Source organism: Aeromicrobium sp. REDSEA-S38_B2, assembly GCF_001628525.1.
GTDB lineage: Bacteria > Actinomycetota > Actinomycetes > Propionibacteriales > Nocardioidaceae > Aeromicrobium > Aeromicrobium erythreum.
This window is the reverse complement of the sequence record NZ_LUNH01000040.1, coordinates 1-43812: the sequence shown is the minus strand read 5'-3', so window position 1 is coordinate 43812 and position 43812 is coordinate 1. Positions and strand designations below refer to the sequence as shown.

The 43812-nt window shown below is 71.5% G+C and carries 49 protein-coding genes, 1 tRNA gene and 1 pseudogene; 16 read left to right on the top strand and 35 right to left on the bottom strand.

Going from position 1 to position 43812, the window contains the following annotated elements:
* Both A6Q81_RS09885 and A6Q81_RS09880 read right to left on the bottom strand, forming a co-directional pair.
* On the bottom strand, positions 1-291 hold a 291-nt coding region (locus A6Q81_RS09885; RefSeq protein ID WP_286690336.1), incomplete at its 3' end, for a LysR family transcriptional regulator.
* A 118-nt stretch (positions 292-409) separates the two neighbouring features.
* Positions 410-811, bottom strand: a complete 402-nt coding sequence (locus A6Q81_RS09880) for a LysR family transcriptional regulator (protein WP_286690335.1) — start codon at positions 809-811, stop codon at positions 410-412.
* 91 nt (positions 812-902) lie between these two features.
* Here A6Q81_RS09880 and mce point away from each other — a divergent pair, with 91 nt between their 5' ends.
* The 3 genes from mce (at position 903) to A6Q81_RS09865 (ending at position 4237) form a co-directional block, all read left to right on the top strand.
* Positions 903-1352, top strand: a complete 450-nt coding sequence (mce, locus tag A6Q81_RS09875) for a methylmalonyl-CoA epimerase (protein WP_067856341.1) — start codon at positions 903-905, stop codon at positions 1350-1352.
* A 155-nt stretch (positions 1353-1507) separates the two neighbouring features.
* Positions 1508-2848 (top strand): crotonyl-CoA carboxylase/reductase, encoded by a 1341-nt coding sequence (ccrA, locus tag A6Q81_RS09870; RefSeq protein WP_067856338.1) that lies wholly within the window; start codon positions 1508-1510, stop codon positions 2846-2848.
* Between the two features lie 246 nt (positions 2849-3094).
* Entirely contained in the window at positions 3095-4237 is a 1143-nt protein-coding gene (locus tag A6Q81_RS09865) for a coiled-coil domain-containing protein (RefSeq protein WP_144433705.1), read from the top strand.
* A 48-nt stretch (positions 4238-4285) separates the two neighbouring features.
* Here the strand turns inward: A6Q81_RS09865 and A6Q81_RS17370 are convergent, their stop codons facing one another.
* The 3 genes from A6Q81_RS17370 to A6Q81_RS09855 form a co-directional block, all read right to left on the bottom strand.
* Positions 4286-4495: an Rv1322 family protein gene (locus tag A6Q81_RS17370; protein WP_067856332.1), complete on the bottom strand. Its 210-nt coding sequence runs from the start codon at positions 4493-4495 to the stop codon at positions 4286-4288.
* 73 nt (positions 4496-4568) lie between these two features.
* Complete coding sequence (locus A6Q81_RS09860) at positions 4569-4949, bottom strand: hypothetical protein (protein WP_286690334.1); 381 nt, start codon at positions 4947-4949, stop codon at positions 4569-4571.
* A gap of 159 nt (positions 4950-5108) precedes the next feature.
* On the bottom strand, positions 5109-6305 hold the full coding sequence (locus tag A6Q81_RS09855) for a 3-hydroxyacyl-CoA dehydrogenase NAD-binding domain-containing protein (RefSeq protein WP_067856326.1): 1197 nt from the start codon (positions 6303-6305) through the stop codon (positions 5109-5111).
* Positions 6306-6387: 82 nt separating this feature from the next.
* Here A6Q81_RS09855 and A6Q81_RS09850 point away from each other — a divergent pair, with 82 nt between their 5' ends.
* Genes A6Q81_RS09850 through A6Q81_RS09840 form a run of 3 tightly spaced genes read left to right on the top strand, consistent with a single transcriptional unit; the run spans position 6388 to position 7902 of the window.
* Positions 6388-6789, top strand: a complete 402-nt coding sequence (locus A6Q81_RS09850) for a lipocalin-like domain-containing protein (protein ID WP_067856323.1) — start codon at positions 6388-6390, stop codon at positions 6787-6789.
* The gene (nucS, locus tag A6Q81_RS09845) at positions 6789-7466 is read left to right on the top strand and encodes an endonuclease NucS (protein WP_067856320.1); all 678 of its coding nucleotides are present in this window, start codon (positions 6789-6791) and stop codon (positions 7464-7466) included. The genes A6Q81_RS09850 and nucS overlap by 1 nt, the downstream gene beginning before the upstream one ends.
* A gap of 10 nt (positions 7467-7476) precedes the next feature.
* Positions 7477-7902 carry a hypothetical protein gene (locus A6Q81_RS09840; protein ID WP_286690333.1) on the top strand — a complete coding sequence of 142 codons (426 nt, stop codon included), beginning with the start codon at positions 7477-7479 and terminating at the stop codon, positions 7900-7902.
* Between the two features lie 203 nt (positions 7903-8105).
* Here the strand turns inward: A6Q81_RS09840 and A6Q81_RS09835 are convergent, their stop codons facing one another.
* Positions 8106-8528 carry a hypothetical protein gene (locus A6Q81_RS09835; protein ID WP_144433703.1) on the bottom strand — a complete coding sequence of 141 codons (423 nt, stop codon included), beginning with the start codon at positions 8526-8528 and terminating at the stop codon, positions 8106-8108.
* 298 nt (positions 8529-8826) lie between these two features.
* Between A6Q81_RS09835 and A6Q81_RS09830 the strand changes: the two genes are divergently transcribed.
* From A6Q81_RS09830 to A6Q81_RS09820, 3 genes are all read left to right on the top strand, one after another.
* The gene (locus A6Q81_RS09830) at positions 8827-10263 is read left to right on the top strand and encodes a M15 family metallopeptidase (protein ID WP_067856312.1); all 1437 of its coding nucleotides are present in this window, start codon (positions 8827-8829) and stop codon (positions 10261-10263) included.
* A gap of 66 nt (positions 10264-10329) precedes the next feature.
* On the top strand, positions 10330-10629 hold the full coding sequence (locus A6Q81_RS09825) for a hypothetical protein (protein WP_067856309.1): 300 nt from the start codon (positions 10330-10332) through the stop codon (positions 10627-10629).
* Between the two features lie 58 nt (positions 10630-10687).
* Complete coding sequence (locus tag A6Q81_RS09820) at positions 10688-11461, top strand: isocitrate lyase/PEP mutase family protein (RefSeq protein ID WP_067856307.1); 774 nt, start codon at positions 10688-10690, stop codon at positions 11459-11461.
* A gap of 55 nt (positions 11462-11516) precedes the next feature.
* Here A6Q81_RS09820 and A6Q81_RS09815 read toward each other — a convergent pair whose 3' ends face one another.
* Positions 11517-13508: an ethylmalonyl-CoA mutase gene (locus tag A6Q81_RS09815; protein ID WP_067856304.1), complete on the bottom strand. Its 1992-nt coding sequence runs from the start codon at positions 13506-13508 to the stop codon at positions 11517-11519.
* A gap of 125 nt (positions 13509-13633) precedes the next feature.
* Between A6Q81_RS09815 and A6Q81_RS09810 the strand changes: the two genes are divergently transcribed.
* Positions 13634-14206 carry a cob(I)yrinic acid a,c-diamide adenosyltransferase gene (locus A6Q81_RS09810; RefSeq protein ID WP_067856301.1) on the top strand — a complete coding sequence of 191 codons (573 nt, stop codon included), beginning with the start codon at positions 13634-13636 and terminating at the stop codon, positions 14204-14206.
* A gap of 92 nt (positions 14207-14298) precedes the next feature.
* On the opposite strand, the gene A6Q81_RS09805 is transcribed toward A6Q81_RS09810, so the two are convergent.
* From A6Q81_RS09805 to A6Q81_RS09695, 23 genes and pseudogenes are all read right to left on the bottom strand, one after another.
* Positions 14299-14472: a hypothetical protein gene (locus A6Q81_RS09805; RefSeq protein ID WP_158509190.1), complete on the bottom strand. Its 174-nt coding sequence runs from the start codon at positions 14470-14472 to the stop codon at positions 14299-14301.
* Positions 14473-14612: 140 nt separating this feature from the next.
* The gene (locus tag A6Q81_RS09800; RefSeq protein ID WP_067856298.1) at positions 14613-15038 is read right to left on the bottom strand and encodes a DUF2550 domain-containing protein; all 426 of its coding nucleotides are present in this window, start codon (positions 15036-15038) and stop codon (positions 14613-14615) included.
* A gap of 54 nt (positions 15039-15092) precedes the next feature.
* Positions 15093-15467 (bottom strand): F0F1 ATP synthase subunit epsilon, encoded by a 375-nt coding sequence (locus A6Q81_RS09795; RefSeq protein ID WP_067856295.1) that lies wholly within the window; start codon positions 15465-15467, stop codon positions 15093-15095.
* Positions 15467-16909 (bottom strand): F0F1 ATP synthase subunit beta, encoded by a 1443-nt coding sequence (atpD, locus tag A6Q81_RS09790; RefSeq protein ID WP_067856292.1) that lies wholly within the window; start codon positions 16907-16909, stop codon positions 15467-15469. Before atpD ends, A6Q81_RS09795 begins: the two co-directional genes overlap by 1 nt.
* A gap of 7 nt (positions 16910-16916) precedes the next feature.
* The gene (locus tag A6Q81_RS09785; protein WP_067856289.1) at positions 16917-17849 is read right to left on the bottom strand and encodes a F0F1 ATP synthase subunit gamma; all 933 of its coding nucleotides are present in this window, start codon (positions 17847-17849) and stop codon (positions 16917-16919) included.
* Positions 17850-17855: 6 nt separating this feature from the next.
* On the bottom strand, positions 17856-19496 hold the full coding sequence (gene atpA / locus A6Q81_RS09780) for a F0F1 ATP synthase subunit alpha (protein WP_067856287.1): 1641 nt from the start codon (positions 19494-19496) through the stop codon (positions 17856-17858).
* A gap of 59 nt (positions 19497-19555) precedes the next feature.
* Positions 19556-20353, bottom strand: a complete 798-nt coding sequence (locus A6Q81_RS09775; protein ID WP_286690332.1) for a F0F1 ATP synthase subunit delta — start codon at positions 20351-20353, stop codon at positions 19556-19558.
* Entirely contained in the window at positions 20353-20892 is a 540-nt protein-coding gene (locus A6Q81_RS09770; protein ID WP_286690331.1) for a F0F1 ATP synthase subunit B, read from the bottom strand. Before A6Q81_RS09770 ends, A6Q81_RS09775 begins: the two co-directional genes overlap by 1 nt.
* Before the next feature lie 23 nt (positions 20893-20915).
* Positions 20916-21128, bottom strand: a complete 213-nt coding sequence (locus A6Q81_RS09765; protein ID WP_067856280.1) for an ATP synthase F0 subunit C — start codon at positions 21126-21128, stop codon at positions 20916-20918.
* 76 nt (positions 21129-21204) lie between these two features.
* A complete protein-coding gene (atpB, locus tag A6Q81_RS09760; RefSeq protein WP_083516314.1) occupies positions 21205-22011 on the bottom strand; it encodes a F0F1 ATP synthase subunit A in 807 nt (268 codons plus the stop codon).
* A gap of 136 nt (positions 22012-22147) precedes the next feature.
* The gene (locus A6Q81_RS09755; RefSeq protein WP_286690330.1) at positions 22148-22567 is read right to left on the bottom strand and encodes a Cg1360 family ATP-synthase-associated protein; all 420 of its coding nucleotides are present in this window, start codon (positions 22565-22567) and stop codon (positions 22148-22150) included.
* Positions 22564-23691, bottom strand: a complete 1128-nt coding sequence (locus A6Q81_RS09750) for a glycosyltransferase family 4 protein (RefSeq protein ID WP_067856274.1) — start codon at positions 23689-23691, stop codon at positions 22564-22566. Before A6Q81_RS09750 ends, A6Q81_RS09755 begins: the two co-directional genes overlap by 4 nt.
* Complete coding sequence (locus tag A6Q81_RS09745) at positions 23684-24328, bottom strand: L-threonylcarbamoyladenylate synthase (RefSeq protein ID WP_236749839.1); 645 nt, start codon at positions 24326-24328, stop codon at positions 23684-23686. Before A6Q81_RS09745 ends, A6Q81_RS09750 begins: the two co-directional genes overlap by 8 nt.
* Before the next feature lie 35 nt (positions 24329-24363).
* Positions 24364-24876, bottom strand: coding sequence for a VTT domain-containing protein (locus A6Q81_RS09740; protein ID WP_067856268.1), 513 nt, complete (start codon positions 24874-24876; stop codon positions 24364-24366).
* Positions 24877-24941: 65 nt separating this feature from the next.
* Positions 24942-25802, bottom strand: coding sequence for a peptide chain release factor N(5)-glutamine methyltransferase (gene prmC / locus A6Q81_RS09735; RefSeq protein WP_286690329.1), 861 nt, complete (start codon positions 25800-25802; stop codon positions 24942-24944).
* Positions 25799-26866 carry a peptide chain release factor 1 gene (prfA, locus tag A6Q81_RS09730; protein ID WP_286690328.1) on the bottom strand — a complete coding sequence of 356 codons (1068 nt, stop codon included), beginning with the start codon at positions 26864-26866 and terminating at the stop codon, positions 25799-25801. Before prfA ends, prmC begins: the two co-directional genes overlap by 4 nt.
* Positions 26867-26974: 108 nt before the next feature.
* Positions 26975-27181, bottom strand: coding sequence for a 50S ribosomal protein L31 (gene rpmE / locus A6Q81_RS09725; RefSeq protein WP_067856259.1), 207 nt, complete (start codon positions 27179-27181; stop codon positions 26975-26977).
* Between the two features lie 136 nt (positions 27182-27317).
* On the bottom strand, positions 27318-27800 hold the full coding sequence (locus A6Q81_RS09720) for a glutathione peroxidase (RefSeq protein ID WP_067856256.1): 483 nt from the start codon (positions 27798-27800) through the stop codon (positions 27318-27320).
* A 117-nt stretch (positions 27801-27917) separates the two neighbouring features.
* Positions 27918-29831 (bottom strand): transcription termination factor Rho, encoded by a 1914-nt coding sequence (gene rho, locus A6Q81_RS09715; protein ID WP_286690327.1) that lies wholly within the window; start codon positions 29829-29831, stop codon positions 27918-27920.
* Positions 29832-30018: 187 nt separating this feature from the next.
* Positions 30019-30912, bottom strand: coding sequence for a homoserine kinase (thrB, locus tag A6Q81_RS09710; protein WP_067856250.1), 894 nt, complete (start codon positions 30910-30912; stop codon positions 30019-30021).
* Positions 30913-30923: 11 nt separating this feature from the next.
* Positions 30924-31988: a threonine synthase gene (thrC, locus tag A6Q81_RS09705; RefSeq protein WP_067856247.1), complete on the bottom strand. Its 1065-nt coding sequence runs from the start codon at positions 31986-31988 to the stop codon at positions 30924-30926.
* Positions 31989-32004: 16 nt separating this feature from the next.
* Positions 32005-33179: pseudogene (locus tag A6Q81_RS09700) on the bottom strand (homoserine dehydrogenase).
* Positions 33180-33246: 67 nt separating this feature from the next.
* A complete protein-coding gene (locus A6Q81_RS09695) occupies positions 33247-34659 on the bottom strand; it encodes an MFS transporter (protein ID WP_286690326.1) in 1413 nt (470 codons plus the stop codon).
* Between the two features lie 60 nt (positions 34660-34719).
* Here A6Q81_RS09695 and soxR point away from each other — a divergent pair, with 60 nt between their 5' ends.
* Genes soxR through A6Q81_RS09675 form a run of 4 tightly spaced genes read left to right on the top strand, consistent with a single transcriptional unit; the run spans position 34720 to position 36664 of the window.
* Complete coding sequence (soxR, locus tag A6Q81_RS09690) at positions 34720-35160, top strand: redox-sensitive transcriptional activator SoxR (RefSeq protein ID WP_286690325.1); 441 nt, start codon at positions 34720-34722, stop codon at positions 35158-35160.
* Positions 35161-35206: 46 nt separating this feature from the next.
* The gene (locus tag A6Q81_RS09685) at positions 35207-35677 is read left to right on the top strand and encodes a hypothetical protein (RefSeq protein WP_067856237.1); all 471 of its coding nucleotides are present in this window, start codon (positions 35207-35209) and stop codon (positions 35675-35677) included.
* A 1-nt stretch (position 35678) separates the two neighbouring features.
* Entirely contained in the window at positions 35679-36353 is a 675-nt protein-coding gene (locus A6Q81_RS09680) for an AzlC family ABC transporter permease (RefSeq protein WP_286690324.1), read from the top strand.
* On the top strand, positions 36350-36664 hold the full coding sequence (locus A6Q81_RS09675; RefSeq protein ID WP_286690323.1) for an AzlD domain-containing protein: 315 nt from the start codon (positions 36350-36352) through the stop codon (positions 36662-36664). Before A6Q81_RS09680 ends, A6Q81_RS09675 begins: the two co-directional genes overlap by 4 nt.
* A gap of 15 nt (positions 36665-36679) precedes the next feature.
* Here the strand turns inward: A6Q81_RS09675 and lysA are convergent, their stop codons facing one another.
* From lysA to A6Q81_RS09660, 3 genes are all read right to left on the bottom strand, one after another.
* Entirely contained in the window at positions 36680-38092 is a 1413-nt protein-coding gene (lysA, locus tag A6Q81_RS09670; RefSeq protein ID WP_502692812.1) for a diaminopimelate decarboxylase, read from the bottom strand.
* A complete protein-coding gene (gene argS / locus A6Q81_RS09665; protein ID WP_286690321.1) occupies positions 38089-39753 on the bottom strand; it encodes an arginine--tRNA ligase in 1665 nt (554 codons plus the stop codon). The genes lysA and argS overlap by 4 nt, the downstream gene beginning before the upstream one ends.
* 64 nt (positions 39754-39817) lie before the next feature.
* Entirely contained in the window at positions 39818-40210 is a 393-nt protein-coding gene (locus tag A6Q81_RS09660) for a response regulator (RefSeq protein WP_286690320.1), read from the bottom strand.
* Positions 40211-40291: 81 nt separating this feature from the next.
* Between A6Q81_RS09660 and A6Q81_RS09655 the strand changes: the two genes are divergently transcribed.
* A tRNA-Arg gene (locus A6Q81_RS09655) sits at positions 40292-40363 on the top strand.
* Positions 40364-40685: 322 nt separating this feature from the next.
* Here A6Q81_RS09655 and A6Q81_RS09650 read toward each other — a convergent pair.
* Both A6Q81_RS09650 and A6Q81_RS09645 read right to left on the bottom strand, forming a co-directional pair.
* On the bottom strand, positions 40686-41822 hold the full coding sequence (locus A6Q81_RS09650; protein WP_144433702.1) for an EAL domain-containing protein: 1137 nt from the start codon (positions 41820-41822) through the stop codon (positions 40686-40688).
* Positions 41819-42271: a DUF952 domain-containing protein gene (locus A6Q81_RS09645; RefSeq protein ID WP_286690319.1), complete on the bottom strand. Its 453-nt coding sequence runs from the start codon at positions 42269-42271 to the stop codon at positions 41819-41821. Before A6Q81_RS09645 ends, A6Q81_RS09650 begins: the two co-directional genes overlap by 4 nt.
* 67 nt (positions 42272-42338) lie before the next feature.
* Between A6Q81_RS09645 and A6Q81_RS09640 the strand changes: the two genes are divergently transcribed.
* Positions 42339-43355 (top strand): LLM class flavin-dependent oxidoreductase, encoded by a 1017-nt coding sequence (locus A6Q81_RS09640; RefSeq protein WP_067856219.1) that lies wholly within the window; start codon positions 42339-42341, stop codon positions 43353-43355.
* Positions 43356-43812: the final 457 nt, after the last annotated feature.

Genomic DNA, 43812 nt, shown 5'->3' with positions numbered 1-43812 from the left:
GAACGTCCTCGTGCCGAGCCCACGGTCGGAGGACGCGTCGCCGATGTGCTCGAGCTCGCGCGCCGCGGCCAGCATGAGGCGGGCGAGAGGCACGGCCCGTCGCCCGGCCTCGGTGAGCACGACCCGCGATCCCCGGCGGTGGACCAGGCGCGTGCCGCAGCCCTTCTCGAGCGCCTGCACCTGCGCGCTCACGGCCGGTGTGGAGAACCTCAGGACCCGGGCGGCGTCGGTGAAGGAGCCGATCTGGTCGACCGCCACGAGGGCGCGCAGCATCCGCAGGTCGAGATGCACGGCGACTCCCCCTCCCCTGGCTCCGCGGCGGCCGTCCCGGCCTCGTCCGTGCGCGCCGGTACGGAGCACATCGAGCCAAGAGCAGCGGACCCTCGCAGGACAACGAGATTCACGATCTCTAGGACTCCTCTTGAGAAGTCCCTCGCTTCCTGGTAATGGCCGCCGAGCGACCGCTGCCCGCGGCGTCGTGACGTGACCTCCTGCGGCCGTCGCCGGCCGGACGTCGGCCCTGCGACCCCGGCACGGCCGGCCCGGACCGCGCCGACGCCTCCAGCCGCTGGAGCTCCTGCGCGGCGACCAGGATGAGCCGAGCAATCGGCACGGCTCGCCGTCCCGCGGACGTGAGCCGCGTCCCCGAGCCCGTGCGCTCGACCAGACGCGTCCCGCACACCTTCTCCAGGGCGTGCAGATGGGCACTGACGGCAGCCGGTGAGAACGCCAGCGCCTGCGCCGCACCCCCGATGGAACCCTGCGCCTCGACCATCACCAGCGCCCGCAGCATGCGCATCTCGACGTGCATCCGACCTCCGCCCTCCGTGGACTATCGACACTACGTTCGATCTCGGACGACCGGCCCGCGCCCGGCTGCACGCTCCTCTACGCTGCCTCCCATGACCTCCTCCTCCGTCGTCCCCGACCACCTGCTCGTCGCGATCGACCACGTCGGCATCGCCGTCCCCGACCTCGACGAGGCGCTCGCCTTCTACTCCTCGGTCTTCGGCCTGAAGTCGATCCACGAGGAGGTGAACGAGGAGCAGGGCGTGCGCGAGGCGATGCTGGCGGTCGGCGACTCGGGCTCGTGCATCCAGCTGCTCGCGCCATTGGACGACAGCTCGACCATCGCGAAGTTCCTCGAGCGCAACGGCCAGGGCGTCCAGCAGCTCGCCTACCGGGTGACCGACATCGACGCGGTGTCGGCGATCCTGCGCGACCGGGGCGTCCGCCTCCTGTACGACCAGCCCAAGCGCGGCACCTCCGACAGCCGGGTCAACTTCGTGCACCCGAAGGACGCCGGCGGCGTGCTCGTCGAGCTGGTCCAGCCCGCGGCCACCGGCCACTGACGTCGTCGCGGCGCTCCGTGCCGCCCTCGCGCCGGGCCCCCGCCCGGCGTGACCTGATCCACATGCGCGAGACGGGACGCAGAAGGCTACGTCTCGGTAACATCGCCGAAACCCGTGCCGGACCGAGCGCCGGAACACCCACCACTGGAGGCCCCGTGCAGCACATCCTCGATGCGATCCTCGCCGGAGACACGGCGGGCGAGGACTTCGCCAACCTGGAGATCCCCGACCACTACACCGCCGCCACCGTCCACAAGGACGAGGTGGACATGTTCGAGGGCGTCGCCAGCCGCGACAAGGACCCGCGCAAGTCGATCCACGTCGAGGACGTGGCCCTGCCCGAGCTGGGCCCGGGCGAGGCGCTCGTCGCCGTCATGGCCAGCGCCATCAACTACAACACCGTCTGGACGTCGATCTTCGAGCCCGTCTCGACCTTCGGCTTCCTCGAGCGCTACGGCAAGCTGTCGCCGCTCACCAAGCGCCACGACCTGCCCTACCACGTGGTCGGCTCCGACCTCGCCGGCGTCGTGCTGCGCACGGGTCCCGGCGTCACGCAGTGGAAGCCGGGCGCCGAGGTCGTGGCGCACTGTCTGTCGGTCGAGCTCGAGGACCCGGCGGGCCACGACGACACGATGATGGACCCGCAGCAGCGCATCTGGGGCTTCGAGACGAACTTCGGCGGCCTCGCCCACATCGCGCTCGTGAAGTCCAACCAGCTCCTGCCGAAGCCGGACCACCTCACGTGGGAGGAGGCCGCGTCCCCCGGCCTCGTCAACGCGACGGCCTACCGCCAGCTCGTGTCCAAGAACGGCGGCAACATGAAGCAGGGCGACAACGTCCTGATCTGGGGCGCGTCCGGAGGGCTCGGCGGCTTCGCCACGCAGTACGCGCTCAACGGTGGCGCCAACCCGATCTGCGTCGTCTCCAACGAGGAGAAGGCCAAGATCGTGCGCAGCATGGGCGCCGAGCACGTCATCAACCGTTCCGAGGAGAACTGGAAGTTCTGGAACGAGGACGGCACCCGGCAGAACCCCAAGGAGTGGCAGCGCCTGGGCAAGAAGATCCGTGAGCTGACCGGCGGCGAGGACATCGACATCGTCTTCGAGCACCCCGGTCGCGAGACCTTCGGCGCGTCGGTCTACGTCACCCGCAAGGGCGGCACGATCACGACCTGCGCGTCGACCACGGGCTTCATGCACGAGTACGACAACCGCTACCTCTGGATGAACCTCAAGCGGATCGTCTCCAGCCACTTCGCGAACTACCGCGAGGCCTTCGAGGCCAACCGACTCATCGCGCAGGGCAAGATCCACCCGACCGTGTCGAAGACGTACAAGCTCGAGGACGTGGGCCAGGCGTCCCTCGACGTGCACCACAACCTCCACCAGGGCAAGGTCGGCGTGCTCGCGCTGGCACCCGAGGAGGGCCTGGGCGTGCGCAACGAGGAGTTCCGCGCGCGGCACCTCGACGCGATCAACCGCTTCCGCGGTATCTGACCCGCGCACGCACGTACCCCGTCGAGGGCCCGGACGCACCGCGTCCGGGCCCTCGTCGCGTGGGGCGTCGACGTCACAGCACGGACGTCCGGCACGCGCCCGCGTCGTCACTGCGTCGTCGCCCCGCCTGGGTATGGTGGACGACGTCGCACACCGCGGCCGGCGCAGCAGCGCACGCCGCGCCCACCGGCGTCCCAGCACGACCTCCAGCACACCCCCCCCCGAACCGACAGGGAGCACAGCGGCATGGCCGAAGAGCAGTCCGGTTTGTCCATCTTCGACGCGGCGCGCAAGTCCGCCGAGGCTGCGTTCCCCCTCGCCCGTCGCGGCGGCTACGACAGCGACGCGGTCGACGCCTGGGTCCGCACCCAGACCGCCGAGCTGCAGAAGGCCGCAGCCGCGGTCCAGGCGCTGCAGGAGGAGAACGACGAGCTGCACGACATCGTCGAGCAGCTGCGCGAGCGGGTCGAGTCGATCGAGCGGCCCTCCTACGCAGGCCTGGGCGGTCACGCCGCCCAGCTGCTGCAGCTCGCCGAGCAGGAGGCCGAGGAGATCCGCAGCCGCGCCCGCCGCGAGGCCGAGGAGACGCTGAAGATCGCCGAGGAGGAGGCCACCCTCGTCCGGACGGTCGCCGCGAAGGAGGCCGAGGAGACCCGCGGCCGGGCCGTCGTGGAGATCGAGGAGAAGCGTCGCGAGGTCCTCACCGAGGCCGAGGCCGGACGCGCCGAGGCTGCGGCGCACGCCGACGACGTGCGCGCCCAGGCCGACCGTGAGGCCGCACAGATCCGTCTCGCCGCCGAGCAGGACGCCCAGAACATGCGTCTCGGCGCGACGCGCGAGGTCGAGCAGGCCCGCGCCGCAGCCGACCGCGAGGTCACCGAGGCTCGCCGCGTCCTGGCCGTGGAGAAGGAGCGGCTCGCGCGCGAGGCCTCCGAGAACCACGCCGCCGCCACCGAGCAGACCGCGAAGCTCGTCACCGACGCCGAGACCCGTGCCGCTGCGGCCGACGAGCGGGCACGCGGGCTCATGGCCAAGGCGAACGCGGCGAAGGAGTCGGCTGCTGCCGAGGCGGCCGGCATCATCGAGAACGCCCGCAAGGAGGCCGCGTCGCTGGTCGCCAACGCGCGCGCGGACGCCGAGCACCAGCGAGCGGCCGCCACGACCGACGTCGAGCGCGAGACGCGCGCCCTGCGCGCCGAGGTGGACGAGCTGCAGCGTCGCCGCGAGGGCATCCTCGCCCAGATGGGTCAGCTGCGCGACATCGTCGCCTCGTTCGCCGGCGACGCCGTCGCCGCCGCGCCGGCACCTGCTGCGGCGTCGGACGCCGCTGCGGACGACGCGACGGCGGACGAGACCGGCGAGGAGCCCCGCACCCCGGCAGCCGGCTGAGCTGCCGGCGAGCCCCGCCGCATCGTCCTCCCCTGGGACCCTGAGGCCCTAGGGCTGGCGCGTCCAGCACGCGGTGTGCCAGTGCCGACGCTCGTCGACGGCGTCCGCGCTGAGCAGCGCCTTCTGCACGGGCCACACCACCACGTGGGGCGTCGCGGGCGGGATAGGTCGGTGGCAGGCGGGACACGTGTAGGTGCTGCGCGCGCTCGAACCAGTCACACGACGGACGTGCCAGTCACCGTCGCGCTTGCTCTCCACCGGCGGTGGCGCCGAGGCTGACGCAGGCCCGCGGGGACGGCGGGGCGGACGTCGACGGGACACCCGCGCGAGACTACCGGGCGGCGTCGGGCACGCAGTACGAGCGCAACCAGCCCCGCCGGTGCGCTGCGACGTCGAGCGCGTCGTCGAACGGCAGCACGGCCGCCTCTCCGCTCAACCACTCCACGACCACGGTGTCCGTGAGTCGGGGTCGCACGGTGCACCGCAGGCCCTGCCCCACGAGCTGGTCGACCATGGCCGCAGCCGCCGACGACGGTCGGTCGGCGTCGCAGGGACCGTGGTCGCAGAGCACGACCTGCTGGTGGTCGGGCTCCGAGGGCGGGCCCACCACCTCCTCCGCGACGACCACGGCGGGCACGAAGGAGACGACGAACGACAGCACCGAGCTGCGCACGAGGTGGCTGCCGCGCCTCGCCAGGTCGATCGTCGTCACGGGTGCTCCCGTCGTTCGTCCGCGTCGATCCGATGACCGTCGCGAGAGCATCAACGACTGGTGTCGAGCGGAGTTACCCGACGGTCCGTTCAGTGGACCTGCCCGAACGCGGTCAGGGGCGCCCGGGAGACCCGGACGCCCCTGCTCACGCGATGGTGCTCAGTAGGTGTGGAAGCCCTCGCCGGTCTTGCGACCGAGCTTGCCCTCGGCGACGAGACGCTCGAGGGTGGGCGCGGGCGTCCACCCGTCGTGGCCGAAGGTGCTCACCAGCGTCTGCTCGATGGCCAGCGAGACGTCGTTGCCGACGACGTCGAGGAGCTCGAACGGACCCATCGGCAGCTTGGTCTCCTTGAGCGCCGTGTCGATCTCCTCGAGGCTGCCGCCGCCGGCCTCGTGCAGCTTCACGGCGTCGTTCAGGTACGGGAACAGCAGGGCGTTGACGATGAAGCCCGCGCGGTCGCCGCAGGACACCGGGTGCTTGGCGACGTCGAGGCACAGGGCCTTCACCGTCTCGGCGACCTCGGGCGACGTGCTGTCGGCCGAGACGACCTCGACCAGCTTCATGACGGGCGCCGGGTTGAAGAAGTGCATGCCGACGACGTCCTGCGGGCGCGACGTGGCCTCGGCGCACGTCCCGATCGACAGCGACGACGTCGTCGTGGCGAGGATGGCACCTGGCTTCGTGATCCGGTCGAGGTCGCGGAAGAGCTCGAGCTTGACGTCGATGTCCTCGGCGATCGCCTCGACGACGATGTCGACGTCGTCGAGCGCGTGGCGGTCGGTCGCGGCGGTGAGGCGACCGATCACGTCGGACTTCTCGTCCTCGGTGAGACGACCCTTGGCGATGGCGCGGTCGAGGTTCTTCTCGATGCGGGCCTGGACCGCCGCGACCTTGTCGTCGGTGCGGCCGACGAAGACGACCTCGTGACCGGCCTTGGCGAAGACCTCGACGATGCCGGAGGCCATGGTGCCGGTGCCGACGACGCCGACCTTGCCGACGGGGTGGTGCTTCTGCGGGGCCGGGGTGGCTCCGCCGTCCGCGGCGGCGGACTCGAAGGTCGAACCGGCCTCGGCGAGCTTGACGAGGACCGGCGCGGGATCGTGCAGCGGGTCGCCGGTGGAGGCATGCTGCTCGCGCAGACCCTCCACGACGGTCGCGGCACCGAGCGCGTCGACGAGCGCCAGGGGTCCGACCGGGTAGCCGCACCCGAACCGCATCGAGGCGTCGATGTCGTCCTTCGTCGCGTAGCCGCTCTCGTACATCGAGGCGGCGTGGTTGAGGTACGGGTACACCAGTGTCCGGGCGATCTGCGCGCCACGGTCGTCGGCCGTCAGACGGTCCACGATCTCCTGCATGCCTACTCCTAGGTAACTACGGGGTCGTGACACACTAGCGTCCGATCAGGATCTACGGGAGGACTGTCCTATGAATCGACGTATGAGCCGCGCCACGGGGGTCGCCGCCCTCGTCCTCGTGACCGTCGCGGCCTGCGGGACGGACGACGGCCCGGGCACGCCGGAGGGCTCCTCGCCCTCCCCCAGCGCATCCTCATCCGCACCCTCGGCGTCGCCTTCGTCGGCCGCGCCGACCGAGAACCCGGCCACCGCGGCCGACCTGGCGGGCACCTGGCGCGACGACGCGAAGGACTGGACCGTCACCTTCTCCGCGGACGGCACGTTCACCGAGGACTTCCAGGGCGTGCCGAAGTTCCGCACGGGCGACTACGAGGTCTCCGACGGCGTCGTGCAGCTGATGGGCGCCGACGGCAACACCGATCGCGGCACCGTGAAGGACGGGACTCTCGTGTTCCGTCTCGGCACGCTGGTCCGGCAGCAGTAGTGCGTCTCCTCGTCGCGCGCTGCCAGGTCGACTACGCCGGGCGGCTCACGGCCCACCTGCCCATGGCCACCCGGGTGATCATGGTGAAGGCGGACGGCTCGGTGCTCGTGCACTCCGACGGCGGGTCGTACAAGCCGCTGAACTGGATGAGCCCGCCGTGCACCCTCAAGGAGGGCACGGCCGAGGACGGCCGGGTCGAGTGGACCGTGCAGGCAGGCAAGACCGACGACACGCTGCGCATCCTCGTCGATGAGGTGCTGCACGACTCCCAGCACGACCTCGGCGTGGATCCGGGGCTGCGCAAGGACGGTGTCGAGAAGCACCTGCAGGAGCTGCTCGCCGAGCACACCACCACGCTCGGCGTCGGCATGACGCTCGTGCGCCGTGAGTACATGACGGCGATCGGTCCGGTCGACCTGCTGTGCCGCGACGACGCGGGCGCCTCGGTCGCCGTGGAGATCAAGCGGCGCGGCGAGATCGACGGCGTCGAGCAGCTGACGCGCTACCTGGAGCTCATGAACCGCGACCCGCAGCTGCGGCCCGTCCGGGGCATCTTCGCCGCGCAGGAGATCAAGCCGCAGGCCCGCACCCTCGCCGAGGACCGCGGCATCCAGTGCGTCGTCGTCGACTACGACGCACTGCGCGGCATCGACGATCCCTCGCTGCGCCTCTTCTAGGCTCCATGCCATGCAACCCCTTGCCACGGTCGACGTCACTCGCCCATGGCACTGGGGCATCGCGATCGTGTCCGACCCCGACCTCGGAGGAGATATACCGGACGTCGATCCCAGCGGTGGGGTGTCGGCGAACGAGAAGGGGATCATCGTGCCCGTTCGCCACGCGCAGGACATCGAGTCGTTCGAAGGGGACTTCGAGTGGGCCGAAGCGACCGTCACCGTTCGGCTGTGGTCCGACCCGCCTGACGTCGACGACGGATGCACGATCGTCTTCGAGGGCTGGCTCGCCACCCCGACGGGGCGACTGTGGATCGGGGATGCGGACGAGAACACGGTCGCGGAGGGGTTCCCCACGTCGACCGGCATCCGAGTCGCGCTGAAGTCCGACGACCTCGACTCACCCGAGCAGGTGTGGGTCGACGCATGGAAGGCATGATGCTCGACGCGACGGTCGACGACTGCATCTGAGGCGTCGAGAAGCTGACGCTACCCGGACCACGCGGACCGCGACCCAGAGCGGCTCTGTGCACGACGTCTTCGCCGCCCAGGAGGTCAACCGGCAGTCCCGCCCGGCTCGCAGAGACAGCGGTATCCAGTGCGTCGTGGTCGACTACGACGCACCGCGTGGCATGACGAACCCTAGGTGCGCCTCTTCTCGGACGAGACGCCAAGCACGCGGCCCGCGAGAAGGTCGAGCGCCCTCGCCGCCGGGTAGTCAGCGAACGTCGCGTAGGCGTACGTGTGGTACTTCCACCAGTAGCTTCGAGCGCGGTCACGCGTGCGCGCCACGAACGGAGCGTTCTCCTCCATGAACGCCACCAGCCTCTCGATCGTCGACGCTGCAGTACTTCCCGACCTGAGCGTCGACTCGATCTCGGTGACGATCTCGACGACGTACTCGCCGAGGAGCTGGACGATGAAGGGCGAGGCGCACGGCTCGTCGAAGGTGAGCAGCGACGGGAGCCACGCCTGACGCTCGCGGCCGTCGTGGTGGCGTGAGTGTATGCATGCTGCGACACCGAGCTGCGTGGACGTGAGCCGGGCGCGGTCTGGAGCGTCCATGCCCCCGTGATACTGCCGAGCAGGGATCTCCACGACCTCTCCGTCCACCACGATCCCACGAGGACGCCGTGGCGAATCGATCGTGTGAGCCGAGGTTCCGTGCGAGGCGGCCGAGAGCGCAGCGACGACGACCGCGACATCGTCGGCCAGACGGGCAGGGAAGGCGCGCGCCCAGACAGCACTCTCGTCTCCTGTTGGCACGACCATCCCTGGAGGGTATTGCCTCAGTGGACGAGGCGACCGACGGCCGCCCCGCTCCTCGACGCGCGTTCTGGCGGGAGCGGTCCTACGGTGAGGCATGCGCCGGTTCCTGGTGATCCTCCTCACGACCGTCCTCGTCACGCCCACCGCGGCGGCGCGGGCCAGCACGGCGGCCGAGCCGTCCCCCGACCCGACAGTCACGACGACCAGCGAGCCGTCCCCCGACCCGACACCGGAGCCGACCACCGAGCCCGACCCCGTCGAGCCGGAGCCGACCGATCCACCACCCACGACGCCGAGCCCCACCGTCACGCTCGACGTGACCACGGTGCGGGTCTGGGCCCGCACCACCGCGGCGCTGGCCGGTCGGGTCGACGGTGCGAGCCCGACCAGCGCCCTCCGCGTCGCTCGACGCTCGGGCGACCGGTGGACCGCACTCGCAGGGACCAGCGTGGTCACCGGGAGCGACGGCAGGTTCACCGCGAGGGTGCCTGCTGCGGCGGGACGCACCACGGTGCGCGTGGAGCTCGTCGACGCCGGTGCGGTCGTGGCTGCGTCCGCGCCGGCCGACGTCGTCGGAGCCGCGGCACCCAGCACCGCGCGGATCGCGATGCCGAAGGCGGTCACCGACTACAGGAAGGCGAAGGTGGCCGCCTCGTGGCGCACCGTCGACGGGCGTGCCGTGAGCGCTCGCCTGGCCGTGGAGTTCCGCCGCTCCGGCACCCGCACGTGGGTCCGGTCCGGCACCGTGACCCTGCGCAACGGCAAAGGATCGACCTTCGTCAAGCCCCGCTACGACGGTCGCTGGCGGGTGCGCTCCTTCGGCACCAGCACCGTGCTGCCCACCCGCTCCAGCTCGGTCTACGTCGACAACCGGCCTCCCGGATCCGTCATCCGGCTGCCGAAGGGCACGCCCGGACCTCGCATCCGCCTGGCCGCCCAGCCGCGTGCACCACGCGTGAGTGCTGACGCCACGGTCTCGCGCATCCCGACGGCGATGTGGCGCTCGATGCGGGGGCGCAGCTGGCACGCGGGCTGCCCCGTGGGCCGCGACCAGCTGCGCGTCGTCCGCGTCAGCTACTGGGCCTTCGACGGCTACGTCCGCCGCGGCGAGATCGTCGTCCACGCCCAGCACGCCCGTGCCACCGCTGCCGTGTTCACCGATCTGTTCCGCATGCGGGCACCCATCCGGTCGATGTACCGCGTCGACCGGTTCGGGTGGAGCAGTGCCCTGCGCGGCGCCGACGACTACGCCTCCATGCGCGCCGACAACACCTCCGGCTTCAACTGCCGGCAGGTGGTCGGTCGACCCGGCACCCGCAGCCCCCACGCGTACGGGAACTCGATCGACATCAACCCGTGGGAGAACCCGTTCGCGTCGGGCTACGGGTGGACGCCCAACAGCACGTGGCAGCGGCGCACCACGCCCGCCGCCATCACCTACCGCGGCGCGAACGACCCGGTCGTCGCCGTGCTGCGCCGCCACGGCTTCCGCTGGCTCGGGTTCGCCGACCTGCACCACTTCCAGCGCTGATCCAGGCGCCGGGGTCCTCACGTGAGGAACCCGGCGCCGTGGGGGCCGCGGTGCTAGGTTTCGCTCGTGTCGAAGCTCCCGAAGAAGAAGTGCTGCGTCAGCAAGACGCGGTGCAAGCGCTGCCCCCTGCGCATGCTGAAGGAAGGCACCCTCCCCGACGGGTACGGCGTCAAGCGTCGCCGCCTCGTGCGCATCGACGACGACGGAACCGTCCTGCCGCTGGAGAAGAAGGACAAGAAGTCCTCCAAGAAGGCAGCGAAGAAGAAGGCCAAGAAGAAGGCGAAGAAGAAAGCCCTGAAGAAGGCCGAGAAGAAGGCCCAGAAGAAGGGCAAGAAGTCGTCCGGCTCCAGCCTGCGCGCCGCCTGACGTCCAGCTCCCGGGACTCGGCTGGTGGGGCCCGCTCCCCTGTCCTAGCGTCAGGGCCATGGACCTCTCGACCCGTGCCCAGACCCTGCTCGACCTGCACACCGCTCCGGAGCTGCTCACCGTCGTCAACGTGTGGGACGCCATCACCGCCCGCGTCGTGACCGAGGTCGAGGGCACCCGTGCCCTCGCCACCGCGAGCCACTCCATCGCGGCCTCCCACGGCTACGAGGACGGGGAGAACATCCCCGTCGACGAGATGATCGCCGCGATCGGGCTGATCGTCGCGAACACCCACCTCCCCGTCAGCGCCGACCTCGAGGCGGGCTACGGCGACCCTGGCGAGACCGCTCGGAAGGCGATCGGCGTCGGGGCGGTCGGCGCCAACCTCGAGGACCAGCAGAAGCCGCTCGCCGAGGCCGTCGCCGCGGTCGAGGCCGTCGTGCGGGCCGGCGAGGCCGAGGGCGTCCCGTTCGTGCTCAATGCCCGCACCGACGTCGTCGCGCAGGCCGGCGACCGTCCGCACGACGAGGTCATCGCCGACGCCGTCCAGCGCGGGAAGGCCTTCATCGAGGCGGGCGCCCCCGTCGTCTTCGTGCCTGGTCCGCTCTCCGAGGACGACATCAGCACCCTGGTCGACGCGTGGGGACCGCAGCGCCTCACCACCATCGGCTACCCGGGCTCGGTGCCGCTCGCCCGGCAGCAGGAGCTCGGCGTGGCCCGGGTCTCCTACGGACCGTTCACCCAGTCGGTCGCCCTCATGGCCCTGCAGGACCTCGCCCGCGACGTCGAGGCCGGCGGCAGGCTGCCCGAGGACTTCCGCGTCCTCAACTGACGACGGCACGAGGCCCCGCACCGCGCACGGTGCGGGGCCTCGTCACGTCCCGGTCTCAGACCTCGAGCCCGTGGGCCTTGCGGACCTCGTCGACGATGCGGCTCATGATGTCGGTCATGCCGAAGTCCTTCGGCGTGAAGACCGCGGCGATGCCGTCGGCCTCCAGACGGCGGCCGTCGGAGTCCGGGATGATCCCGCCCACGATGAGGGGCACGTCGTCCATGCCGGCGTCGAGGAGACGACGCTGGACGTCGGGCACGAGCTCCATGTGCGAGCCCGACAGGATCGACAGGCCGACCACGTGCACGTCCTCAGCGACTGCGGCCGACACGATCTGCTCGGGCGTGAGCCGGATGCCCTGGTAGACGACCTCGAAGCCGACGTCGCGGGCACGGACGGCGATCTGCTCCGCGCCGTTGGAGTGACCGTCGAGTCCCGGCTTGCCGACGAGGAAGCGCAGGCGGGTGCCCAGCTCCTCCCCCGTCCGCGCCACGCGCTCGCGCACGGCCGTGAGCTCGGCGCCGGCCTCGGCCACGCCGACCGCACCGGACACGCCCGTGGGCGCCCGGTACTCGCCGAAGACCTCGCGCAGCGCACCCGCCCACTCACCCACGGTCGCGCCGGCGCGTACGGCCGCCAGCGTGGCCTCCATGAGGTTGGTGTCGGTCTTGGCCTCGGACTGCAGCCGCTCGAGGGCCTGGTCGACCTCGGCCTGGTCGCGCTGGTCGCGCCACGCCTGGACGTCGGCGATCGCGTTCGCCTCGGCCTGCGGGTCGGCGACCATGATGGCCGCGTCGAGGTCGGACGTCAGCGGCGACGGCTCGGTCTCGGTGTAGCTGTTGACGCCGACGACCTTGAGCTCGCCGGCCTCGATCTGGGCCCTCCGGGCAGCGTGGGAGGCGACGAGCTCGGACTTCATGTAGCCCGACTCGACCGCCGCGACCGCACCGCCCATGGCCTGCACGCGGTCGATCTCGGCCTTCGCGCCCTCGATGATCTCCGCGACCTTGGCCTCGATCACGTGCGAGCCCTCGAAGATGTCGTCGTACTCCAGCAGGTCGGACTCGTAGGCGAGCACCTGCTGCAGTCGCAGCGACCACTGCTGGTCCCACGGACGCGGGAGTCCGAGCGCCTCGTTCCAGGCGGGCAGCTGCACCGCACGCGCGCGGGCGTTCTTGCTGAGCGTGACGCCGAGCATCTCCAGCACGATGCGCTGGACGTTGTTCTCGGGCTGCGCCTCGGTCAGGCCGAGGGAGTTGACCTGCACGCCGTAGCGGAAGCGCCGCATCTTCGGGTCGGTGACGCCGTAGCGGTCCCGGGTGATCTCGTCCCACAGCTGGCCGAAGGCCCGCATCTTGCAGGTCTCCTCGATGAAGCGCACCCCGGCGTTGACGAAGAAGGAGATCCGCCCGACCGTCTTCTCAAAGTCGGCGTCGTCGACCTGCCCGGAGTCCTTCACGGCGTCGAGGACGGCGATGGCCGTGCTGAGCGCGTAGGCGATCTCCTGCGTCGGCGTGGCGCCCGCCTCCTGCAGGTGGTAGCTGCAGATGTTGAGCGGGTTCCACTTGGGGATCGTGTTGACCGTGTAGGCGATCATGTCGGTCGTCAGCCGCAGCGAGGGCGCCGGGCCGAAGACGTACGTGCCGCGCGACAGGTACTCCTTGATGATGTCGTTCTGCGTGGTGCCCGCGAGCTGCGCGGGCTCGACGCCCTGCTCCTCGGCGGCCACCTGGTACATCGCCAGCAGCCACATGGCCGTGGCGTTGATCGTCATCGACGTGTTCATCTCGCCGAGCGGGATGTCCTGGAACAGCCGGCGCATGGTCCCGAGGTGCGGGATCGGCACGCCCACCTTGCCGACCTCGCCGCGCGAGAGCACGTGGTCGGGGTCGTACCCGGTCTGGGTCGGCAGGTCGAACGCGACGGAGAGCCCGGTCTGGCCCTTCGCGAGGTTCTTGCGGTACAGAGCGTTGGACTCCGCCGCGGAGCTGTGACCGGCGTACGTGCGCATCACCCAGGGGCGGTCGGGCGCAGACTTGTCAGGCATGACCGTCAGGTTACCGCGCCGTAACGTGACGTGGCAGACTCTGTGAGCCACGCGACCCACCTCACACGCCTCTGACGTCGCTCTCGCGTCCAGCCGGGCCCGGCGCCACGGCCTAGGGTGAGGCCATGGTCAACCTGACGCGCATCTACACCCGCACCGGAGACGACGGCACGACGAACCTCGTCGACTTCAGCCGTACGTCGAAGAACGACCTGCGACTGGTCGCCTACGCCGACGTCGACGAGGCCAACAGCCAGCTGGGCCTCGCGCTGTCGTTCGACGAGCTCGAGGACGACGTCGTGCGGATCGTGCGTCACGTCCAGAACGACCTGTTCGACGTCGGCGCCGACCTCGGCGCCCCGGTCGTGGAGAACCCGGAGCACCCGCCGCTGCGTGTCGAGCCGGACTACGTCGACCGGCTGGAGCACTGGTGCGACGACTACAACGAGCGCCTCGAGAAGCTGCGCTCCTTCATCCTCCCAGGCGGCACCCGCTCGGCGTCGGCGCTGCACGTGGCGCGCACCGTGACCCGACGGGCCGAACGGTCCGCGTGGGCCGCCATCGAGGTGCACGGTCCGACGATGAACCCGCTCACCGCGCGCTACCTCAACCGGCTGAGCGACCTGCTGTTCATCCTCGGCCGCTACGCCAACCGCGAGGTCGGCGACGTGTTGTGGGTGCCCGGCGGAGAGCGCTGAGCCGAACTGCCGCTGCACCCGCCCGGACGCACCGTCGCCCACGTCCCTGGGGAAGGGACGTGGGCGACGGTCAGGTCAGCGTGGTGCTGGGCTCACTCCCAGTCGATCGCGCGCTGGGTGGTCGCGCCGCCGGTGCTGTCGCCCTTGACGACCTTGGTGGCGGCCGGCTTGGTACCGGTGTCGGCCTGCGCGGGCATCGAGAGCGGGAGGACGGCGACCGCCGAGGCGAAGGTCGCGACGACGAGGCGCTTGAGGGTGCGGTTCATGGTGGCTACCTGTTCCATCGGGGGAACCCGGGACGTCCGGGCATGGCTCGTGTGAGTCATCGTCGCCTAGTCCTGGGGCGACGTCAACCTCCTGGGCGACGCGGCGGGCCGATCGTCCAGGCCTGTCCAGTCCCGCGCCGTCAGACGACCGTGCTGACGCTGCGACCGGGGGGCGACGCCTCGAGCCACGCGAGCAGACCGGTCAGCGCCGCAGGCGTCAGCGCCAGCTGACGCACGGCGGTCCCGTTGTCGGTCGCGACGACCACGTGGCCGTCGTGGATCGCGTGCACCTCTCCCCCGACCGGCTCGCGCCGGCCGTCGACCAGCATCGCGTCGCGCGTGAAGCGGTAGGCGGGGCGCATCCGCAGCGAGAACGTGCGGTACCACTCCAGCGTGCTGCCCCGGTACACGGCGAGGCCCAGGGTCCAGCCCTGGGCCGACGCCGCGTCGCGCTTGTTGATGCTCAGGTCGAACGCACCGAGCCGGCGCGCCAGGTACCGGCGCCGCAGCACCAGCACCGCCAGCAGGAGCACGCTGAGGGCGATCGCGGCCAGGACGAGGTCCACGGCCCACAACCACAGGGGCACCCGGCCCCTCCCTCCTCCGGCAGTCGTCCGGTGCTAGGCGAGCTCGATGCCCCGCAGCTTGGCCTCGGCGCGCAGCACCGCGTCCGTGTCGTCCGCCGAGCGCGCCTGCTCGAGCTCGGCCTGCACCTGCTCGCGGTCGAGCTCGGAGACCAGCGACGTGTCCTCGCTGAGGATGGAGACGCGGTCGTCGGCGACGGACAGGAAGCCGTCCTCGACGACAGCGACCACGGTCTCCGTGCCCGCCTTGATCTTCACCACGCCGGGCACGAGGACCGACAGCAGCGGGGCGTGCCCGACGAGGACGCCGAGGTCACCCTCGACGGTGCGCGCGACGACCTCGTCGGCCTGGCCCGACCACACGACGCGGTCGGCTGCGACCAGCTCGACCTGGAGCGACGTGTCGGCCATCAGGAGTTCTTCTGGATCTCGGCCCACTTCGCGTCGACGTCGTCCAGACCGCCGCACATGAAGAAGGCCTGCTCGGCCACGTGGTCGTACTCGCCGTCGCAGATCTTCGTGAAGGCGTCGATGGTCTCGTCGAGCGGGACCGTCGAGCCCTCGATGCCGGTGAACTGCTTGGCCACGTACGTGTTCTGGCTGAGGAAGCGCTGGATGCGACGAGCGCGCGAGACGATCGTCTTGTCCTCCTCGCTGAGCTCGTCGACACCGAGGATCGCGATGATGTCCTGGAGCTCCTTGTTGCGCTGCAGGATGCCCTTGACGCGGTTCGCCGTCTGGTAGTGGTCGTCGGCGATGTAGCGCGGGTCGAGGATGCGCGACGTCGACGTCAGCGGGTCCACGGCCGGGTAGATGCCGAGCGACGCGATCTCGCGGGAGAGCTCGGTCGTGGCGTCCAGGTGCGCGAACGTGGTGGCCGGCGCCGGGTCGGTGTAGTCGTCGGCGGGCACGTAGATCGCCTGCAGCGAGGTGATCGAGTGGCCACGCGTCGAGGTGATCCGCTCCTGGAGCACGCCCATCTCGTCGGCGAGGGTCGGCTGGTAGCCCACCGCGGACGGCATGCGGCCGAGCAGCGTCGAGACCTCCGAGCCGGCCTGCGTGAACCGGAAGATGTTGTCGATGAAGAGCAGCACGTCCTGCTTCTGCACGTCGCGGAAGTACTCCGCCATCGTCAGCGCGGACAACGCCACGCGCAGACGCGCTCCCGGCGGCTCGTCCATCTGGCCGAAGACCAGCGCCACCTTGTCGAGGACGCCCGCCTCCTCCATCTCGGCGATGAGGTCGTTGCCCTCACGGGTGCGCTCGCCGACACCGGCGAACACCGACACACCGTCGTGGTCCTTGGCGACACGGGCGATCATCTCCTGGATGAGCACCGTCTTGCCGACGCCGGCACCGCCGAACAGGCCGATCTTGCCGCCGAGCACGTAGGGCGTCAGCAGGTCGATGACCTTGATGCCGGTCTGGAACATCTGCGTCTTGGACTCGAGCTGGTCGAACGCGGGCGCCTTGCGGTGGATGCCCCAGCGCTCGTTGACGTCGAAGGTCTGACCCTCCTCGAGGTTCATGACCTGTCCGGTGGTGTTGAACACCTTGCCCAGCGTCTGGTCGCCGACGGGCACCGAGATCGGCGCACCGGTGTCGGTGACGACGCTGCCGCGGACGATGCCGTCGGTCGGACGCAGCGAGATGGCGCGGACGAGGCCGTCACCGATGTGCTGCGCGACCTCGAGGGTCAGCGTCTCCTCGCGACCCTCGATCTGGGTGTCGACCGTGAGCGCGTTGTAGATCTCCGGCATCGCGTCCGAGGGGAACTCGATGTCGAGCACCGGTCCGATGACCCGCGCGACGCGACCGGTGGTGGTGGTCTTCTCTTCGGCAGTGGCAGTCATAGCTCTCTCACTCCTGACCAGCCGTGGCGTCGGCGAGCGCGTTCGCGCCGCCCACGATCTCGCTGATCTCCTGGGTAATGCCGGCCTGGCGGGCCTGGTTGGCGATGCGGGTGTACTTCTCGATGAGGTCCTGCGCGTTGTCGGTCGCGGACTTCATGGCCTTCTGGCGGGCAGCGAGCTCAGAGGCCGCTGCCTGCAGCTGGCAGTAGTAGATGCGGCTGTTCACGTACTTCGGCAGCAGCGCGTCGAGCACCTCGTGCGCCGACGGCTCGAACTCGTACAGCGGGAGCAGCTCGGACTCGTCCGGCGTCTCCGTGCCCTCGACGACCTCGAGCGGGAGCAGGCGGATGACGTCCGGCTCCTGCGTGAGCATCGACTTGAAGCGCGTGAACACGATGTGCAGCTCGTCCACGGCGCGCGCGGGGTCGATCGCCTCCTCGGAGGTCTCGTCCTCGGCGAACAGCGAGGTCAGCGCGTCGCCGATCTCGCGGGCGTTGGCGAACTCGGGCTTGTCGGAGTAGCCCGTCCAGGACTGGACGAACTCGCGCTGACGGAACGTGAAGTACGTGACCGCCTTGCGTCCGGAGAGGTAGAAGTCGACCTCCTTGCCCTCGGAGCGCAGCTTCTCGGTGAGTCGCTCCGCCTCCTTGAGGACGCTGGAGGAGTACGACCCCGCGAGCCCGCGGTCGCTCGTGATCACGAGCACCGCGGCGCGCGTCGGGTTCTCCTTCTCGGTGGTGAGCGGGTGGTCGACGTTGGAGAACGTGGCCACCGCGGACACCGCCCGGGTCAGCTCACGCGCGTACGGGGCTGCCGCCGCCGCGTGCTGCTGCGCCTTGATGATGCGCGAGGCGGCGATGAGCTCCATGGCGCGCGTGATCTTCTTGGTCGCCTGGGTCGACCTGATCTTCGCGCGTAGCTCTCGTACCGACGCTGCCATAGTGGGTCAGCTCCGCTTCTGCTTGACGATCTGCTCCTGCTCGACGTCCTCGTCGTCAAGAGCCTCGAACTCCTCGCGACCGACCGAGATGCGCTCGCCCTCGCTGGTCTCGAACTGCTCGACGAACGCCTCGTAGGCCGACTCGAGCGACGACGCGGTGTCGTCGTCGAACTTCCCGGTCTCGCGGATCGCCGAGAAGATGCCCTCGTGGGAGCGCTTGACGTAGTCGAGGAACTCCTCCTCGAAGCGGCTGATGTCCTCCACGGGCACCGGGTCGAGCTTGCCCTGGGTACCGGCCCACAGCGAGACGACCTGCTGCTCCATCGGGAACGGCGCGTACTGGCCCTGCTTGAACAGCTCCATCAGGCGCTGACCACGGGCGAGCTGCGCCTTCGACGCGGCGTCGAGGTCGGAGGCGAACATGGCGAAGGCCTCCATGGCGCGGAACTGCGCGAGGTCGACCTTGAGCGAGCCGGTGACCGCCTTCATGGCCTTCGTCATCGCCGCACCACCGACGCGCGACACCGAGATGCCGACGTCGACCGCGGGACGCTGGTTGGCGTTGAAGAGGTCGGACTGCAGGAAGATCTGGCCGTCGGTGATCGAGATGACGTTCGTCGGGATGTAGGCCGACACGTCGTTGGCCTTCGTCTCGATGACGGGCAGACCCGTCATCGAGCCCGCGCCGAGCTCGTCGTTGAGCTTGGCGCAACGCTCGAGCAGCCGGCTGTGGAGGTAGAAGACGTCGCCGGGGTAGGCCTCGCGGCCCGGCGGACGACGCAGCAGCAGCGAGACGGCGCGGTAGGCCTCGGCCTGCTTCGACAGGTCGTCGAAGATGATCAGGACGTGCTTGCCCTGGTACATCCAGTGCTGGCCGATGGCCGAGCCGGTGTACGGGGCGAGGTACTTGAAGCCTGCGGAGTCGGAGGCCGGAGCGGCCACGATGGTCGTGTACTCCAGCGCGCCGGCGTCCTCGAGGGCGCCACGCACGCTGGCGATCGTCGAGCCCTTCTGGCCGATGCCGACGTAGATGCAGCGGACCTGCTTGGTCGGGTCGCCGCTCTCCCAGAACTCCTTCTGGTTGATGATCGTGTCGATCGCGATGGCGGTCTTGCCGGTCTGGCGGTCGCCGATGATCAGCTGGCGCTGGCCACGGCCGATCGGCGTCAGCGAGTCGATCGCCTTGATGCCGGTCATGAGCGGCTCGTGCACCGACTTGCGCTGCACGACGGTGGGCGCCTGGAGCTCCAGGGCGCGACGACCGTCGGTGGCGATCTCGCCGAGACCGTCGATGGGCTCGCCCAGCGGGTCCACGACGCGGCCGAGGTAGCCGTCGCCCACGGGCACGGACAGCACCTCGCCGGTGCGCTTGACCTTCTGGCCCTCCTCGATGCCGGCGAAGTCACCCAGGATGACGACACCGATCTCGCGGACGTCGAGGTTCAGCGCGAGGCCGAGCGTGCCGTCCTCGAACTCGAGCAGCTCGTTGGCCATGGCCGAGGGCAGACCCTCGACGCGCGCGATGCCGTCCGCCGCCTCGGCGACGATGCCGACCTCTTCGGTCTTGCTGGCGCTCGGGGAGTACTCGGAGACGAACTGCTGCAGCGCGTCGCGGATCTCCTCGGGACGGATGGAGAGTTCCGTCATGTTTCTGCCTGCCTTCTGTGGGTCTGGTGGCTGGGTGGAGCCGGAAGAAATGGGGTGGGTCAGCCCGCGAGCCGCCGACGGGCGGCCTCGAGCCGGCTGGACATGGTGCCGTCGACGACCTCGCCGCCGAGGGAGACGGCGATGCCTCCGACGACGCTCGGGTCGACGACGACGTTGAGGTGCACGTCGCGGCCGTACTTGGCGGCCAGGGCCGAGGCGAGCCGGGTGCGCTCGTCGTCGGAGAGGTCGTAGGCGACCCGCACGACGGCGACGGCGCGGTCACGACGCTGCGCGGCCACGTCGCCGAAGGCGGTGAGCACCTTCTCGAACGAGCCGGTGCGTGCCACGACGGCCTGCTGCGCCAGCTCGAGGGCCTCGGTGGAGACCTTGGAGCCGAACAGCGTCGCGAGCAGCGTCGCCTTCGCCTGGGCCGGGTAGGACCGGTCGGCCACGACACCACGGAGCTCGACGTCGGCCGCGACGGCGCGTCCGATCTCGAACAGCTCGGTCTCGAGCTGCTCCAGCGACCCGGCGGCGTCGGCCCGCGCGACCACGGCGCTGGCGCCGGCGGTCTCGAGGGCGTCGGCGAGGTCACGACCGGCGTTCCACCGCGCGGCGGCGGCGGCGCGGACGACGTCGACCGTGCCCGGACCGACCTGCGAGCCGAGCACACGGGACGCGAGACCCGCCTTGGCGTCGGACTCGGTCGACGGGTCGGTGAGCACCCGGCGCAGCGCCGGGTTGGCGTCCAGCAGGGACACGACGCCGAACAGCTGCGTGCCGAGGTCCGCCGAGTCCTGGGCCGACTCGACGGCGGACAGGACCCCCTCGAGGGACCGCGCGGAGATGCCTCGCATCAGTTGGCCGACCCCTCCAGCTCCGTGATGAAGCGCTCGACGGTGCGACGCTGACGCGACTCGTCCTCGAGCGACTCACCGACGATGCGCCCGGCGAGGTCCGTGGCGAGCGAGCCCACCTCGGACTTGAGCTGGGCGAGGGCCTGCGAGCGCTCCGCCTCGACCTGCGCGTGCGCGGTCGCGGTGATGCGGGCAGCCTCCTCCTGGGCCTGGGCCCGGAGCTCGGCAATGATCTGCGCGCCCTGCTCCTTGGCCTCCTCGCGGATGCGAGCGGCCTCGTGACGGGCGTCGGCGAGCTGCGCCGTGTACTGCTCGAGCGCGGCCTGGGCCTCCTGCTGCGCCGACTTGGCCTCCTCGATCCCGCCCTCGATCGCGGCCGTGCGCTCGGCGAAGGCCTTCTCGAAGTTGGGCACGACGAACTTGCGGATCAGGAGGAAGAGGATCCCCAGGACCACCAGGCCCAGGACGATCTCCGGCAGCTCCGGGATCAGGGGGTTGTGCTCCTCCCCCTCAGCTGCTGCGACCAGGATCGCGCTCATGGTGAATCTCCCTTAGCAGAGGATCAGTTGTAGCCGAAGACGAAGGCGAGGGCCAGCGCGATGATGAAGAACTGCTCCGCGAGGACGAAGCCGAAGATCGCGATGCCCTGGAGACGGCCCTGCGCCTCGGGCTGACGGGCGACGCCCGTGACGTAGGCGGCGAAGATCAGACCGACGGCGATGGCCGGGCCGATGGCAGCGAGGCCGAGGCCGACGGTGGCGATGGAACCATTCATGACGGTTCTTTCCTTTCGTGACGACGCGGACGCGTCTGGTGCGGGTCGAGAAGTGGTCGGATGGAGCCGGCCGAGCTCAGTGCTCGTCGGCGATCGCGCTGCCGATGTACATCGCGGTCAGCAGCGTGAAGACGTAGGCCTGCAGGAACATGATCAGCATGTCGAGGAAGCTGACCCCGATGCCGAGCACGAAGGAGAGCACGCCGGCCGGGATGCCGATGGCGGCGTTGGCGTAGCCCGTGACCAGGTACGCGGCGCCCAGGGAGAACAGCAGGATCAGCAGGTGACCGGCGAACATGGTCGCGAAGAGACGCAGCGCCAGCGTGAAGGGGCGCACGATGATGTTGGAGAGGAACTCCAGCGGCACCAGGGCGATCAGGATCGGGCCCTTGGCGCCGGCCGGGACCGTCTGGTGCTTGAGGTAGCCGAAGAAGCCGTGGCGACCGATGCCGGCGACGTTGTAGATCAGCCACGTGACCAGGGCCAGCGCGACGGGGAAGCCGAACTTCGACATCGACGGGAACTGGATCACCGGGATGACGCCGTAGAAGTTGTTGACCAGCACGAAGAGGAAGACCGTGAAGAGGTACGGCACGTACTTCATGTAGTCGGCGCTGCCGATGTTGTCGCGCGCGATGGAGTTGCGGATGAACCCGTACACGAGCTCTCCGGCGAACTGCAGGCGCCCGGGCACGACCTGGGCCTTGCGGCTCGTGGCGTAGGCGAAGGCGAAGACGATCACCAGCGACAGCACGAGGAACAGCTCGGGCTTGTTGACCTCCCACCCGCCGATCGTGAACGTCGGCGGGAGCAGGAAGCTCCCGGGGCCGGGCTGCGGCGGGCCGTCAGCGGCAGCCACCAGGGCGGTCGAGGCGAGGGTCACTCGGTCACCTTTGTCTCATGGCGCGGTCGATTCCGACGAAGGTCGGCGATCCGGCAGTACGGCCAGCGTCATCGTTCACGTCGGGCCCGGTCGCTGGGCGGATCCGGTCCGGCGCATGAGTGAGGCTACCAGGGGGTCACGACGGGGTGTCGCCCAGGTCATAGGTGAGGACCCGGCGGCGCCGGAACGACCACAGCGCCAAGGCGGTCCAGACCAGGCTGCACACCACTGCGGCGAGCCCGAAGGTGCGCCGGTCGACGTGCTCGGCCACTCCCCCGACGTCGAAGAGCAGGAACAGCACGGCCATGGCGGCGAACGCCTTGACGAGGAAGAAGAGCACGGCCGCAGGGAGCGAGAGCACCGGGCTCGAGCGCGCCACCGGGTTCAGGACGACGGGCGTCGAGCCGAGGAACACCGCGACGACGACACCCGCGAGCAGGGCGCCCAGCAGCCCGGCGGTCCCCCGCACGGCGAGACCCGCGACGGCGGCAAGAGCCACGACGGTCCCGTACGCCAGGGCCTGCGAGCCGAGGGCCGACCGGTCTGCGGACCTCACGAGCCGTCCCAGACGCGCTGCTCGAGCCGTGGGAGCACGAAGACGGCCGCGGCCGTGAGCACGCTCAGCACGCCGAACCCGACGATCGACTGCCAGCCGCTGAACAGGCTCACCACGACGCTGCCGAAGGCCACCAGGCCGGCGGCGGCGTACATGAGCAGCACGGCACGACGGTGCGAGTGCCCGATCTCGAGCAGCCGGTGGTGGATGTGCATCTTGTCGGGGCTGAACGGCGACCGTCCCGCCCGGGTGCGGCGCACGACCGCGAGACCCAGGTCGACGAACGGCACGATGAGGATCGCGAACGGCAGGAAGAGCGGCAGCAGGGCGGGCAGGAAGCTCGCCGCCCCGCCACCGACGCCCTCGGACAGGCTGGTGGCCGGGAACTGTCCCGTGAGGCTGATCGAGGAGCACGCGAGCACGAAGCCGATCAGCATCGACCCGGAGTCGCCGATGAACATGCGGGCCGGGAAGAAGTTGTGCGGCAGGATGCCGAGGCAGGCGCCCGCCAGGGCGGCCGTGAGCAGCGCGGCGCCGATGGCGCGTGCCTCGCCGTTCACGACCGCGAGGGAGAAGGCGTAGGAGAAGAAGGCCACCGCGCCGATCGCGACCATGCCGGCGGCCAGCCCGTCGAGGCCGTCGACGAAGTTGACGGCGTTCGCGGTGGTGACGATCAGCAGCACCGTGAAGATGATCGACTGCGCGTTGTCGAGTCCGAGGTAGTTGTTGTACAGCGGCAGGTAGAGGAACTGCAGGCCCATCGCGACGACGACGACGCCGGCCATGACCTGGCCGGCGAACTTGCTGAGCGCGTCGAGCTCGAAGAGGTCGTCGATCACGCCGACGAGGCAGATGACGGCACCGCCCACGATGACGGCGCGGGCGTCGCCGAAGACGGCGTCCTCGTTGCGGGACAGGAACGGCAGGTGGGTCGCCACCAGGTAGGCCGAGACGAGCCCGCCGAGCATGGCGGGGCCCCCGAAGTACGGGGTGGGGATCGCGTGCACGTCGCGGTCACGCACCTTGGCGACGGCTCCGAAGCGCATCGCGAGCGTCCTGGCGATCGAGGCGAGGAGGTAGGTCACCCCCAGGGCGACGCCGAAGACGACGAGGTACTCACGCACCGAGCGGCTCCACCGTGTTGTTGAACCGGTGGAGCACGTCGAGCCCGATCGGACCCTCGCGCAGGATGCGGGGCGTCGCGCCCGTGACGTCGAGGATGGTGGACGCGGTGCCCCCGGGGCTCTGACCGGCGTCGAGGTAGACGCTGACGGACGTGCCCAGCATCCGCTCGGCGTCCTCGATCGTGGTGGCGGCCGGCTCACCGGTCAGGTTCGCGCTGCTCACGGCGAGCGGCCCGGTCTGCTTGAGCAGACCGAGCGCGACGGGGTGGTCGGGCATGCGCACCGCGACGGTGTGGTGGGTCTCCCCCAGGTCCCACGTGAGCGACGGCTGCTGCCGGCACACCACCGTGAGGGGTCCGGGCCACAGCTCGGTGGTCATCGAGCGCAGCCATCCCGGCACCTCGGTGACCAGGGCCTCGAGCGTCGTCGGCGCCCCGACCAGGACCGGTGGCGGCTTCTGGCGCGTGCGCCCCTTGGCGTCCAGCAGGCGCTGGACGGCCTCGGGCGAGAACGCGTCGGCGGCCAGGCCGTAGACGGTGTCGGTGGGCAGCACGGCGAGCTCGCCGGCCTCCAGTGCCGCCTGGGCGGCGTCGACGCCGGTGCGGCGCATCTCCTCGTCGGCGCAGTCGTACCTCACCGGGCCACCCTAGCGGGCGCGGGTGGGCCCAGCGGTCACCACAGGTCGTGCACGGCGTCCAGCAGGTCGAGCCCGTGCACGAGGAACGCGAGCGCCAGGAACTGCGCCGTCCGACCGAGGAAGACCATCGTGAGGAACACCCAGAGACGCTGCCGCGACAGCGGCGCCAGGATCGTCACCACCGCGAGCGGTGGCACCGCCAGGAGGGACGAGAGGAGCACGGTGGCCGCGCCGAGCACCGGGCGGTCGAGCCAGGTCAGGAGCAGGTCGCCGACCCGCCGCAGCCAGGCCGTGAACCGGTAGCGGGGCTCGGAGCGGCGCGCCTCGCGACGGAAGCGCTGCGACCCGCCGCGGATCAGCACGAACACGAGCGCCTTGCCCGCGACCGTGCCGACGCTCAGCGCCATGACGCCCCAGAACAGCATCCAGTCCTGCATCGTCGCGCCCATGGCGACGACGTAGACCTCGGCGTTGAGGAACACCGGGAGGATCGCCGATCCCACCCCGAAGGCGAAGGCGGCCCCGTGGATCAGGAGCTCGGCGACCATGTCGCGACCCTATCGATCCCGCTCCGCGCCGCGCCGGAGGTCCCGACTCGTGCGCGGCGAGCCGCTCACGGACGGCGCGCGGTGACGTACCGCGGCCGGTCCGCGAGGTCCGCGTGGTCGCGCACGTCGGCCCACCGGCCGGCGAACACGGCGGGGGCCGACTCCCCCTGCGCATCGGCGTGCTCGGCCCCGACGACACCGCCCGGTCGCAGCAGGCGCCACGCCGTGCGCTCCAGGCGGCGCATGGCGTCGAGCCCGTCGTCGCCCGACCAGAGCGCCAGGGACGGGTCGTGGTCGCGGGCCTCGGGCGCCACGCTCTCCCACGCGTCGAGCGGGATGTACGGCGGGTTGCACACCACGACGTCGACGGTGCCGTCGAGGTCGGCGAAGGCCTCGAACGCGTCGCCGAGCCGCAGGTCGGCGCCCGTGTCGCCGAGGTTGCGCTCCGCCCACGCGAACGCCTGCTCGTCGAGCTCGACGGCGTGCACCTGGGCCCGCGGCACCTCGTGCACGACGGACAGCGCTATTGCGCCGGACCCGGTGCAGAGGTCGACGACCACGGGCGGTGCCGAGCGACTCGAGGACAGCACGGCCGACGCCTGCTCGACCGCCCAGCCCGCCAGCAGCTCGGTCTCCGGACGCGGGACGAACACGCCGGGACCGACCTCGAGGTCGACGTAGCGGAAGCCGGCAGAGCCGGTGAGGTGCTGCAGCGGAACGCGCCGGGCGCGCGCCGCGACCATGTCGCGGTAGACCTGCAGCTGCGGACCCTGGAGGCGTGCGCCGAGCAGCATGCCGCGCGGGGTCCCGGTGACGTGGGCGAGGAGCAGCTCCGCGTCGACCCGCGGCGAGGCGACGCCGGCCTCCGTCAGCGTGGTCGTGGCCTCCTCGAGCAGACGCTCGGCCTGGCTGCGGACGCGGCTCATGCGCGGGACCCGTCGGCGGTCTCGAGCCGCTCGGCGAGGTCGGCGTCGACGAGCGAGCCGATGACGTCGTCGAGCGCGCCGTCCATGACGGCGTCGAGGTTGTAGGCCTTGAACCCGGTGCGGTGGTCGGAGACGCGGTTCTCGGGGAAGTTGTAGGTGCGCACCCGCTCGGAGCGGTCGACCGTGCGGATCTGCGAGCGTCGCGCGTCGGACGCCTCGGCGTCGGCCGCGGCCTGTGCCGCCTCGAGCAGGCGCGAGCGCAGGATGCGCAGCGCCTGCTCCTTGTTCTGGAGCTGGCTCTTCTCGTTCTGGCAGCTCACCACGAGACCGGTCGGGAGATGGGTGATGCGCACGGCCGAGTCGGTGGTGTTGACGCTCTGGCCTCCGGGCCCGGACGAGCGGAACACGTCGATGCGCAGGTCGGCGTCGTTGACCTGGACGTCGACGTCCTCGGCCTCGGGCAGCACGAGGACCCCGGCGGCCGACGTGTGGATGCGGCCCTGGGACTCGGTGACGGGGACACGCTGCACGCGGTGGACGCCGCCCTCGAACTTCAGCAGCGCGTAGGGCGCCTGCCCGGGCTCGGGGGTGCCCTTCGCCGCCACCGAGGCCGTGACCGACTTGAAGCCCCCGAGCGCCGACTCGGTGGCGTCGATGATCTCGACCCGCCAGCCCTTCGTCTCGGCGAAGCGCGTGTACATGCGCAGCAGGTCGCCGGCGAACAGCGCCGACTCCTCGCCGCCCTCGCCGCCCTTCACCTCGAGGATGACGTCCTTGTCGTCGGCGGGGTCGCGCGGCACGAGCAGCCGCTGCAGCCGCTCCTCCAGCTCCGCGCGCTGGGCGGCCAGCTCGGCCGCGTCCTCGACCAGCTCGAGCTCACGGGCGGCCTCGAGGTCGTCACCGGACTGCTGCCAGGCGCGGTAGGTACGCACGACCGCACCGAGCTCGGCGTAGCGGCGCCCGACCTTCTTGGCCCGCGCCGGGTCGGCGTGCGTCGCAGGGTCCGACATCTGTCGCTCGAGCTCGGCGTGCTCGGACAGCAGCGCCTCGACGGCCTCGAACATGCTGGTCCTCTCTGCTACCTCGCGCCCACGGTCTCGCCGGCGCACCGCGCCCGGACGTACGACGACGCCGACCCGTCCGCGAGGGATCGGGTCGGCGTCGGAGAGGAGCTACTTCTTGCCGTAGCGCTTCTCGAACCGGGCCACGCGGCCGCCGGTGTCGAGGATCTTCTGCTTGCCCGTGTAGAACGGGTGGCAGGCCGAGCACACGTCGGCGCGGAGGGTGCCCTCCGTGGCGGTGCTGCGGGTGGTGAACGAGTTGCCACAGGTGCAGGTGACCTGGGTCTCGACGTACTCGGGGTGGATGTCGCGCTTCATGGTGTCCTCTCGTGGTGCTGGGTCGGGCCGCGGGTGCGGACCGTGAACCAGGACCGGGGATCGATTGTGCCAGGGGCACCTCGTACAACCGCCACCGCCCCTCGGTTGTTCCCCAGGCAGCAGCCGCGCTACGAGGTCAGGCCGGCAGCAGCGCCTCGACGTCGTCGGCGATCTTCTCGGGCTTCGTCGTCGAGCCGTAGCGCTTCACGACGTTGCCCTCGGAGTCGACCAGGAACTTGGTGAAGTTCCACTTGATCTTGCTGCCGAGCACCCCGCCCTTCTCCGAGCGGAGCCAACGGTACAGCGGGTGCGCGTCGTCGCCGTTGACGTCGACCTGGGAGAACATCGGGAAGCTCACGCCGTAGTTCTTCTGGCAGAAGGCGGCCGTGTCCTCGTCGGAGTCGGGGTTCTGGTGGCCGAACTGGTCGCACGGGAAGCCGAGGACCACGAGGCCGCGGTCGGCGTACCGGCTGTACAGCTCCTCCAGGCCCGTCAGCTGCGGGGTGAAGCCGCACTGCGTGGCGGTGTTCACGACGAGCAGGACCTTCCCCCGGTAGTCGGAGAGGTCCCGCGGAGCGCCGTCGATGGTCGTGGCGGTGAAGTCGTAGGCAGTGGTCACGTCGCCATCCTAGGGACGCGGTCCACCCGTCGCAGACCAGCGCGCGGGCCGCGCCGGCCGTCCGTGGCACGCACGACGGGCCCGCCGACCGTGGTCGGCGGGCCCGTCGGGGCGTGCTCAGGCCAGGGGGCTGCGCTGGAGCGCGAGGAGCAGCTCGGCGTTGCTGCCGGTCTTCTCCAACCGCCCGACGACCGTGTCGAGGACCTGCTGCGGGCTGCGCCCGACCAGGGCCCGGCGCGTGGCGACGAGGATGTCGAGCTCCTGCTCGTCGAGCAGCAGCTCCTCGTGGTTGGTGCGCGAGCCGGCGATGTCGACGGCCGGGAAGACCTGCTGGTTCTCGTCGACCTGCAGGCGCAGCACGCTGTTGGCGGCGCCGTCGATCTCCTCCAGCACGGCCTCGTCGACCACGGACGACGTGCCCGCCAGCGCCGTCGCGAGGATCGTCAGCGAGCCGCCGTCCTCGGCGTTGCGCGCCGCGCCGAAGAACGTCTTGACCGGGTGCAGGGCGGCCGCGTCGACCGCGCCGGCCATCCGGCTCGAGGCCGTGGACGCCTGGTGGTAGGCCCGGCCGAGCCGCGTGAGGGAGTCGAGCAGGACGACGACGTCGTGACCCAGCTCGACCAGACGCTTCGCACGCTCGATGGCGAGCTCGGCCACCGTCGTGTGGTCGGCGGCCGGACGGTCGAAGGTCGAGGCGATGACCTCGCCCTTGACCGAGCGCTGCAGCTCCGTGACCTCCTCGGGGCGCTCGTCGATCAGGACGACCATGAGGTGGCACTCGGGGTTGTTGGCCGTCAGCGCGTCGGCGACGGTGCGCACGAGGGCCGAGCGTCCACCACGCTGCTCCGAGACGACCAGCTGACGCTGTCCCTTGCCCACGGGCGCGAACAGGTCGATGAGGCGGGTGGTCACGACCGTCGGGTCGGTCTCGAGGACCAGACGCTCCTCGGGGTGCACGGGCGTCATGGAGGAGAACTCGATGCGGCCGCGCGCCTCCTCCAGCGGCGTCCCGTTGACGGTGTCGACCCGCACCATCGGGTTGAACTTCTCCTTGCGCTCGCCTTCGCGCGGCTGGCGCACCTGGCCGGTGACCGCGTCGCCCTTGCGCAGACCCCACTTGCGGACCATGGACAGCGAGACGTACACGTCGTTCTCGCTCGGCAGGTAGCCGGTGGTGCGCACGAAGGCGTAGTTGTCGAGGATGTCGAGGATGCCCGCCGCGGGGACCAGCACGTCGTCCTCGGTGTAGGTGGGCTCGCCGTCGGCACCGCGGCCGCCGCGGTTGCGACCACGACGGTTGCGACGACGTCCGCCGGCCTCGTCGTCGTCGGCCGCCTGCGGGTCGACGCCGCGCTGGCCGTTCTTCTGCGGGGCGTCCTGGCCGCCCTGCTGGTCGCCCTTGCGCTGCTGGTCGCCGCGGCGCTGGTCGTCGTTCTTCTGACCGTCGCCGTTCTTCTGGTTCTCGGTGTTCTTCTGCTGCTCAGCGTTCTTCTGGCCGTCGCGCTGCCCGTCGTTCTTGGTGCGCTGGTTGCCGTTCTTCGGGCCCTGGCCCTTGCCCTGGCCGCGGTTCTGCTCGTCCTTGCCCTGGGCGTCCTTGCCCTGGGCGTCCTGGGGCTGGCCGTCCTGCGACGGGGCGCCCTGGGCGCGACGTCCGCGGCCGCGCGGGGTCTCGCGCGCCTGCTCCTCGGCAGCAGGTGCGCCCTGGGGCTTCTCGTCCTTCTCGACCTGGGGCTTCGCGCCCGGGGCCTTCTCCGGCGCGGTCGGCTCGACCTGCTGGGGTGCCTGCTCGGCGGGGGCGGCCTGGACGGCGCTCGGGGCGCTCTCGCCACGGGCGGCCTTGATGGCGTCGATCAGCTCGCCCTTGCGCAGCTTGCCGGCGTCGCTGATGCCGAGGCCGGACGCGATCTCGCGCAGCTCGGCGAGGACCTTGCCCCCGAGCGCGCCGCCCGAGCGACGGGCGGGCTTGGCGGGGGCGGCGGAGGCCGGCTCCGCCGACGGGGACGCAGACTGGTCAGTGGGGGTGTCGGTCACGAGGATGCTTCCTGGGTGGGAGGGGGCGCCACAGGCCCTCCGGCGAAGACCGGGGCACCGTGGCCACCCGCCGACGGCGGGCGGACGTACACGTGTCGGGGAACGGGATCCACACCGACGTCCGTCACTCTAGCAGTGCGCTCGAGCGCTCGATCCGCCCCCGACGAGCGCGGTCAGGGGCCGTCGTTCAGGACGTCGGGACGACGTGGGCACCGCGGTCGGCGACGTCGACCTCGAGCACCCTCCAGCCGTCGGGGACGGCGTCCGTGACACCCCGGGCGAAGGCGAGCACCGTGGGCCCGGCACCGGAGATGACCGCCGGCACGCCGTCGACGCGCAGGCTGCGGACCAGGCGGTAGGAGTCCGGCATCGCGCCGGCGCGGTACTGCTGGTGCAGGAGGTCCTCCGTGGCCGACGCGAGCCGCTCGGGCGCCTGCGTCAGCGCCGCCACGAGCAGCGCGGCACGGCCGGCGTTCGTCGCGGCGTCGGCGTGGCTGACCACGTCGGGGAGCAGGCCGCGCGCGGCCTCGGTCGAGACCGGCTCCGGCGGCACGAAGAGGGTCAGCGGGACGGTGACGTCGAGGCGGACCGCCTCGGCGGCGAAGCCGTCGATCCACGCGATCGTCAGGCCGCCGAGGAGGGCTGCGGCGACGTTGTCGGGGTGACCCTCGATGTCCTGGGCGAGCTGCAGCGTCGCCCGGTCGTCGAGCGGCTCCACACCGTCGACGAGTGCCTTCGCGAGCACGATGCCGCCGACGATCGCGGCCGACGACGAGCCCATCCCCCGCCCGTGCGGCACCACGTTGCGGCACGTGAGCCGCAACCCCGGACGTCGCACGCCCATGAGGTCGAGGGCGGCGTCGAGCGAACGGACCACGAGGTGGCGCTCGTCGCGCGGCACCTCGTCGGCGGCCTCGCCCTCCACGACGACCTCGAGACCGTCGCCGGGGACGACCTCGGCGGTCAGCTCGTCGTGCACGTCGAGCGCGAGCCCGAGGGCGTCGAACCCCGGACCGAGGTTGGCGCTGCTGGCGGGCGTGCGGACCGTCACGGGCCCGCGGCGGAACGGCTGGTCGACCACGACGGCGCCGCTCAGGCCAGGCCGGCGGCGGCCGCGGCGTCGTGCACGTCGGCGTCGATGACGGAGTCGACCACGGACTCCACGCCCGACAGCGCCGTCTCGACGTCCTTCAGGCCGTGGCCCGTCACGGTCACGGCGATGCGCAGACCCGGGTCGACCTCGCCCGCCTCGGCGGCGGCCAGGAGACCCGCGACACCCGCCGCGGACCCGGGCTCGACGAACACGCCGTCGTGGGCACCCAGGCGACGCTGCGCGTCGAGGATCTGCTCGTCGGTGACGGCGTCGATGCGGCCGCCGGACGTGTCGCGCGCCTCGATGGCCAGCTGCCACGACGCCGGGTTGCCGATCCGGATCGCCGTGGCGACCGTCTCGGGACGGGCCACGGCCTCGCCACGGACGAGCGGCGCGGCGCCGGCGGCCTGGAAGCCCCACATCCGCGGACGGTGCGTGGCGAGACCGGCGTCGGCGTACTCGCGGTAGCCCATCCAGTAGGCGGAGATGTTGCCGGCGTTGCCGACCGGGAGCACGTGCACGTCGGGGGCGTCGCCGAGGACGTCAACGATCTCGAACGCCGCGGTCTTCTGGCCCTGGAGCCGCACCGGGTTGACCGAGTTCACGAGCGCGACCGGGTACTCGTCGGCCAGGGCCCGCGACAGCTGGAGGCACTCGTCGAAGCCGCCCCGCACCTGGATGACCTCCGCGCCGTGCATGACGGCCTGGGCCATCTTGCCGGTCGCGATCTTGCCGTGCGGGACGAGCACGATCGGGGTGAGCCCGGCACGAGCGGCGTAGGCGGTCATCGACGCCGACGTGTTGCCTGTCGACGCGCACACCACGGCCTTCGCGCCTTCGCCGACGGCCACGGAGATGGCCGCCGTCATGCCGCGGTCCTTGAAGGAGCCCGTCGGGTTGTCACCCTCGACCTTGAGCCAGACGTCGCCCTGGACGACCGAGGACAGCCAGGCCGAGTGGACGAGCGGCGTGCCGCCCTCGCCCAGCGAGATCACCGGGGTGTCCTCGTCGACCGGGAGCCACTCGCGGTACTCCTCGAGCACACCACGCCACGGCTGCGCCATCAGCGGAACTCCTTCATCAGTTGAGGCCTTCGACCCGCATGACCGACGACACGTCGCGCACCATGTCGAGCGCGCGCACCACCTCGACGGTCGCGGCGAGCGCGGCGTCGTCGGCCTCGTGCGTCACGATGACGAGCTGGGCGTCGGAGCCGTGGCCCTCCTGGCGGACCGTCTTGATCGACACGTCGTACTGCGCGAAGGCGTCGGCGACCGATGCGAGCACGCCGGCGCGGTCGTCGACGTCGATCGACACGTGGTAGCGGGTACGGGCGCGGCCGACGTCGAGCACGTCGAGGTCCGCGTGCGCGGTGTCACCGGGTCCGTGCACGTCCTGGCGGCGGTTACGGGCGACCGAGACGAGGTCGCCGAGCACGGCGCTCGCCGTGGGCGCGCCCCCGGCGCCCGGACCGTAGAACATGAGCTGACCGGCCGACTCGCTCTCGACGAACACGGCGTTGAACGCGCCGCGGACGCTGGCGAGCGGGTGGCTCTTCGCGATCATGGCGGGGTGGACGCGAGCCGACACGGCATCGCCGTCGGGCGTGCTGATCTTCTCGCAGATCGCGAGCAGCTTGACGACGCAGCCCATCTCGTCGGCCGAGCGGACGTCGGCGGCGGTGACGTCGGTGATGCCCTCGCGGTGCACGTCGCCGATGGTCACGCGGGTGTGGAACGCGAGCGACGCGATGATCGCGGCCTTGGCGGCGGCGTCGAAGCCCTCGACGTCGGCCGTGGGGTCGGCCTCCGCGTACCCGAGGCGCTGGGCCTCGTCGAGCGCGTCGGAGAAGCCGGCGCCCGTCGTGGTCATGGCGTCGAGGATGAAGTTGGTGGTCCCGTTGACGATGCCGAGCACCCGCTGCACGGCGTCACCCGCCAGCGACTCCTGGAGCGGGCGGATGATCGGGATGGCGCCGGCCACCGCCGCCTCGAACGCGATGTCGCGCTCGGCCTTCTCGGCGGCCTCGAACAGGCGGGCGCCGTCCTCGGCGAGGAGCGCCTTGTTGGCCGTGACGACGGAGGCACCGTGCTCCAGGGCGGCGAGGATCAGCTCGCGGGGGCGCCGATCCGACGCGCCAGCTCGTCGCCGTCGCGGGTCAGCAGGCGGGCCACCTCCGACCCCACGACGCCGCAGCCCAGCAGGGCGACCTTAAGGGGTCGGGCGGTCGAGGGAGCGGTGTTCACGCGCGACAGCCTATCGGCGTCCCTCCTCGGTCCGGCCCCCAGTCCTCGCGGCGAGACCGAGACCGCCGCGTGGGGCTCACCGCTCGTAACCGCGCCCGAGCACGAGCAGCCCGGCGACCACGCACGCGGCGGGCACCGCGGACGCCGCGAGCACGCCGACGTCCAGGCCGTGCACGACCGCGGCGGCGAACACGGTGCCGCCCAGGGCGAGCGCGACGGACTCCGCGACCGAGTCGCTGGTCTGCAGGGCCGCGCTGTGACCCGCCTCCTCCCCCGGACCGGACCGGCGCAGCACCTCCGTCACCGAGGTCGACGAGAGCACGCCCATGCCGAAGCCGCCCACGACCCAGACCGTCGCGACGGCGACCACCGGCACCTCGGCGACCAGCGAGAGCGGCACGGCGAGGAGGCCCACGAGGATCGCGCCGGCGCCCAGCAGCGCCCGAGGTCGGGGCGTGCCGACCGGCGCCGGCAGCCGTTCCGGCCGCGACACGAGGGTTGCGCCGGCGAACCAGGTGAACGCCGTGCCCGAGATCGCCGCGCCCGCCAGGCCGACCGAGAGTCCGCGCTGGTCGACCAGCACCAGCGGCACGTACACCTCCGCCGCGAAGAAGGACGCCATGAGGAGGGCCCGTGATCCGATCAGCGACGGGAGGCCCCGTCCGCCGCTCCAGGTGCGCGGAGGCACCAGCCGACGGACGGAGAGCGCGAGCCCCACCAAACCCAGGACGAGCCAGGCCGGCCACGCCGGCAGCGTCCGCTGGCCGGCGACGGACACCAGGAGCACCGCCACCGCCGCGAGGGCGGCGGCAGCCAGACCACCCAGGGTCTGACCACCCGAGGGTCCTGCCGCGGCCGACGGGGAGCCGGTGAGGGACCGGATCGCCGGCCACGCGACCGTGAGGCTCGCCGCCGCCAGCGCGGGCCCCAGCAGGAACACGGCACGCCAGCCGAAGGCGTGCGTGAGGCCGCCGGCCACGACCGGGCCGACGATCGCCGGCACCGTCCAGGCACTCGTCATGACGGCGAGCGCGCGAGGTCGCAGCCGGTCGGGGTAGGCCTGCGCGACCACGACCCACAGGGCGACCCCGATCGGACCCGCGCCAAGACCCTGCACCGCACGCCCGAGGAGGAAGCCGGGCATCGACGTGGCGGTGCCGCACACCACCAGCCCGGCGGCGAAGACGGCCACTCCGCAGCCCAGCGCGGGTGCGGGACCCGCCCGCTCGATCCAGGAGGCGCTGGCGGTGCGCGAGAAGATGCTGACCGCCACCGGAGCGGCGAACGCGACGGCGTAGAGCGCGAGCCCGTCGAGCGCTCGCGCCACCTCCGGCATGACGCTCACCACCGCGAGCGACTCGAACGCGACGAGGAAGGCCAGCGAGAACAGACCGAGCGACGTGCGCCCCAGCCGACCGCGCCAGATCGAGTGGGCGTCGCCGTCCCCGGGGCTGGCCGTCTGGGCGTCGAGGGCGTCCGGCGTCGTCATGGGATGATCAGACAACCTCGACCAAGGTTGAGGTCAACGGCGTGACAGGAGGCGTGCACGATGGACACGACGGACCGACTCACCCCGCAGCAGGTCGCCGAGCGCTCGGGCGTCGCGGTCTCCGCCCTGCACTTCTACGAGTCGCGTGGCCTCATCACCGCCACACGGACGGCGGGCAACCAGCGTCGATACCGACGCGACGTGCTGCGACGCCTCGCCTTCATCCAGTTCTCGCAGCGCCTCGGCATCCCGCTGGCCGAGATCGGCGAGGCGCTCGCGTCGCTCCCCGACGACCGCGTGCCGACCAAGCGGGACTGGTCACGGCTCACCTCCCGCTGGCGCGCCGACCTCGACGCCCGCATCGCCCGCCTGCAGGCGCTGCGCGACGACCTCGACGGCTGCATCGGCTGCGGCTGCCTGTCGCTGCGCAGCTGCTCGGTCTACAACCACGACGACGAGCTGGGCCGCCGCGGTCCCGGGCCGCACCGAGGCCTGACGTGAGGCGGATCGGTCACGGGGCCGGTTCCGCGTCGCCTACCCTGGTCCGGTGAGCACGCGCCCGAGCAGCCTGTCGTCGAGCCTGCGGCAGCTGGGGCCCGTCAAGGTGGTCGGACTGGTCACCATCGTCGTGGTCACGGTCGTGCTCGTGTGGGCCGTCCTCGACGTGCGCTCCCTCCTCGCGCAGGCACCGGCCGCGCAGGTCGCAGCCGGACCGGACGCGTCGGCCGGGGCCCGTGGCAGCACGACCGAGCGACAGGTCGCGGTCACCGTCACGTTCTCCGGCACCGGCCCGTTCAACGCCACCGTCGTCGACGCCTCCAAGCGCGAGCGCACGTTCCGCTCGGGCGGCGAGGACGTGAAGGTGACACGCGTCTACGAGGGTGCCGGGCCGTACGTGCTGGCGAGCGTCCAGACCACCGGCAACGCCACGGTCCGCTGCCGCGTCGCCGTCGACGGGAGGCAGACGTCGTCGACCGAGCAGTCGGGCCTCTACGCCCAGACCGTCTGCGCCGGCTGAGGTGGGCGCCGACGACCGCGCCTCCTTCCGGGAGGGGCTGAGGCTCGGGCTGCCGTTCGCGGTGGCCTCCTTCCTGCTGTCGATGTCGTTCGGCGTCGTCGCCCGCGAGACGGGCTTCAGCGTGCTCGCCGCCGTCGCGATGTCGGTGCTCGTGTTCGCCGGGTCGGCGCAGTTCGCGGCCGTGGCGGTCCTCGCCGCCGGTGGAGGCGCGGGCGCGGCCGTCGCCGCCGGGACGCTGATGAACTCGCGCTTCCTCCCGATGGGCATCGCGCTCGCGTCGTCGCTGCCGGGGCGCGCCTGGTGGCGAGGGATGCAGGGGCTCGCCGTCGTCGACTCCTCCTGGGCGCTCGCGGCGCGTGGCGACGGCACGTTCGACCGCTGGCGCCTCTTCGGCACCACCGCACCCCAGCTCGTCGCCTGGTACCTCGGCACCGTCGTCGGCGCGTTCGGCGGTGAGCTGATCGGTGACCTCGACCGCTTCGGCCTCGACGCCGTCTACCCGGCGTTCTTCCTCGCGGTCCTGCTGCCCGAGCTGCGCGACCGCGACCGGCGGGGCGTGGCCGTCGTCGGCGGGCTGCTGGCGCTCGCACTCGTGCCCGTCGCTCCCCCGGGCGTGCCCGTGCTGGCGGCGGGGCTCGCCGCCCTGTGGGGACTGCGTTGGCGGGAGGCCTCGTGAGCACCATCTGGGTCACCATCCTCGGCCTCACCGTCGCGACGGCCGCTGTGAAGGCCCTCGGACCGGTGCTGCTCGGTGGTCGCGACCTGCCGGAACGGTTCACCGGCGTGATCGCCCTCATGGCCCCGGCGCTGCTGACCGCGCTCGTGGTGACCAGCGTGCTCGCGGTCGGTGACCGGTGGCACGCCGGTGCCGACACGGTCGGCGTCGCCGCAGCCGGCGTGGTCGCCTGGCGCGGCGCCTCCGTGGTGACGACGTTGGCCGTCGCGGTGGTCGTGACGGCCCTGCTGCGCCTCGCGGGCCTGCCGTAGCGGCAGGCCGCGTCGTCAGCCGACGTCGAGCGCGAAGAGGTCGTCCTCCGTCTCGCGGCGCAGGATCAGCCGTGCCTCGCCGTCGCGCACCGCGACCACCGCCGCACGCGGCACGTGGTTGTAGGTGCTCGCGAGCGAGCGGCAGTACGCGCCGGTGCCGGGGACGGCCAGCAGGTCGCCCGCGGCGACGTCACCCGGGAGGTACTCGTCCTTCACGACGATGTCGCCGCTCTCGCAGTGCTTGCCGACCACCCGGCTCAGCACCGCCGGCGCCTCGGAGCGGCGCGAGGCGAGGGTGCAGGAGTAGTCGGCGCTGTAGAGCGCGGGCCGCACGTTGTCGCTCATGCCGCCGTCGACCGCGACGTAGCGACGCGACGCTCCCCCGTCGAGACCGACGGACTTGACCGTGCCGACTTCGTAGAGCGTGAAGGTCGTCGGGCCGACGATCGCGCGCCCGGGCTCGATCGACAGGTGCGGCACGGCGACGTCGAGCGCCCGGCACTCCGCGTGCACGATGCCGAGCAGGCTGTCGGCCAGCTCGGCCGGCGAGCGGGGGTCGTCCTGCGTCGTGTACGCGATGCCGAAGCCGCCGCCGAGGTCCATCTCGGGCGGGACGACGCCGAGCTCCTCGATGATCCGCGCGTGCAGGCGCAGCACGCGTCGCGCGGCCACCTCGAAGCCGTCGGCCACGAAGATCTGCGAGCCGATGTGCGAGTGCAGGCCGAGGAACCGCAGGCCGCCTTCGCCGGGCCGCTGGGCGGCGACGATGCGGCTCACGGCCTCGAACGCGGCACCGTCGGCGATCGAGAAGCCGAACTTCTGGTCCTCGTGCGACGTGGAGATGTACTCGTGGGTGTGCGCCTCGACGCCGGCCGTCACGCGGACCATGACGGCCGCCTCACGACCGGTCTCGGCCGTGAGGGCGACGAGCCGGTCGATCTCCTCGAGCGAGTCGACGATGATGCGTCCGACACCCGCCTCGAGCGCGCGACGCAGCTCGGCCACCGACTTGTTGTTGCCGTGCAGCGCGAGCCGCTCGGGCGGGAACCCGGCGCGCAGCGCGACGGCGAGCTCGCCGCCCGTGCACACGTCGAGGCTGAGCCCCTCCTCCTCGACCCAGCGGGCCGTGGCGACGCAGAGGAAGGACTTGCCGGCGTAGTACACCTCGCACCCCTCGAAGGCGTCGCGGAAGGCCCGCGCGCGGGTGCGGAAGTCGTCCTCGTCGAGGACGTACAACGGCGTGCCGAACTCCTCGGCCAGGTCGGTGACCGACTCACCGGCGACGGTCACGACGCCGTCGACCTTGGAGACGTTGCGGGCCCACAGCTGCGGCACGAGCGCGTCGACGTCGTCGGGGCGCCGCAGCCACGCGGGTCCGCGGTCGCCCGCCTGCCCGTGCAGCGCGCCCGCCTCGTGGGCCCTCATCACATGCGCTCCGGGGCCGAGACGCCGAGCAGGCCGAGACCGTTGGCGACGACCTGACGGGTCGCGTCGACCAGCACCAGACGCGCGCGGTGGACGTCGGTGGCCTCCTCGTCGCCCTGCGGGAGCACCCGGCAGACGGCGTAGAAGGCGTGGAAGGCGGCGGCGGTGCGCTCGAGGTAGCGGGCCACCCGGTGCGGCTCGCGCAGCTCCGCCGCGCGTGACGCCACCTCGGGGAAGCTCGCGAGGGCGCGCAGCAGCTCACCCTCCTTCTCGTGCTCGAGCAGGCCCGGGTCGAAGCGGTCGAGGCCGTGGTCGACGCCGAGGTCGGCCGCGTTCCGCAGGATGCTCGACAGCCGCGCGTGCGCGTACTGGACGTAGTAGACGGGGTTGTCGTTCGTCGTGCTCGCCCAGAGGTCGAGGTCGAGGTCGATCGGCGAGTCCGTCGAGTAGCGCGCCAGGGCGTACCGGGCCGCGTCGACGCCGATGGCACCCACGAGGTCCTCGAGGGAGATGACGGTGCCGTTGCGCTTGCTCATCCGCAGCGGCTGGCCGTCGCGCAGGAGGTTGACCAGCTGCCCGATCAGCAGCTCGAGGTTGACGCCCGGCTCGTCGCCGAACGCGGCGCACATCGCCATCATCCGCGAGACGTACCCGTGGTGGTCTGCGCCGAGCATGATGAGGCAGCGGTCGAAGCCTCGCTCGCGCTTGTCGAGGTAGTAGGCGAGGTCGCCGGAGATGTACGCGGGCTGGCCGTCGGACTTCACGACGACCCGGTCCTTGTCGTCGCCGTAGTCGGAGGTGCGCAGCCACCGGGCACCGTCCTTCTCGTACATCTTGCCGAGCTCGTCGAGCCGCGCGATCGCCCGGTCGACGGCACCGGACGCGTGCAGGTCGTTCTCGTGGAAGTACACGTCGAAGTCGACGCCGAAGTCGTGCAGCGACGCCTTGATCTCCGCGAACATCAGCTCCACGCCCTCGGCGCGCAGCAGCTCGGTCGCCTCGGCGTCGGGCAGCGACGCGACGTCGGGGTGCTTCGCCACCACGTCGGCGGCGATCTCGTGGATGTACTGGCCGCCGTACCCGTCCTCGGGCGCGTCCTCGCCGCGCGCGGACGCGAGCAGCGACCGGGCGAAGCGGTCGATCTGGGCGCCGTGGTCGTTGAAGTAGTACTCGCGGGTGACGTCGGCGCCGGCGAACGTCAGGAGCCGGCCGAGCGAGTCGCCGACGGCGGCCCAGCGCACGCCGCCGATGTGGATCGGACCCGTCGGGTTCGCGCTGACGAACTCGAGGTTGACCTTCTGACCCGCGTAGAGCCCGCTGCGGCCGTAGTCGGCTCCGGCCTCGAGCACGTGCGCGGCCACCTGGCCCTGCGCGTCGGCGGCCACCCGCAGGTTGAGGAAGCCCGGGCCGGCGACCTCGGCCGCGCTCACGCCGTCGTGGTCGGCAAGCACCGCCGCGAGGTCGGTGGCGAGGTCGCGCGGGTTCAGGCCCGCCTTCTTGGCCAGCTGCAGCGCGATGTTCGTGGCGTAGTCGCCGTGCTCCTTGACCTTGGGTCGCTCCACGCGCACCTGGGCGGGCACGCCGTCGGGGAGGCTGAGCCGTCCCTCGTCGACGAGCCGCTGGAGGGCGGACACGATCACGTCGCTGAGCTGCTCGGGAGTCACCGCACCAGCCTATCGAGCGGCGCGCCGCTCCCCGCCCGCGGGAAGCCCTGACGCGACCGTCGCCTCAGGCCTGCGAGCGGCGCTGGATGACGTCGTTGACCGTCGACACCAGGTGGTCGGGGTCGAACGGCTTCGTCACGTAGGCGTCGACTCCCGCGTCGAGGCCTCGCTGGATGTCGGCGGGCAGGTTCTGGGTGCTCACCATGACGATGCCGAGGTGCCGCAGTCGCTCGTCGGCCCGGATCGTGTGCACGGTGCTCACGCCGTCCTGCCGCGGCATCATGACGTCGACGGTGACGACGTCGGGCAGGTCGCCCGCGTCGGCCGCGGCCCGCAGCCGCTCCACGCAGTCGAGCCCGTCGACGGCCTCCCGCACGTCGAACCCCGCCAGCTCGAGGTTCGTGCGGATGAGGAACCGGATCGACGCGGTGTCGTCAGCGATCAGGACCGTGGGCACGCGCACCACCGTAGCGGGCGTGAGGTAGGGTCGTACCGCACTCGGCCAGACCGGTCACCGCACCCGCGGAACCGTGCACCGGCCCCCGTAGCTCAGGGGATAGAGCACCGCCCTCCGGAGGCGGGAGCGCAGGTTCGAATCCTGCCGGGGGTACCCATCGCAGCGCATCGGACCCGTCGCCACCTGGCGGCGGGTCACTGGTTGCTCTCCCGGTCGTGTCGCCCGTTCAGCGCACCGGCCTTGGCCGTGTAAACGCCTGTCACATTTCTTCTCGTCCAGGCAGCGCGGAGGTGCCGGACGTCGTAGGCTCAGGCCTGCGCCGGACCGCCCACCCCTGGATGCGGACGGCGCAGCAGCGCCCCTGCTCTCGGACAAGGAGAGCAGGGGCGCCTTGCTCCCGCGTGCGGGAGCACGAGGAACGATACGCTCGTCCGGATCCCGACCCCACGGGCCGAGCGGCGGCTCGGGCGGCTGGTCAGTCGCAGGTGCCGCGCACGACGTGCGTCACGCCGAGCTCGTCCATCCACGGCAGCTCGGCGTCCGAGACGCCCAGGGCGACGCAGTCGGCGTCGATCTGCGCGGCCAGCGTCGCGATCGACTCCACGAGCACCCGCCGTCGGACGTCGTCGGCCAGGCCCTGCACCAGCTCGGGGTCGATGCGCAGCACGTCGGGCGAGAGCAGCAGGATGTGGCGCAGCTCGGCCGCACCGTCGCCCACGCGGTCGACCGCGACGCGCGCGCCCAGCCGCCGCAGCGGCTGCAGCAGCGCCGTGAGCTCCTCGTAGTCCTCGATCGTCTCGTCGACGTCGAAGCGCAGCATCAGGCGCGACGGCGGCATCGAGGCGATCAGCGCCTGGAAGGCAGGGTCGCGCAGCGCCTCCGCCGACAGACTGACGCTCACGACGGGCACCGACGTCTCCTCGACGGCCTTCAGCGTGCGTGACAGCACCGACAGCTCGAGCTCGACACCACGGCCCACCTCACGCGCCTCGCCCAGCCGCCGACGGAACGGGCGGCCGTCCGCGAAGCGGGCCACCGCCTCGTGGCCGACGACCGCACCGGTCCCGACCTCCGAGACGGGCAGGAGCTCGATCGTCGCGTCCTCCAGGGCGCCGTCGATGGTCTCCGCGAGGTCGGCCAGGTCGGTGAGCCGACCATCGACCTGCTCCTCCATCTCGATGAGACGCATGATGAGCACCGCCGTCGCCCGCAGCACCTCCGCCTCGGCCGGCGACAGGTCCGGGTGCGGATCGCGCGAGAAGGCGCACAGCGTGCCGAAGAGCTCTCCGCTGCTGCGCGTCATCGGGACGCCGACGTAGGCACCGATGCCGAGGTAGGACGTGTGGAACGCGTCGACCGTGAGCGGCTCGCTGGCCGTGTCGGGGACGACCTCGCCCAGCTGGCCGCTCGTGATCATCTGGCAGTAGGTGCCCTCGTACGGCTCGCTGAAGCCCACCTGGATCGGCAGGTCGACGTCGGAGACGAGCGCACGGAACGAGCGACGGTCGCCCTCGATCTCGCTGATGAAGGCGACGTTGAGACCGAGCTCGCGACGCACCAGGTCGACCATGGCCGTCGCTGCCGTGCGTGCGTCCGTCCTGAGCCTGCTCACGCGCCTTGCCTCTCGGAACCCCGAACCGTCGTCTCGGAGGTGATCCTAGGGTCTTCCTCCCAGATCCGCACCGCGACGCGACCCTCCCACCCCACCTCGCCGACCGACGTGACGGCGTCACGGTCGAGCGGACCGAAGACGTGCGGGAAGAGGACGTCGTCGCTGACCCCGGGCGGCGGGACCGGCGACGCCGCCTCGTGCACCACCTCCGCCTGCAGCCGCGTGACGTCGAGGCGCAGGACCAGCAGCGGTCGCGGTGCGTCGGCGTAGAACGCCGTGGCCACCGCGAGCGTCGTCGCCTCGTCGGGCGAGCAGTGCACGAAACCCTCCGTCGCGAGCGACGCGGGCGCGTACGGACGGTCGGGGTCGGCGGTCCAGTCGGGCGCCGGGACGAGGTGCAGGATCGTGGTCGGGCTGGGCGGTCGAGGAACGTCGCCGTCGGGGGTCACGGGGTCATGGGACCACGAACACCCTGAGGACGGGAATGCGCCACCCTCGCGTCGCCTTGACGCAGGCATGAAGAACATCGGGTTCCTGTCGTTCGGGCACTGGTCGGACTCGCCGCACTCGGCGACCCGCAGCGCCTCCGACGTGCTGCACCAGTCGATCGAGCTCGCCGAGGCGGTGGAGGACCTCGGCGGCGACGGCGCGTACTACCGCGTGCACCACTTCGCGCAGCAGCTCGCGTCGCCGTTCCCGCTCCTGGCCGCGGTCGGCGCCCGGACCAGCCGCATCGAGATCGGCACGGGCGTCATCGACATGAGGTACGAGAACCCCCTGTACATGGCCGAGGACGCCGGGGCCGCCGACCTCATCAGCGACGGACGCCTCCAGCTCGGCATCAGCCGTGGATCACCGGAGCAGGTGATCGACGGCTACCGCTACTTCGGGTACGCCCCGAGCGAGGGCCAGAGCGACGCCGACCTCGCCCGCCAGCACACCCAGGTCCTGCTCGAGGTGCTGAAGGGTCAGGGGTTCGCCGAGCCGAACCCGCGACCGATGTTCCCGAACCCGCCGGGCAGGCTGCGCCTCGAGCCGCACTCCCCCGGCCTGCGTGACCGCATCTGGTGGGGCGCCGGCACCCGCGCGACCGCCGAGTGGACCGCGGAGCAGGGCATGAACCTCATGAGCTCCACCCTGCTCACCGAGGACACGGGCGTCCCGTTCCACGAGCTCCAGGCCGAGCAGATCCAGCGCTTCCGCGACGCGTGGAAGGCCGCCGGCCACGAGCGCGAGCCGCGCGTGTCGGTGAGCCGCAGCATCTTCGCCCTCGTCGACGACCGCGACCGCGCGTACTTCGGCGGCTCGGGCGGCGACGACCAGGTCGGCTTCCTCGAGGGCGGCCGCGCCCGCTTCGGCCGCACCTACGCCGCCGAGCCCGACCAGCTCGTCGAGCAGCTGCGCGAGGACACCGCCGTCGCCGCCGCCGACACCCTCCTCCTCACCGTCCCCAACCAGCTCGGTGTCGAGTACAACGCCCACGTCGTCGAGAGCATCCTGAAGCACGTCGCGCCGGAGCTGGGCTGGCGCTGAGTGGGATCGTCCTGGCGGTCGCGCCTCTTCGTGCGTGGGCTGGGTCGGGGTGTGGTTGCTGGGGCGCTGCCTGCGGTGGTCGTGACCTTGGCCGTGCGCTGCGGCAGGGGTCTCGACCTGCTGAAGCGCTCCCGCAGGGGGTCTGGGCTTGCTGGTGCGCTGCCTCGGCCCTCGCTGGGGGTGTTCTCCGAAAGGGCCTCGACCGGGCGGCTGGCATCCGCGCTGGTCTGGAGTCTCGGGCTGTGGGTTGGGCACGGGGTTGACCCAAGATTCTGCGTTCGCGCGTCGGGGCCCAAGGATTCTGCGTTCGTCACGGGATCCCGTCGCGAACGCAGAGACGTCTGCGCCGGCAGCCCGGTATCGGTGGATCTTCAACCGCAGAACGGCTCCTGCGGTTGCAGATCCACCGATAGGACGCGCGAACGCAGAACGGTGGGTCAAGAACGCAGAAACGAAG

Excerpts from the sequence above, each read along its gene's own strand:
- A6Q81_RS09880 (WP_286690335.1), bottom strand. The coding sequence starts at position 811 with ATGCACGTCGAGATGCGCATGCTGCGGGCGCTGGTGATGGTCGAGGCG.
- mce (WP_067856341.1), top strand. The coding sequence starts at position 903 with ATGACCTCCTCCTCCGTCGTCCCCGACCACCTGCTCGTCGCGATCGAC.
- A6Q81_RS09865 (WP_144433705.1), top strand. The coding sequence starts at position 3,095 with ATGGCCGAAGAGCAGTCCGGTTTGTCCATCTTCGACGCGGCGCGCAAG.
- A6Q81_RS09855 (WP_067856326.1), bottom strand. The coding sequence starts at position 6,305 with ATGCAGGAGATCGTGGACCGTCTGACGGCCGACGACCGTGGCGCGCAG.
- A6Q81_RS09850 (WP_067856323.1), top strand. The coding sequence starts at position 6,388 with ATGAGCCGCGCCACGGGGGTCGCCGCCCTCGTCCTCGTGACCGTCGCG.
- A6Q81_RS09840 (WP_286690333.1), top strand. The coding sequence starts at position 7,477 with ATGCAACCCCTTGCCACGGTCGACGTCACTCGCCCATGGCACTGGGGC.
- A6Q81_RS09835 (WP_144433703.1), bottom strand. The coding sequence starts at position 8,528 with ATGGACGCTCCAGACCGCGCCCGGCTCACGTCCACGCAGCTCGGTGTC.
- A6Q81_RS09830 (WP_067856312.1), top strand. The coding sequence starts at position 8,827 with ATGCGCCGGTTCCTGGTGATCCTCCTCACGACCGTCCTCGTCACGCCC.
- A6Q81_RS09820 (WP_067856307.1), top strand. The coding sequence starts at position 10,688 with ATGGACCTCTCGACCCGTGCCCAGACCCTGCTCGACCTGCACACCGCT.
- A6Q81_RS09815 (WP_067856304.1), bottom strand. The coding sequence starts at position 13,508 with ATGCCTGACAAGTCTGCGCCCGACCGCCCCTGGGTGATGCGCACGTAC.
- A6Q81_RS09810 (WP_067856301.1), top strand. The coding sequence starts at position 13,634 with ATGGTCAACCTGACGCGCATCTACACCCGCACCGGAGACGACGGCACG.
- A6Q81_RS09805 (WP_158509190.1), bottom strand. The coding sequence starts at position 14,472 with ATGAACCGCACCCTCAAGCGCCTCGTCGTCGCGACCTTCGCCTCGGCG.
- A6Q81_RS09795 (WP_067856295.1), bottom strand. The coding sequence starts at position 15,467 with ATGGCCGACACGTCGCTCCAGGTCGAGCTGGTCGCAGCCGACCGCGTC.
- atpD (WP_067856292.1), bottom strand. The coding sequence starts at position 16,909 with ATGACTGCCACTGCCGAAGAGAAGACCACCACCACCGGTCGCGTCGCG.
- A6Q81_RS09785 (WP_067856289.1), bottom strand. The coding sequence starts at position 17,849 with ATGGCAGCGTCGGTACGAGAGCTACGCGCGAAGATCAGGTCGACCCAG.
- atpA (WP_067856287.1), bottom strand. The coding sequence starts at position 19,496 with ATGACGGAACTCTCCATCCGTCCCGAGGAGATCCGCGACGCGCTGCAG.
- A6Q81_RS09775 (WP_286690332.1), bottom strand. The coding sequence starts at position 20,353 with ATGCGAGGCATCTCCGCGCGGTCCCTCGAGGGGGTCCTGTCCGCCGTC.
- A6Q81_RS09770 (WP_286690331.1), bottom strand. The coding sequence starts at position 20,892 with ATGAGCGCGATCCTGGTCGCAGCAGCTGAGGGGGAGGAGCACAACCCC.
- A6Q81_RS09765 (WP_067856280.1), bottom strand. The coding sequence starts at position 21,128 with ATGAATGGTTCCATCGCCACCGTCGGCCTCGGCCTCGCTGCCATCGGC.
- A6Q81_RS09740 (WP_067856268.1), bottom strand. The coding sequence starts at position 24,876 with ATGGTCGCCGAGCTCCTGATCCACGGGGCCGCCTTCGCCTTCGGGGTG.
- prmC (WP_286690329.1), bottom strand. The coding sequence starts at position 25,802 with ATGAGCCGCGTCCGCAGCCAGGCCGAGCGTCTGCTCGAGGAGGCCACG.
- prfA (WP_286690328.1), bottom strand. The coding sequence starts at position 26,866 with ATGTTCGAGGCCGTCGAGGCGCTGCTGTCCGAGCACGCCGAGCTCGAG.
- rpmE (WP_067856259.1), bottom strand. The coding sequence starts at position 27,181 with ATGAAGCGCGACATCCACCCCGAGTACGTCGAGACCCAGGTCACCTGC.
- thrC (WP_067856247.1), bottom strand. The coding sequence starts at position 31,988 with ATGGCGCAGCCGTGGCGTGGTGTGCTCGAGGAGTACCGCGAGTGGCTC.
- A6Q81_RS09695 (WP_286690326.1), bottom strand. The coding sequence starts at position 34,659 with ATGACGACGCCGGACGCCCTCGACGCCCAGACGGCCAGCCCCGGGGAC.
- soxR (WP_286690325.1), top strand. The coding sequence starts at position 34,720 with ATGGACACGACGGACCGACTCACCCCGCAGCAGGTCGCCGAGCGCTCG.
- A6Q81_RS09640 (WP_067856219.1), top strand. The coding sequence starts at position 42,339 with ATGAAGAACATCGGGTTCCTGTCGTTCGGGCACTGGTCGGACTCGCCG.